The organism is Rheinheimera lutimaris (assembly GCF_013283795.1).
Lineage (GTDB): Bacteria > Pseudomonadota > Gammaproteobacteria > Enterobacterales > Alteromonadaceae > Alishewanella > Alishewanella lutimaris.
Map to the genome: position 1 here is coordinate 171171 of NZ_JABSOD010000006.1, position 57671 is coordinate 228841.

48 protein-coding genes (2 of these 48 cut by a window edge) are annotated in these 57671 nt (G+C 50.0%); 32 read left to right on the plus strand and 16 right to left on the minus strand.

All coding sequences use genetic code 11. The features are described 5' to 3' along the window. The 4 genes in view from bioB to bioD are tightly spaced (at most 2 nt apart) and all read left to right on the plus strand, a layout consistent with a single transcriptional unit that may run on beyond the window. A protein-coding gene (gene bioB, locus HRH59_RS08160; protein WP_173500787.1) for a biotin synthase BioB crosses the window boundary here: on the plus strand, nucleotides 1-167 show its 3' portion. It extends 874 nt beyond the left edge of the window; the window shows 167 of its 1041 coding nt (coding positions 875-1041); the start codon falls outside the window, past its left edge; it ends in the stop codon at nucleotides 165-167. Nucleotides 168-169: 2 nt separating this feature from the next. Next, a complete protein-coding gene (locus HRH59_RS08165; RefSeq protein ID WP_173500788.1) occupies nucleotides 170-1321 on the plus strand; it encodes an aminotransferase class I/II-fold pyridoxal phosphate-dependent enzyme in 1152 nt (383 codons plus the stop codon). After that, nucleotides 1318-2139, plus strand: a complete 822-nt coding sequence (locus tag HRH59_RS08170) for a methyltransferase domain-containing protein (RefSeq protein ID WP_173500789.1) — start codon at nucleotides 1318-1320, stop codon at nucleotides 2137-2139. The genes HRH59_RS08165 and HRH59_RS08170 overlap by 4 nt, the downstream gene beginning before the upstream one ends. Beyond that, nucleotides 2129-2815: a dethiobiotin synthase gene (gene bioD / locus HRH59_RS08175; RefSeq protein WP_173500790.1), complete on the plus strand. Its 687-nt coding sequence runs from the start codon at nucleotides 2129-2131 to the stop codon at nucleotides 2813-2815. Before HRH59_RS08170 ends, bioD begins: the two co-directional genes overlap by 11 nt. Before the next feature lie 293 nt (nucleotides 2816-3108). Here bioD and pepE read toward each other — a convergent pair whose 3' ends face one another. Continuing rightward, complete coding sequence (gene pepE, locus HRH59_RS08180; RefSeq protein ID WP_173500791.1) at nucleotides 3109-3810, minus strand: dipeptidase PepE; 702 nt, start codon at nucleotides 3808-3810, stop codon at nucleotides 3109-3111. A 143-nt stretch (nucleotides 3811-3953) separates the two neighbouring features. Here pepE and htpX point away from each other — a divergent pair, with 143 nt between their 5' ends. Then, on the plus strand, nucleotides 3954-4817 hold the full coding sequence (htpX, locus tag HRH59_RS08185) for a protease HtpX (protein ID WP_173500792.1): 864 nt from the start codon (nucleotides 3954-3956) through the stop codon (nucleotides 4815-4817). 57 nt (nucleotides 4818-4874) lie between these two features. Here htpX and HRH59_RS08190 read toward each other — a convergent pair whose 3' ends face one another. Then, entirely contained in the window at nucleotides 4875-5216 is a 342-nt protein-coding gene (locus tag HRH59_RS08190) for a zinc ribbon domain-containing protein YjdM (RefSeq protein WP_173500793.1), read from the minus strand. Nucleotides 5217-5412: 196 nt separating this feature from the next. Between HRH59_RS08190 and HRH59_RS08195 the strand changes: the two genes are divergently transcribed. The 3 genes from HRH59_RS08195 to HRH59_RS08205 all read left to right on the plus strand — a co-directional run bounded on the left by HRH59_RS08195 (nucleotide 5413) and on the right by HRH59_RS08205 (nucleotide 10317). Continuing rightward, complete coding sequence (locus HRH59_RS08195; protein WP_231702432.1) at nucleotides 5413-6555, plus strand: pyridoxal-phosphate-dependent aminotransferase family protein; 1143 nt, start codon at nucleotides 5413-5415, stop codon at nucleotides 6553-6555. A 118-nt stretch (nucleotides 6556-6673) separates the two neighbouring features. Beyond that, nucleotides 6674-9952: a S41 family peptidase gene (locus HRH59_RS08200; RefSeq protein ID WP_173500794.1), complete on the plus strand. Its 3279-nt coding sequence runs from the start codon at nucleotides 6674-6676 to the stop codon at nucleotides 9950-9952. Between the two features lie 125 nt (nucleotides 9953-10077). After that, entirely contained in the window at nucleotides 10078-10317 is a 240-nt protein-coding gene (locus HRH59_RS08205; RefSeq protein WP_173500795.1) for a TIGR02647 family protein, read from the plus strand. Here the strand turns inward: HRH59_RS08205 and HRH59_RS08210 are convergent. The 4 genes from HRH59_RS08210 to HRH59_RS08225 all read right to left on the minus strand — a co-directional run bounded on the left by HRH59_RS08210 (nucleotide 10291) and on the right by HRH59_RS08225 (nucleotide 16723). Beyond that, entirely contained in the window at nucleotides 10291-12243 is a 1953-nt protein-coding gene (locus HRH59_RS08210; protein WP_173500796.1) for a transglutaminase family protein, read from the minus strand. The genes HRH59_RS08205 and HRH59_RS08210 overlap by 27 nt on opposite strands. Continuing rightward, complete coding sequence (locus tag HRH59_RS08215) at nucleotides 12237-13190, minus strand: DUF58 domain-containing protein (RefSeq protein WP_173500797.1); 954 nt, start codon at nucleotides 13188-13190, stop codon at nucleotides 12237-12239. The genes HRH59_RS08210 and HRH59_RS08215 overlap by 7 nt, the downstream gene beginning before the upstream one ends. Beyond that, entirely contained in the window at nucleotides 13178-14086 is a 909-nt protein-coding gene (locus tag HRH59_RS08220; protein WP_173500798.1) for an AAA family ATPase, read from the minus strand. The genes HRH59_RS08215 and HRH59_RS08220 overlap by 13 nt, the downstream gene beginning before the upstream one ends. Nucleotides 14087-14236: 150 nt before the next feature. Further along, nucleotides 14237-16723 (minus strand): S8 family serine peptidase, encoded by a 2487-nt coding sequence (locus HRH59_RS08225; protein WP_173500799.1) that lies wholly within the window; start codon nucleotides 16721-16723, stop codon nucleotides 14237-14239. Between the two features lie 286 nt (nucleotides 16724-17009). On the opposite strand from HRH59_RS08225, the gene HRH59_RS08230 reads away from it, so the two are divergent. From HRH59_RS08230 to HRH59_RS08250, 5 genes are all read left to right on the plus strand, one after another. After that, nucleotides 17010-17411, plus strand: coding sequence for a curlin subunit CsgB (locus tag HRH59_RS08230; RefSeq protein ID WP_173500800.1), 402 nt, complete (start codon nucleotides 17010-17012; stop codon nucleotides 17409-17411). A 21-nt stretch (nucleotides 17412-17432) separates the two neighbouring features. Next, nucleotides 17433-18914 (plus strand): hypothetical protein, encoded by a 1482-nt coding sequence (locus HRH59_RS08235; RefSeq protein ID WP_173500801.1) that lies wholly within the window; start codon nucleotides 17433-17435, stop codon nucleotides 18912-18914. Between the two features lie 75 nt (nucleotides 18915-18989). Further along, the gene (locus HRH59_RS08240; protein WP_173500802.1) at nucleotides 18990-19367 is read left to right on the plus strand and encodes a curli production assembly/transport protein CsgE; all 378 of its coding nucleotides are present in this window, start codon (nucleotides 18990-18992) and stop codon (nucleotides 19365-19367) included. Between the two features lie 14 nt (nucleotides 19368-19381). Continuing rightward, a complete protein-coding gene (locus HRH59_RS08245) occupies nucleotides 19382-19765 on the plus strand; it encodes a curli assembly protein CsgF (RefSeq protein WP_173500803.1) in 384 nt (127 codons plus the stop codon). A gap of 1 nt (nucleotide 19766) precedes the next feature. After that, nucleotides 19767-20549 carry a CsgG/HfaB family protein gene (locus tag HRH59_RS08250; protein ID WP_173500804.1) on the plus strand — a complete coding sequence of 261 codons (783 nt, stop codon included), beginning with the start codon at nucleotides 19767-19769 and terminating at the stop codon, nucleotides 20547-20549. Here HRH59_RS08250 and HRH59_RS08255 read toward each other — a convergent pair. Further along, nucleotides 20516-21193, minus strand: coding sequence for a helix-turn-helix transcriptional regulator (locus HRH59_RS08255; RefSeq protein WP_173500805.1), 678 nt, complete (start codon nucleotides 21191-21193; stop codon nucleotides 20516-20518). The two genes, HRH59_RS08250 and HRH59_RS08255, sit on opposite strands and share 34 nt — an antisense overlap. Nucleotides 21194-21331: 138 nt before the next feature. Here HRH59_RS08255 and HRH59_RS08260 point away from each other — a divergent pair, with 138 nt between their 5' ends. The 3 genes from HRH59_RS08260 to HRH59_RS08270 all read left to right on the plus strand — a co-directional run bounded on the left by HRH59_RS08260 (nucleotide 21332) and on the right by HRH59_RS08270 (nucleotide 24390). Beyond that, nucleotides 21332-21808: a low molecular weight protein-tyrosine-phosphatase gene (locus HRH59_RS08260; RefSeq protein WP_173500806.1), complete on the plus strand. Its 477-nt coding sequence runs from the start codon at nucleotides 21332-21334 to the stop codon at nucleotides 21806-21808. 151 nt (nucleotides 21809-21959) lie between these two features. Continuing rightward, the gene (locus tag HRH59_RS08265; protein ID WP_173500807.1) at nucleotides 21960-23309 is read left to right on the plus strand and encodes a class II 3-deoxy-7-phosphoheptulonate synthase; all 1350 of its coding nucleotides are present in this window, start codon (nucleotides 21960-21962) and stop codon (nucleotides 23307-23309) included. Between the two features lie 22 nt (nucleotides 23310-23331). Beyond that, nucleotides 23332-24390, plus strand: coding sequence for a 2-dehydropantoate 2-reductase (locus HRH59_RS08270; protein WP_173500808.1), 1059 nt, complete (start codon nucleotides 23332-23334; stop codon nucleotides 24388-24390). Here the strand turns inward: HRH59_RS08270 and ppsR are convergent. Next, a complete protein-coding gene (ppsR, locus tag HRH59_RS08275; protein ID WP_173500809.1) occupies nucleotides 24387-25196 on the minus strand; it encodes a posphoenolpyruvate synthetase regulatory kinase/phosphorylase PpsR in 810 nt (269 codons plus the stop codon). The genes HRH59_RS08270 and ppsR overlap by 4 nt on opposite strands. Nucleotides 25197-25334: 138 nt before the next feature. Here ppsR and ppsA point away from each other — a divergent pair, with 138 nt between their 5' ends. The 4 genes from ppsA to HRH59_RS08295 all read left to right on the plus strand — a co-directional run bounded on the left by ppsA (nucleotide 25335) and on the right by HRH59_RS08295 (nucleotide 31348). Further along, complete coding sequence (gene ppsA, locus HRH59_RS08280) at nucleotides 25335-27713, plus strand: phosphoenolpyruvate synthase (protein ID WP_173500810.1); 2379 nt, start codon at nucleotides 25335-25337, stop codon at nucleotides 27711-27713. Between the two features lie 150 nt (nucleotides 27714-27863). Then, nucleotides 27864-29057, plus strand: coding sequence for a chromate efflux transporter (gene chrA, locus HRH59_RS08285; RefSeq protein ID WP_178089511.1), 1194 nt, complete (start codon nucleotides 27864-27866; stop codon nucleotides 29055-29057). 10 nt (nucleotides 29058-29067) lie between these two features. Next, nucleotides 29068-29754: a glutathione S-transferase family protein gene (locus tag HRH59_RS08290; protein ID WP_173500811.1), complete on the plus strand. Its 687-nt coding sequence runs from the start codon at nucleotides 29068-29070 to the stop codon at nucleotides 29752-29754. Between the two features lie 82 nt (nucleotides 29755-29836). Beyond that, nucleotides 29837-31348 (plus strand): alanine/glycine:cation symporter family protein, encoded by a 1512-nt coding sequence (locus tag HRH59_RS08295; RefSeq protein ID WP_173500812.1) that lies wholly within the window; start codon nucleotides 29837-29839, stop codon nucleotides 31346-31348. 58 nt (nucleotides 31349-31406) lie between these two features. Here the strand turns inward: HRH59_RS08295 and HRH59_RS08300 are convergent, their stop codons facing one another. Further along, nucleotides 31407-33254, minus strand: a complete 1848-nt coding sequence (locus HRH59_RS08300; RefSeq protein WP_173500813.1) for an ABC transporter ATP-binding protein — start codon at nucleotides 33252-33254, stop codon at nucleotides 31407-31409. Between the two features lie 285 nt (nucleotides 33255-33539). Here HRH59_RS08300 and ribA point away from each other — a divergent pair, with 285 nt between their 5' ends. From ribA to ydiJ, 3 genes are all read left to right on the plus strand, one after another. Then, nucleotides 33540-34121: a GTP cyclohydrolase II gene (ribA, locus tag HRH59_RS08305; protein ID WP_173500814.1), complete on the plus strand. Its 582-nt coding sequence runs from the start codon at nucleotides 33540-33542 to the stop codon at nucleotides 34119-34121. 94 nt (nucleotides 34122-34215) lie between these two features. Continuing rightward, the gene (locus HRH59_RS08310; RefSeq protein WP_173500815.1) at nucleotides 34216-34683 is read left to right on the plus strand and encodes a YehS family protein; all 468 of its coding nucleotides are present in this window, start codon (nucleotides 34216-34218) and stop codon (nucleotides 34681-34683) included. A gap of 56 nt (nucleotides 34684-34739) precedes the next feature. Beyond that, on the plus strand, nucleotides 34740-37778 hold the full coding sequence (ydiJ, locus tag HRH59_RS08315) for a D-2-hydroxyglutarate dehydrogenase YdiJ (RefSeq protein ID WP_173500816.1): 3039 nt from the start codon (nucleotides 34740-34742) through the stop codon (nucleotides 37776-37778). Nucleotides 37779-37853: 75 nt separating this feature from the next. Here the strand turns inward: ydiJ and HRH59_RS08320 are convergent, their stop codons facing one another. Further along, nucleotides 37854-40478: a TonB-dependent receptor plug domain-containing protein gene (locus HRH59_RS08320; protein WP_173500817.1), complete on the minus strand. Its 2625-nt coding sequence runs from the start codon at nucleotides 40476-40478 to the stop codon at nucleotides 37854-37856. Nucleotides 40479-40696: 218 nt separating this feature from the next. On the opposite strand from HRH59_RS08320, the gene HRH59_RS08325 reads away from it, so the two are divergent. Both HRH59_RS08325 and HRH59_RS08330 read left to right on the plus strand, forming a co-directional pair. After that, nucleotides 40697-41275, plus strand: coding sequence for a GNAT family N-acetyltransferase (locus tag HRH59_RS08325; RefSeq protein WP_331460161.1), 579 nt, complete (start codon nucleotides 40697-40699; stop codon nucleotides 41273-41275). Continuing rightward, nucleotides 41268-42605, plus strand: a complete 1338-nt coding sequence (locus HRH59_RS08330; protein ID WP_173500818.1) for an NAD(P)/FAD-dependent oxidoreductase — start codon at nucleotides 41268-41270, stop codon at nucleotides 42603-42605. The genes HRH59_RS08325 and HRH59_RS08330 overlap by 8 nt, the downstream gene beginning before the upstream one ends. 41 nt (nucleotides 42606-42646) lie before the next feature. Here the strand turns inward: HRH59_RS08330 and HRH59_RS08335 are convergent, their stop codons facing one another. After that, a complete protein-coding gene (locus tag HRH59_RS08335; RefSeq protein ID WP_173500819.1) occupies nucleotides 42647-45013 on the minus strand; it encodes a TonB-dependent receptor in 2367 nt (788 codons plus the stop codon). 177 nt (nucleotides 45014-45190) lie between these two features. Here HRH59_RS08335 and HRH59_RS08340 point away from each other — a divergent pair, with 177 nt between their 5' ends. From HRH59_RS08340 to HRH59_RS08360, 5 genes are all read left to right on the plus strand, one after another. Then, nucleotides 45191-45832, plus strand: coding sequence for a LysE family translocator (locus tag HRH59_RS08340; RefSeq protein ID WP_173500820.1), 642 nt, complete (start codon nucleotides 45191-45193; stop codon nucleotides 45830-45832). Nucleotides 45833-45873: 41 nt separating this feature from the next. Beyond that, entirely contained in the window at nucleotides 45874-46407 is a 534-nt protein-coding gene (locus HRH59_RS08345; RefSeq protein WP_173500821.1) for a YaeQ family protein, read from the plus strand. A gap of 94 nt (nucleotides 46408-46501) precedes the next feature. Then, the gene (gene trhO / locus HRH59_RS08350; protein WP_173500822.1) at nucleotides 46502-47416 is read left to right on the plus strand and encodes an oxygen-dependent tRNA uridine(34) hydroxylase TrhO; all 915 of its coding nucleotides are present in this window, start codon (nucleotides 46502-46504) and stop codon (nucleotides 47414-47416) included. 173 nt (nucleotides 47417-47589) lie between these two features. Next, complete coding sequence (locus HRH59_RS08355) at nucleotides 47590-48138, plus strand: cytochrome b (protein ID WP_173500823.1); 549 nt, start codon at nucleotides 47590-47592, stop codon at nucleotides 48136-48138. A gap of 14 nt (nucleotides 48139-48152) precedes the next feature. Then, complete coding sequence (locus HRH59_RS08360) at nucleotides 48153-48722, plus strand: YceI family protein (protein WP_173500824.1); 570 nt, start codon at nucleotides 48153-48155, stop codon at nucleotides 48720-48722. A gap of 21 nt (nucleotides 48723-48743) precedes the next feature. Here HRH59_RS08360 and HRH59_RS08365 read toward each other — a convergent pair whose 3' ends face one another. From HRH59_RS08365 to ubiG, 5 genes are all read right to left on the minus strand, one after another. Next, nucleotides 48744-49760, minus strand: coding sequence for a tetratricopeptide repeat protein (locus tag HRH59_RS08365; RefSeq protein ID WP_173500825.1), 1017 nt, complete (start codon nucleotides 49758-49760; stop codon nucleotides 48744-48746). A 70-nt stretch (nucleotides 49761-49830) separates the two neighbouring features. Further along, nucleotides 49831-50085, minus strand: a complete 255-nt coding sequence (gene yfaE, locus HRH59_RS08370) for a class I ribonucleotide reductase maintenance protein YfaE (protein WP_173500826.1) — start codon at nucleotides 50083-50085, stop codon at nucleotides 49831-49833. 3 nt (nucleotides 50086-50088) lie between these two features. Next, entirely contained in the window at nucleotides 50089-51219 is a 1131-nt protein-coding gene (nrdB, locus tag HRH59_RS08375; protein WP_173500827.1) for a class Ia ribonucleoside-diphosphate reductase subunit beta, read from the minus strand. 70 nt (nucleotides 51220-51289) lie between these two features. Continuing rightward, on the minus strand, nucleotides 51290-53575 hold the full coding sequence (gene nrdA, locus HRH59_RS08380; protein WP_173500828.1) for a class 1a ribonucleoside-diphosphate reductase subunit alpha: 2286 nt from the start codon (nucleotides 53573-53575) through the stop codon (nucleotides 51290-51292). 335 nt (nucleotides 53576-53910) lie between these two features. Then, nucleotides 53911-54621, minus strand: a complete 711-nt coding sequence (gene ubiG / locus HRH59_RS08385; RefSeq protein ID WP_173500829.1) for a bifunctional 2-polyprenyl-6-hydroxyphenol methylase/3-demethylubiquinol 3-O-methyltransferase UbiG — start codon at nucleotides 54619-54621, stop codon at nucleotides 53911-53913. Between the two features lie 187 nt (nucleotides 54622-54808). Here ubiG and gyrA point away from each other — a divergent pair, with 187 nt between their 5' ends. Next, entirely contained in the window at nucleotides 54809-57427 is a 2619-nt protein-coding gene (gene gyrA, locus HRH59_RS08390; protein ID WP_173500830.1) for a DNA topoisomerase (ATP-hydrolyzing) subunit A, read from the plus strand. A 139-nt stretch (nucleotides 57428-57566) separates the two neighbouring features. Then, a protein-coding gene (serC, locus tag HRH59_RS08395; RefSeq protein ID WP_173500831.1) for a 3-phosphoserine/phosphohydroxythreonine transaminase crosses the window boundary here: on the plus strand, nucleotides 57567-57671 show its start. The gene runs 978 nt beyond the window's last position; the window shows 105 of its 1083 coding nt (coding positions 1-105); the start codon lies at nucleotides 57567-57569; its stop codon lies beyond the right edge, outside the window.

The window sequence follows — 57671 nt, forward strand, 5'->3', positions numbered from 1 at the left end:
TGCTGACCACCGATAACCCCGAAGCCGACGCCGATATGCTGTTATTTGCCAAGCTGGGTATTCAGCCGGAGCAGCGCCATGATGTGTCTGACGAAGCGCACGAGCTGGCATTGGCCGATGCGATAAAAGATCAGGTTAACCCGCCGCTGTTTCACGCGGCGCAGTAAAGATGCCACAGGCAAAGCTGGCGCAGTTAAGCCAGGCGCTTGAGCAACGCGCAGCACAACAGCTGCTGCGCGTACCGGTAACACTTGAACGCTACGACGGCCGCCTGCTGGTTGTTGCCGGCAAAAGTTACCTTAATTTTTCCGCTAATGACTATCTGGGTTTGGCTACAGAACCACAGGTATTGCAAGCCTTTGCCGAAGGTGCCGCCCGGTTTGGCGCCGGTAGCAGCGGCTCGCCGCTGGTTACCGGCCAGCATGCGGTGCATCAACAGCTTAGCGACAGCCTGGCCGATTGGCTGGGCGTAGAGCGGGTACTGTTGTTTTCTTCCGGCTTTGCCGCTAACCAGGCCATGTTACTGAGCTTAAGCAATAAAACCGACACGCTGCTGCTGGATAAGCTCAGCCATGCCTCATTAATTGATGCAGCCCTGCACAGTGAAGCCGGCTTAAAGCGCTTTGCCCACAACGATATTGCTGCGCTGCAAAACCTGCTTGGCCGGGTAAGCCAGCCGATGGTAGTAACTGAGGGCGTATTCAGTATGGACGGCGACAGCCCGGACTTACCGGCTATGTTGGCGCTGTGCCAGCGCTATGATGCGCCGCTGCTGCTGGATGATGCCCATGGTTTGGGCGTGTTGGGGCCTCAGGGCAGAGGCACGGCAGCAGCGCAGGGCCTTTCGCAAAGCGCGCTGTTTTGCACCATGGCTAACTTTGGTAAGGCATTGGGCAGCGGCGGCGCTTTTATCGGCGGCAGTAAAACGGTGCTGGATTATATCGAGCAGTTTGGCCGGCATTATATTTACAGCACCGCCTTGCCGCCGCCACTGTGTGCCGCCGTGCTGAAAAGCATTGAACTGTGCCGTGCCGATAACTGGCGGCGCGATAAGCTCTACAGCAATATCGTCTTGTTTCGCACATTGGCGGCTGATTTGGCGCTGCTTAACTCGCAAAGCGCCATTCAGGGCGTGGTATTGGGCAGCAGCGAGCGCGCGTTGGCCGTTAGCAACCAATTAAAACAACAGGGCATTTGGCTTAGCGCCATTCGCCCGCCCACTGTACCGCAGGGCAGTGCCCGTTTACGTATTACGCTAAGTGCAGCGCACACGGCAGACGATATTACACTGTTGGTGCAACAATTAAGGCAGGTGCTATGACAGCAGTTAGCGCTGAAACCGCAGAGGGCTTTAGCCGCCAGGTGGCGCAGAGTTTTGGTAAAGCCTGCGACAGTTATTTACCCGCAGCAAGGCTGCAGCAGCAGGTGGCACTGGATGCCCTGGCATTATTGCCGGCAGACCAACAAGGCCATTTGCTCGATTTAGGCTGTGGCCCGGGCTGGATCCATCCGCGCTTTGCCGCCTATTGCCGGCATTTTACTGCTGCCGATTTAAGCGCCGGCATGCTGGCTAAAGCCGCAAGCCAACCGTTAGCCGCACACTTAGTTACTCCGTCAGCGACCAACTACCTGCAGGCCGATGCTAAACAATTACCCTTGGCTGCACAGACTGTCGATAAGGTGTTTTCCAGCTTAATGCTGCAGTGGTGCCCTGAGCCTGCTGCAGTATTTGCCGAAATAGACCGTGTATTAGCACCCGGTGGCAAGGTAGTGCTGACGACATTGGTTGACGGCACGCTTGCAGAGTTAAAGCAGGCGTTTGCCACACTGGATGGCAACCAACACGTTAATGAGTTTTTGCCCGCTGCGGATGTCAGCGCCGCAGCCCGCACTGTTAGCAATATTCACTGGCAGTTTGAGCAGCGCTGCTATCCGCTGTTTTATGCGGATGTGATAAGCCTGGCGCGTGAGTTAAAAGCGCTGGGGGCAAATCAGGTGGCCGGGCGACAAAGCCGCGGTTTAACCGGCAAGCGCTATTGGCAAAACCTGGCCGGCGCTTATGATGTTAACCGCAGCATGCTGGGCTTACCGGCCAGTTATCAGGTGCTTATTATTACCGGGTATAAAAATGACAATTAAGCGCTGCTTTATTACCGCTACCGATACCGACGCCGGTAAAACCTATATCAGTACTATGTTGCTGCAAGGCTTTAAAGCCTTGGATACAGCAGCGCTTGGCGTAAAGCCAATAGCGGCGGGGGCTGACGAGCAAGGTTATAATAGTGACGCGTTACTGCTGCAGCAGCATTCCGGTATCGCGTTACCTTATTCCGCAGTTAATCCAATCTGCTATCAGGCACCGGTAGCCCCGCATTTAGCGGCTGCCAATGAGCAACGGCCGATTGACGACGCGCAGTTAGATGCTGCTCTGGCGCAGTGGCAAAAGTTGCCGGTACAGCAGTTATTAATAGAAGGCGCCGGCGGTTGGTTATTGCCGATAAGTAATCAGCGTTATCTGGCCGACTGGGTGGCCGATAAGCAATTACCGGTGATCCTGATAGTAGGCATGAAGCTGGGCTGTTTAAACCATGCCATGCTAACGGTGCGTGAAATTGAGCGCAGCGGCTGCAAGCTGTTGGGTTGGGTTGCGAATTGTATTGACCCGGATATGGCGTTACCAGAGCAGAATATTGCCGATTTACGCCAGCGTATCAACGCACCTTGTTTGGGTGTTGTACCTTTTGCGCCGAAGCCGGCGCAGTATCAGCAGTTGGCAACAGAGCTGGCAACCCGCTTGCTGAGCCTCAGAGGTTAGAATACCCGATCAGTCGACACAGAGTGTCTGTGCAGATTAAGCGTGCGACAAATTCGCCGGGAGCGAATTTGAACAGCGTTAGCTGGCCGAAGGTACCGGGCAGGATTGCCCGGTATAGTTGCTGTGGCGAGCTTATCGGGTGTTGTAACCGGCGCTGGTGACAGTTAACTAAGGACATTAGGTTTGCCCTAAACCAACCGTTGAAGGCATGGATGCCTGAATCGAGCCTACAAGGACGTATTTACGGCGTGTTGGTGTGGGCAAACCGGTTGTCCGTGTTCAATACTGCGGCGTTACTCCAACATATCAGCTAAATCGCTATTTTCTGCCAGTGGCGTTTTATTACCGCCGAGAAACAGATAACCGCCGTCTGCCCCCAGCAAGGTCAGGCTGTCGCCGCTGCGTTTTAGTGCCGTACCTTCCGGCAGAGCAATAATCGGCGTGGCAGGATGCAGCTGCATAAATTCAGCTAAACGCATATCGCGGGTTTCACCGTGAAAGCCCTCCGGTTTATAGTCGGTGTAATGCGGGTTTAACTGCAGTGGCAGCAGGTTTAGCGCATTAAATGACGCCGGTTCAATAATCGGCATATCGTTAGTGGTGCGAATGGTCGCCCCGGCAATGTTTGAGCCGGCACTCCAGCCAATATAAGGCACGCCTTCGGTTACGCGTTTTCTGATAAGCTGAACGATATCCTGTTGATATAACTGATAAAGTAGATGAAAGGTATTGCCGCCGCCGACAGCAATGGCCTGCGCCTGTGCTACAGCCTGGCGTGCATCGTTAAATTGATGCAGGCTGCGCACTTTTATGCCCAAAGGGGCCAGTGCCTGCTGCACTGTGGCCAGATAGTCGTCATAGTTAATGCTGATGCCGGCGTAGGGAATAAACAGTAGCTCATTAACGCCTTGCAAATGCTGCGTGATCCACGCCATATAAGGGGCCAGATAAGCGCTGTTATTAGCGCGTGAACTGCTCAGTAGTAATAATTGCATGGCTAACTCCTTCATGTTGCAGCCATTGTAGCCAAAAGCCCTACGGTAGACACCTTTTCTTACAAATAATCTGCCGCCATTAAATTGAAAATAGCCTCTAAGCCCATATAGTACAAAGCAGCAAACCAATTGAGGAAAGCAGTATGAAGCGTATCGTTTTATTTTTAGCCACCAACCTGGCGGTTATTCTGGTGCTGAGCATAGTGCTTAACATCGTATTCAGTTTCCTTGGTGTCGATCGCAGTAGTATCGGTGGTTTATTGGTATTTGCTGCCGTGTTTGGTTTTGGCGGATCTTTTATCTCCCTGGCTATGTCAAAATGGATGGCCAAACGCTCTACCGGCGCTGTGGTAATTGAACAGCCACGCAATGCTACCGAGCAGTGGTTAATGACCACCGTAGCGCGTCAGGCCAAAGCCGCTGGCATCGGCATGCCGGAAGTGGCGGTGTACGACTCGCCGGAAATGAATGCCTTTGCAACCGGTATGAACCGTAATGATGCCTTAGTTGCGGTGAGCACGGGGTTGCTGCGCAATATGCGCGAAGATGAAGTTGAAGCGGTGTTGGCGCACGAAGTGTCACACATTGCCAACGGTGATATGGTGACGCTGACGCTGATCCAGGGCGTGGTTAACACCTTTGTTATTTTCCTGGCGCGGCTGGTGGCCGGTATGTTGAACAACAACGGCAATAATAATCAGGGCGGTGGGCTTGCCTATTTTGCCACTGTTATCGTGTTGGAAATGGTATTTGGTGTGCTGGCCAGTATTATCGTGATGTGGTTCTCGCGTCAGCGCGAATACCGTGCCGATGCCGGTGCCGCTAAGCTTGAAGGCGGGCCGAATAAAATGATCGCCGCATTAGAACGCTTAAAGCATAACCATGAAAGCCGCTTGGAAGGCAGTATGATGGCGTTTGGTATTGCCGGTGGTGCGGCGAAATCTGAGCTGTTTTTAAGCCACCCGCCGTTGGAAAAACGTATTGCGGCATTGCGCGGACGTTTTTAAATCGGGTTGATATAAACAAAACGGGGCTTAAGGCCCCGTTTTGTTGTGTACGACAACTTAGTCCTGCACTTTACGCACAAACTCCGACTTTAAGCTCATGGCGCCAAAGCCATCGATTTTACAATCGATATCATGATCGCCATCCACCAAACGGATGTTTTTTACCTTAGTGCCGATTTTTACTACTGAAGATGAGCCTTTTACTTTTAAATCTTTAATTACCGTGACGGTATCGCCATCTTGCAGCACATTGCCGGCGCTGTCGCGCACTTGCTTGCTGTCTGCGGTATCAGCGGCGGTTGCCGACCATTCATGGCCGCACTCCGGACAAATTAACAGGGCGCCATCTTCATAGGTGTAAGCAGACTGGCATTTAGGGCAGGCGGGTAAGGTACTCATAGCAAGGTTCCTGAAACGGCGCTTAAGCGCAAAAACGCGCATTATACCCCAGGCCGGCGCGGTGGTGGCACTATTAATCCTTTCAGCTGCTGATCCGGCGGGCTATTAATCCCTTGAATGGCGGCAATAGCCGAACATTACTGGTATCCGGCCGGGGTTTTGCTATGGTAAGCAAAAATTATTGTACGGAGTGAGTATGCAACAAGCTTTGATAGCACCACCGAAAATAGCGGCCTTTATGCCACCACGGCGCACGTTAATGGGCCCGGGGCCTTCTGATGTGCATCCACAGGTGCTGGCAGCGCAGGCCAGGCCGACAGTCGGCCATTTAGATCCGCTGTTTATCGGCATGATGGATGAATTAAAGCAGCTGCTGCAGTATGCCTTTCAAACCCGCAATGAAATGACGCTGGCGGTATCAGCACCCGGTAGTGCCGGCATGGAAACCTGCTTTGTTAATTTACTCGAGCCCGGCGATACGGTAATAGTGTGCCGTAACGGCGTATTTGGTGAGCGCATGCGGCAAAATGTTGAACGCTGCGGTGCCAGGGCCATTACGGTAGACAATGGCTGGGGTGAGCCGGTAGATCCGGCTGCTGTGGAAGCCGCACTAAAAGCTAACCCGCAGGCGAAATATCTGGCCTTTGTGCATGCTGAAACCTCTACCGGGGCGTTATCCGATGCGAAAACCCTGTGTGCGCTGGCACAGCAATATGACTGCTTATCTATTGTTGATGCAGTAACCTCATTAGGCGGTGTTGAGCTGCGGGTAGATGAGTGGGGCATAGATGCGATTTATTTCGGCAGTCAGAAATGTTTATCCTGTGTGCCGGGTTTATCGCCGGTGTCGTTTTCAGCCAAGGCGGTTGAGCGCATTAAAGCGCGCACCAGGCCGGTACAAAGCTGGTTTTTAGATCAAAGCCTGGTAATGAGTTACTGGAGCGGCGGTGCCAAGCGCAGTTACCACCATACGGCACCGGTTAATGCGTTGTATGCTCTGCATGAATCACTGCGTTTGCTGGCCAGCGAAGGGCTGGAGCAAAGCTGGCAGCGCCATGCCGATATGCATGTGTTGCTTAAGCAAGGTTTAACCGGGCTGGGGCTTAAGTTTGTGGTAGCAGAGCCGTACCGCCTGCCGCAACTTAACAGCGTATATATTCCGCAAGGCGTGGATGATGCTGCTGTGCGTAAACAGTTGCTGGAGCAATATAATCTGGAAATAGGCGCCGGCCTTGGCGATTTAGCCGGTAAAGCCTGGCGCATCGGCCTGATGGGTTATGGCGCCAGACGTGAGAATATTGCGCTGTGTATCAAAGCATTAGAGGATGTTTTGTCGTAGCTTTCCGGCTAATCATGCCTTGACGTTATTTGGTCGTTTTTGTTTGTTGGCCGTTTCTGCTTCTGCTAAGTTGAAGCACAACAGCAACATAACAACACCAATTAGCTACGGGGCCACAATGAAATTACGTCACACTTTATTAAGCTCAGCCTTGCTGGGCTTATTTTCATTACCGCTGTTGGCGGTACAGGGCTATTACCGTTCGCCGGTATTGCAGCAGGATCAGCTGATCTTTACTGCAGAAGGCGATTTATGGCAGAGCACACTGAGCAATGCACAAGCCCGCCGCATTACCACCCATCCGGCAGAAGAAACCCAGCCACTGTTATCGCCCGATGGCAGCCAACTAGCCTTTGTTGCCAATTACGACGGCGCTGCAGAGATTTATGTTATGCCGTTAGCCGGTGGTGTTGCTAAACGCATCAGCTATGACAACAGCCGGGTGCGTATTCAGCAGTGGCTGGCCGATGGCCGTATTTTGTATAGTACCGACAGCGCGGCAGGACCGGCTAATTACTGGTTGTTAAAAACGGTGGACCCGCAAACACTGCAAACGCAAACGTTGCCGCTGGCCGATGCCTCTGCCGGAACGATAGATGAGCAGGGCGGTACAGTTTTTTTCAGCCGCTTCGGGCTGCAGCTGACGGGCGACAACACTAAAGTGTATCGCGGTGGCGCCATGGGCGAGTTATGGCGTTGGACCCTGGGCAGCAAAGATGAAGCCGTGCTGTTAAGTTCAGGCCATAAAGGCAGTATCAGTCAGCCGGTGTTTTATCAGGGCCGCGTGTATTTTGTCAGTGATGCCGATGGCAACAGCAATATTTGGTCGGTTGCCGCAACGGGCCGCGACTTTAAACAACATAGTTTTCATCAGGATTGGCGTATTGGCCGTATCAGCGTATCAAATGGCCGGGTGCTGTATCAGCTGGGCGCCGATTTACAGCTGCTGCAGTTAGCCGATGGCCAAAGTACGTTGTTGCCCGTTGAAATACAGTCTGATTTAGTGCAACAGCGCGAACGCCTTATCAGCAAGCCGCTGCAGTACTTTAATTCGACGTATTATCAGGCACAAGCGGATGACAGCGATAAAGTACTGGTAACAGCGCGCAGCCAGCTGGCAGTAGCCACGCCCGGTAAGCAGCGGTTGGTACAAATCAGTACACCAGCAGGCAGCCGTTCGCGCCAGGCGGTGTTGTCAAAAGACGGCAAATGGGTGTACGCCATTAATGATCACAGTGGTGAAAATGAAATCTGGCGTTTTGCCGCCGATGGTTCAGATAACAAGCAACAATTAACCAAAGATGGCAGCGGCCATCGCTGGCAGCTGACGTTATCGCCTGATGGCGAATATCTGGCACATGATGATAAAAACGGCGATCTGTGGCTGCTGCAGCTAAGCAGCGGCCGTAACAGTAAAATATACAGCGGCGGCATCGGCTTGGCTGGCTATGATGATATTCGCTGGTCGGCCGATAGCAAACTGTTGGCGTTTACCTTGAATCCGTCCCGCCAAAGCCGGTCTCAGGTGGTGTTATACAGTCTGGCTGAGCAGCAAAGCGCGGTGATTACCTCCGAAAAGTATGATGCCTTTTCAGCGGCATTCAGCGCAGACGGTTTGTGGTTGTATTTTATCTCTAACCGTCTGTTCAACGCGACGCCCGGCCATCCCTGGGGCGATAGAAACCTGGGGCCGATGTTTGACCGGCGTAGCCAGCTGTTTGCCGTTAGTTTAAAACAACAAGCTTGTTTTCCGTTCCGGCCACAGCAGGAGATTGACAACTGTGATGATAAAGCAGCTAAAGACAGCCGCAGCGCAAAAAAAGGCGCTTTGGTTGACTGGGTGGGGTTGAGTGCGCGTTTGTGGCAGGTGCCGGTAGCGGCCGGTAACTACAGCCAACTGGCGGTAAATGATAAGCGGCTGTATCTGTTAGATCGTGACACTAAGCCCGATGCTAAGCCGGTATTAAAGCAAATTGAGTTCAGCCAAACAGAGGCTAAAGCACAGGTATTTGCCGTGGATATCAGCGATTTTCAGTTAGCGGTGAATGGCAAAAAACTGTTTATGCGTAAGCACAGCGAGCAGGGTGCCGGTGATATGTATGTCGTAGAAGCGGCAGCTAAGGCGCCGGCTGAGCTTAATAAAAGCCGCGTAAACATTGCCGGTTGGCAGTTAAGCATTAAACCAACAGAAGAATGGCAGCAAATGTTTGCTGATGGCTGGCGCATGCATCGCGATTTCTTGTTTGATAAAGGTATGCGTGGCCTGGACTGGCAAGCCAGTAAAGCAAAGTATCAGCCGCTATTAGCTCGGGTAACCGACCGCTACGAACTGGATGATATTTTTGCCCAAATGATGGGCGAGCTTAATGCATTGCACTCTCAGGTGCGTGGTGGCGAGTATCGCAACGACGCCGCTGCGGCTAAAGCCGCCAGTTTGGGGGCAGAATTCAGCCAAAGTAAAGACGGGCTCAGCATCAGCCATATTTACCGTACCGACAGCGAACTGCCGGCGCAGGCTGCGCCATTGGCCAAACCCGGTGTTAATGTCAAAGAGGGCGATATTATTACGGCAATAAATGGCAGCACAGTAACTGATGTAGCGACACTAACCGGCTTGCTGCGTAATCAAGCCGGTAAGCAGGTATTGCTTAGCTTAAAACGCGGTAAACAACAATGGCAAACTGTGGCAGAGCCGGTAAGTGCCGGCCATGACAGCATGCTGCGCTATCAGGATTGGGTGGCCGCTAATCAGCAAAGCGTTGCTGCAGCCGGTAATAATCAATTGGGCTATTTACATCTGTATGCGATGGGACCGAATGATATTGCCAACTTTGCCCGCGAGTTTTATGCCCACTACGATAAAGCCGGTTTAATTATTGATGTGCGGCGTAACCGTGGCGGTAATATTGACAGCTGGATCATAGAGAAACTGCTGCGTCGGGCCTGGGCGTTCTGGCAACCGACACAGGGGGCAGCTTATACCAATATGCAGCAAACGTTTCGCGGCCACTTAGTGGTGCTGACAGATCAACTAACCTACTCAGATGGTGAAACGTTCTCGGCGGGAGTTAAAGCGTTGGGGCTGGGGCCGCTGATCGGTAAGCGTACGGCCGGTGCCGGAGTTTGGTTATCCGGCCGCAACCGGATGGCTGATAACGGCATGGCACGGGTGGCGGAAACGGCGCAGTTTGCCATGGATGGGCGCTGGATTATTGAAGGCTATGGCGTAAGCCCGGATCAGGAAGTCGATAATTTGCCGTATGCCCGCTTTAACGGTAAAGATGCGCAATTAGAGCAGGCCATTGCTTATCTGCAGCAAAAACTGCAAAGTCAGCCGGTAACGCCGTTAAATGCACAGCCATTAACCGCACCGCTGGCAACAGATATCCTGCCTTAAGCAGACAGCAGCATCGCAGCCCGGTACTTCACCGGGCTTTTTTTAGCGCGCTATTTCACTTCAGCACTTTGCTTTTAGGCGAAGGCCAGCTATGGTGAGTAAAACAACAGAGCAGGAACTCACCTATGCCAATATCGTCGCAACTTAATGCTGAAATTCGCGTGTTAACCCTGTTTAATCTCGACAGCGCCATGGAGGGGATCAAGATCCATCAATCCGCCGATCCGGAAACACAGCAGGCAATAAAACGGCTGCATGATAAAGGTCTGGTATCGCAGGCCGATGGCGGTTACCTGACCGATTTAGGTATTCACTGCGCTGAACATCTGCAAACCGCCCTACGTATTCTTAACACTGCTCCGTAATTGTTTTATTTGTAGCCGCCGGCGTTTAAGCAGTGCAGCTAACTGCATAAGCGCCTGTGGTTTGTCAGCATAAACAGCCTGCTCATATACATCACTTAACTGTTGCAACCACTCGCGGTGTTGCGGTTGGCTGATGGCCAATTGCTGCAGGTAAACTGACAGCGGTTGCGAGGGCGGTTTAAGCTGCAAAACCGGATGCAGAGCACGTTGTAGCAGCATTGTCGCCGGCGGTACTGCTGCCGGTGCGCGGCGTTTAAGCAAATAGCCGCCGCCAATCAGCAGCAACAATAGCAATATACCGGCTATGCTAGCGGCAATAGCCGGCAGCTGCTGTATAAGTTGGCGCCACAAGTTACGCTGGCTGTTATCATCAAAACCCAATACCCATACCGACCAATAATAATCCAGATGCATTAACTGTTGTCTGGCAGCCTGCAAAAACGCCAGCTGACGCCAACCGGAATTCAGCAGGTTACGCTGCTCCTGCGGCAAGATATCATCCAGGTTATTTAAAACACGCTCGGGTGCAACAGCGGCAGTGGGGTCGAACGGTTGCCACACGCCGTTATCCAGATACTCTACCCAGGCATGAGCTTCACGCTGCCTTACGGCCAGATAGTTTTGCTGCGGATGCCATTGTCCGCCCTGATAACCGCCGACAACTCTGGCTGCAATGCCGGCAGCGCGGAGTATAACGGCAGTAGCAGAGGCGTAATGGCTGCAAAAGCCGCTGCGACTGCTGAATAAAAACTGGTCAATGCTGTTGGCGCCGGCTAATAACGGCGGCGTAAGGCTGTAATAAAACGCTTGATTGCCAAAGTGCTCTGCGATGGCCGCGACCAGTTGCGCCGGCTGCGGATACTGCTGCAATAACTCTGCGGCAAATTGTTTTGTTGCCGGATTACCGCTACCGGTTGCCAGATTAAGCTGCTGCTCTTGTGCTGACAGCAGTAAAACAGGGCTGGCTGTACCCTTTACCTGATAACTCAGGCGTTGGCTTAGTGGTTTATTGGCGCTGACCAGGCCGCTGCTGTTTAATTGCAAGTTGCCGCTGACACTGTTTGGCGTAGCTAAAGCGAACAGACCGGTTTGCCGGCTGGCCTCGGCGATGACACTGTAACTAAGCTGTGCCGCTGCTGCGTCATTGCCGGTTGGCGCGGCATTGTAGCGCGCTGCCGTGCGGCGCAAAGGGCTGATATGCCAGCTGCGGCCGTCAAAATCTTCATATAGCCGTGCCCGCCAATACAGTTGCTGACGTGGCGGTAAAGCGCCATCAAACTCTACCCGGAATGCCAGGCTGTCATCCTGTACCAGTTTCTCAATGCTGCCGGGATCAATACTGTCGCCCAGTCCGGTGGCCGCCACATTGGCCTGAGGTATTTGCCAAAACGCCGGTAATCGGGGGAAAAGTAAAAACATGCCCAGCCACAGCGGCAGGATAATCAACACACTACGGCCGGTTTGCGGCCAGTTGAGCCTTGCACCAGAGGGCGCAAACAGGCGATAGTGGCTGTACAAATTAAGCAAAAATACCGCCAGCACCAGCATGGCGATGGCCATATCCTGATGCAAAATAAAACAGCAACCAATTAAGAAGTAATGTACCCATACCAATTGCCGGGCTTCATACAAATGTTGCAGTGCCAGTAGCCGCGCGACTGCTGCCAACAGCAGTATTTGCAGCATAAAATGCAGCACACCGGCCTGACGCAGGTTTAGCAACAAAGCAACTGCAATAATACCTGCCAGCAGATTTACCCATTTCAGACTAATTGCAGCGTTGTTACGCAGTAGCGCAAACACGCGGTAAAACAGCAGCACGGCAAACAGGCTGATGATCCACCAGGCGAAAGCTTGCTGTAACAGTAACAACAGGCTCAATTGCAGACCGGCCCAAATTAATAGCAGACTTTTTTGCCTTAACACAGTGCCAGCTCCTGTAGGCAGCGCTGCAGATGCGCCGCGCCGCTTGATTGCGCTAATGTCAGCCCGGGCAGCTTTAAACCATAACGTTGTGCAGATTGCTCCAGGGCTAATAACTGCCATGCTGCATGGCTTAGTCTGCGCTCCAGGGCTTCTCCGGTTGCAGGTGGCACCACCACCCAGCATGGCTCAGCTTGCGGCGTAAACTGCTGCTGGCGCACCACCGGGTTCATCGGGTCCCGCGCCAGACGCTTCCATACCATATGGCGTAAGCTATCGCCGCTGCGATACGGTGCTAACAGATCGCCGCTGTGTGCTTTGGCCTGTGCACCTGAATTTTCTGTGCTGTTATCGTCGGCTTGCTGCAGCATTTTCTCCGCATGCGGGTATACCCAGTAGTCTTGCGCCAGCGCGACGTAACTCCATGCCCGCCAAAGGCCGAACGGATATTGGCTGCTGATTTTAATACGTGGCAAGCTGTATTTGCCGCGTCGCTCAGCGGGCAGTGGCAGCGTAAGCGATGTAGCGGGTAACGGCATCAACTCAGTGTGTTGCTGTTGCATAAAACTGAAACTCAGCATCAACTGCGGCTTAGCCGAACTTAACTGCAACGTCACTTGTAATGTTTCGCCGGCAAAACCGGCTGCCGCTGTGCGGCATTGCATTGTTAAACCGCTCATATTTTGATACACCAGCACTATGCTGAGTAAAAACAGGCTTAGCAGCAGATAACACAGCAGCAGAATCAAATTATTCTGATAGTTGGTACCGAGCAAATATAACAGGCCGAGCAGCAATACAAACCACCAGCCGTAACGGGTTGGCAGGATAAAAATCAGCTTTTGCACCAGGGTAACGTTGTCGGCCGGCGGTTGGCGTTTATCCAGATAACGGCGGATAAACGTCAGATAGTGCTGATACAACCGCTGTTTCAGTGTTATAGCGGGCATGGTGTTTGTTGCAATAACAACTGGCTAAGCCGGCTTTCCTGAGCGGCAGAGGATGGATCCAGCCGGTGCTCTGCGACATAGGGAAATACCTGCTGCACATCAGCGGCACTGACATAATCACGGCCATTGATAAAGGCAAAGGCTTTTGCTGCTCTTAAGGTGGCTTTTGACGCTCTGGGCGACAACGGCAGCATATCACTGCGGTGGCGGCTGCTGTTAATCAGTGCCAGCAGATAATCAATTAACGCATCTGATGCGTTAACCTTTGGCACTTGTTGTTGCAAGGCGCGTAGTTGATCTGTGTTCAGTTGTTCGCTAAGCAGATCCAGCCTTGAGCGGCTGCTGTCGCGTTGCAGTAACTGATGCTCAGCCTGGTGATCAGGAAAACCTAACGACAGCCTGAACATAAAGCGGTCCAGTTGTGACTCCGGCAGGGCAGAGGTGCCGGCATGAAATAACGGGTTTTGTGTAGCGATAACAAAAAATGGCGTGGGCAGGGCGCGGGTTTCGCCATCAACAGACACCTGCTTTTCCTCCATGGCTTCAAGCAGGGCGCTTTGCGTTTTCGGACTGGCTCGGTTTATCTCATCAGCCAGCAACACTTGGCTGAATACCGGGCCGGCCTGAAAACGAAATTGCTGTGACCGGGCATCATAAATATTTAAGCCAACCAAGTCTCCCGGCAGCAAGTCACTGGTGAATTGCACACGGCGGTAGCTTAGCCCGAGGCTGTTGGCCAGCGCATGCGCCAGCGTGGTTTTGCCCATACCGGGTAAATCTTCTAACAGCAGGTGGCCTTCAGCCAACAAACAGCACAGCGCCAGACGGATCTGTTGCTGCTTACCGAGGATCACCTGATTTAAGCTTTGTTCCACCTTGTGCAACTGTGTTAACACCTGAACTCCTTACTGCAAAATCAGCATAGTGCTGTAATAGTGCTACGACAATTGTCTGTCGCTATTACCGGCTATAGTAACGCCCACGTGGACAACTGCAAATATAAAAAAAGGCGGCCTAAGCCGCCTTAACATTGAGCCGGGCAGAGGTTAGAAATTTACCACCACATCAGCAGAGCAGGCGTCTGTTGCGGTCAGACACAGCTTGTAAGTTACCGATACGGCTTGTGAGTTAAACCGATCACGGTAGCGACCGTTGTTATCCAGCGTATCCACTAACTGACCATCGCGATATAAATCTACCATGGCGTCAGCACCGTTCCAGCGCAGGTCAACAATAGTTGAGCCGGTGCGGGTGCGCACAGAGCGCAGTACGCTAAGGTCAATATTGCTGTCGGTTACGGTAACGGTTTGCTCTGCAGTATCGCTAAGCCCGGTGGCATCGGTGGTGGTTAAGCTGACATTGTAACTACCGGCAGCAGCATAACTGTGTGTCGGGTTAGCGTCAGCGGAGACATTACCGTCGCCAAAATCCCAGCTCCAACTGCTGATATCGTCGTCAGCATCGGTTGACATATCACTGAAGTTAACGCTTAAGCCGGAGGTAGCAAAGCTGAAAGCTGCTACCGGCGCCACCGGGCCCGGTGGTGTGCCATCATCCGATAACGCAGTCAACGTCAGGTTCCAGCTGTTCAGTGTGCCGGTATCCAGCGAGGCATTATCAGATACTACTAAGGTCCAGTCACCTTGCATGCTCTCGCCGTTAAAGCTGTCCAGCTGCCAGTTTTGCACCAGATCATCCGCGCTGCCGCCGGTGCGGTTGTGCAGAGTATGCTCTGTGCCCTCTGGCGAGCGCAGCTTAACCAGTAAATCACCACGCCAGGTGTGAGTGATATTTACACCAACATCAGTACCAAATACATTGCCTGATTGCGGCACGGTAATAACACTTTCAATACCATCGGCATTGTTATCCGGAAGCTCAACCGGAGTCGCGTTGCTGTAAGGGTAATCCTGCAGCCCTTGCGGCAGAACGCTCAGGCTGGCATTAACGGACTTAACCAGTTCGCCGCTGGTGCTATCGGTACCGGTGACGGTGAATTGATAACTGCCCCAGGCTGTTTCAGCCGATGTAACTACATCCAGTGTCAATGTTTGGCCCGGTTGTGCAGTAGTGGCGGATAAGCTGACGCCTTCCAGTGCCGGCTGTACATCAACGCTTAGCGCGACATCACCCATCCAATCGGCAATATTGCCGATATCCAACGTATATTGTGCCGCATCGCCGGCAGTGATCTGTTGCGTGCGTGGCGCGAGGGTAAGTTTAAACGACGGCGTTGGATCAGCTTCTACCATGGCATTCACCAGGTTAACGCGTTTGCCGGACACGGTTTTGCCTTCTAATGCCGGCAAGCTGTCGCCGGAGTCCATTAAGATGGCTTTCATTTCAAGTGGCGTAATATCCGGATTGACTGACCACAAAAGCGCTGCAGCACCGGCTACATGAGGTGATGCCATAGACGTGCCGGAATAACTGGCATAGCCGCCACCGGGTATCGTGGATAAAATCGCTGACCCCGGCGCGCCCAAATCAACAGATGTTAAACCGTAGTTGGATGCACCATTGGTAAAAATTGACAGGTTATCATTGCGGTCAGTTGAAGCTACTGACACGATAACATCCAAATCATAGGCGGCCGGATACATAGGAGTGCTGTCAGCATCTACGCCGTCATTGCCTGCTGCGGCAATAAACAGAATACCGGCATCGCCGCCGGACTGAATAGCAGCACGCAGGGTTTCAGAGAAACCTCCGCCGCCCCAGGAGTTGTTGGTTGCTTTGATATCTACACCGTGGTTCAGTTTTAAATCAGTAAAATAGTTAATACATTCTATAGCGCCCGCAGTACTGCCGCCGGTAGGGCCGAGAAATTGACACGGCAGCAGAGTAACGTTCCAGTTAACACCGACAACACCGGTGGCGTTATTGCCTGAAGCGCCGATAGTACCGGCTACATGGGTACCGTGGCTGTCGCTGTCCATCGGGTCTTGCTCAGCGTTCAACGTAGAGTAACCGTAGGTACTGCCGGGTAAGCTACCCGGATTAACCCAGCGGTTATCAATCAGGTCAGGGTGGTTGTAGTCCATACCGCTGTCAATTACCCCGATGATAATATCCTGGCTGCCGGTAGAAATGTCCCAGGCTTCTACTGCTTTGATATCTGCGCCTGCGGTACCGCCGCTTTGTCCGGTGTTATGCAGGCCCCACAATTCGCCAAAACGCGGATCGTCGGGCGTTGCCAGCGCTTTTACCGGGTAATCCGGTTCTGCCACTTCAACCGCCGGATTCGCGGCCAGTTTTTTAATTAAATGATCGCGGTTTACGCCTTTAGGAACATTAACTTTAACGATACGGCCATCGGCGACATAACGCATTTTCATATCGCGGCCCTGCGCATCTAACTGGCGCAGGCTGGCGCCTTGTTGCGTGATCAGTTGTTGTCGTTCTTGTTTTGATACACCGGGTTTAAACATGACGAGAATTGAGTCTTCAGCACCAGCTACAGAGTTGGCTGCTGCAGAGGCAGAAACCAGAGCCGTTGTTACGGCAAGGGCAATAAGTGTTTTATGAGTCATAACTGTCCCTAATTTAACTAGTTGTTAATTATATGCTTACCTTTTAGCACAATTAGGGATAGCACGGATGTTAACTATATATAAAGTTTTTTTGAAAAATAGTCCTAATGTCCTAGTTGGTTTGGCAGTCTATTTGTTAATGTTTTTCCATAACAAACTGATTTTAAATGCTTGTAGTATTTACAGCTAATTAATAACTAATTAGTAAAATAGCTGTTTTTTCCTATTGCGGCTTTTTATTAGTGCTTTAGCCTAGCTTTTGTAACAATAGTGAAAGGGAATAGCGGTGTTTAATGTTACTAAATGGCTACTGATCGTTGGCGTTGCTTTTGGCTCAGCCAGTGCTGCTGCAGATGTCTCTGTGCAAATTACATCTTTGCTGGAGCGTCATGCCTTGGCAAACGGTGTTGACATTACCCAGCTTGGTGATCTGAACGTTGCTGATGTAACGCAATCCGGTACCGGGCATTACGCAGTTTTGCTACAGCAGGGAGTGTTAAACCAAATTCTGTTGCAGCAAAGCGGCATGGGCAATCAGGCGGAGCTGCGCCAGTTTGGCAACAACAATTCAGCTCAGATTATCCAAAGTGGTGCAGATAATTTGATCCGGGTTGAGCAGTGGGGTAACCGGCAATTTTCCATTGAGCAGTCGGGTGTCGGTGCTGAAATTTCGATTATTCAATACTAATAATGAGTTAGGGAGAATTTTATGAACGTAATCTTTCCACGTAAGCATATTTTGGGTTTGGCTGTTGCGCTGGTAGTCAGTGGTCCGGCTATGGCGGTCAGCAATGAAGTAGTAATTAATCAAACTTCTGCAGTAGCCGCAGTTAATGGCAATTTGGCTGAAGTTACGCAAAGCGGCGAGATTAGCCTGGCTGTTATCGACCAAAATGGCGATGCCAATAACAGCACTATTACCCAGGATGGTGTTTGGTTAGAGGCTTATAACTTTGTTGCCGGTAACGATAACCAGGTACGCACAGAGCAGTTAACCGACTGGCATATTGCTTATATCGACATTGCCGGCGATGACAATACTGTTACCGTAACTCAGGATGGCTTTTTTAACCAGGCCGAAGCGATAATCAGCGGTAATACCAATGATGCCGCCGTGCTGCAAAACGGTGATGTTAACGAAGTTTTTGTTAACCTGTCAGGCGATTTTAACCTGGTTGAAATAGAACAGCAGGGTATGGCGAACTGGAGTAATGCCGGTTTTAGTGGTAACGACAACAGCTTATTTAGCGTGCAGGTGGGTGATAATAACGAATCCGGCATGTTTAATTTAAGCGGTAACCGCAACGCCTTTGAAGCAGAGCAAACAGGTAATGCCAACGTAGGTGGTATAGTTGGTTTAACCGGTGACAACAACAGTTTTTTTGTATCGCAACAAGGTGATAGTAACGTATTTATTGCCTATGATGTGGCCGGTAATGATAACCTCGTTGATGTTATGCAGGACGGTAACGCTAACCAGTTTTTACTGGACCCGCTGGCCGGCGAGCAGAATCTGGTATTAATCGACCAGCGCGGTGACGGTAACAGCGTTGAAGCGCCGATTGGTCTGATTGGCAATGATAACCAGGTTGATGTTTGGCAAACCGGTAACCTGAACAGCGCATTATTCGCTACTGACGGTGATGGCCACAATGTTGAGATCCGCCAAAACGGTGACGGTAACGTCAGCGAAATGGTGCTGATTGGCGATGCTAACGTTGGCACCATTTACAGCCGTGGTGACAACAATATTGCCGGTGTAGGTTTGGTGGGTGCCGGTAATATTGCTGATATACAGCAGTTTGGTGATGACAACTATGCGGTAGTCGATATTGCCGGTGATACCAACGATGTATATGTTGACCAATCAGGCAGCGCTAACGAAGTATTGCTGACCAGCGAAGTCGCAGTAGCTGCCAATGCCGTAACTATTGAACAGAATGGCGATATTAACCTGGTCGATATTTTACTGTCCGGCAATGGTAATACTTTAGATATTCTGCAAAATGGCGCCGGTAACTGGGTAGCAGGTGATGATGGTTATTTTGCTGTAGCCGGCAACGATGGTTTGGTATCAATTACCCAGCAAGGTAACGATAACCTGGTGCTGGGTGGTCAGGCCGGCAGTGGTAATCTGATGTCGGTATCACAGATGGGTGATTTTAACACTGCAATAGTGGTGCAAAACTAAGCTTGAGGTTAGCTCAGGCTTGGTTTTGCCTGAGCTAACCGTTTTTCAGGTAACTATACCAATGAATTTGTGTCAATGAAGTTTATCAGCATATTGTTGCTACTCTGCAGCTGTGCAACTGCGCAAGCAACAGACATAGAGTTGGGCGGTCTGGTGCTGGACCGCACCATTTCCCGCTTTGGCAAAGACTTCACTTTTTATTACTCCGGTTACTGGCGTGATATGCCGTCAACTGATGGCGTCACGGTGGTGATCTATGAGCAGGTGTACCCGCAGGCCGGCACTTTCCTTTGGGTTGAGATGAATCAAACGCGGGTATATCAAACCTATTTTGGCCGGCGCTATAACGACGTAAAACAAATGGCTGAGCAAGCCGTGCTACTGAGTATTAATGAACTTGCCAATATTCAAACCGGTAAAATGCTGGGTGAACCGCTGGCCGATAAGTTGTAAAAGGAATAATAATAATGAAACTGATGTCGTTGATATTGCTGCTGTGTTGCAGTGCCGCGTCTGCTACTGAGTTGGTGTATACGCCAATAAACCCCAGTTTTGGCGGTAATCCGCTAAACGGTAATTTTCTGCTGCAAAAAGCCCAAAGTCAAAATGCGCACAGTGCTGATCGTGATGGTTTGTCTTTTGTCGACAAGTTTCAGGATGCGCTGGAGCGTAATATTATTAACTCGTTAACACGGCGAATTGCCGACGGCGAGTTGGTAGAGGGCGTGTATAACACCGGTGAGTTTATGGTGGAAGTCAGCGGCGGTGCTGATGGCAGTGTGGTTGTGCATATCACTAATCTCAATAGCGGTGAAGTTACCGTCATAACGATACCGGCAATAGGAGGCTGATATGAAGTATTTGCTGTTAGTTTCCGCGCTGCTGCTAAGCGGCTGTTCGCTGGTGCCCAAGCCGCAACTTAATATCTCTGCTGCTGCGATTGATAATGTCAGCCCGGCAATACTAAACCTGCAACAACAAGGCAGGCCACGCACGGCTATTCCGGTGTCGGTGTACGCGTTTCGTGATCAAACCGGACAGTATAAACCGCAAGCCAATGTTTCCAGTTTTTCTACTGCAGTAACTCAGGGCGCAACCTCAATGCTCACGCAAATACTGCTCGATAGTGGCTGGTTTGCACCGCTGGAGCGCGAGGGCCTGCAAAATCTGCTGACAGAGCGCAAAATACAGGGTGCGAACAAAAAGGCCGTTGAACTGCCACCGCTGAAAGAAGCACGTTTGTTGTTTGAAGGCGGCATTATCGGCTATGAAACTAATCTGAGCACCGGTGGCATTGGCGCTGAGTATTTCGGTATCGGTGCATCTGAATTGTATCGCGAAGACCAGGTAACGGTTTATCTGCGGGCGATCGATGTGCATACCGGCCAGGTGCTGTTGTCGGTATCCAGCAGTAAAAAAGTGTTCTCACAAGAGCTGCGCGCCGGCTTGTTCCGTTATGTATCGCTGAACCGTTTACTGGAAGCTGAAGGCGGCTACTCTACCAATGAGCCGGTGCAGTATTGCGTAAAGCAAGCCATGGAGGCAGCGGTAGTGGAATTGGTAGCCCAGGGCCAACTGCGCGGTTTCTGGCGCGCAGATGATCAAACCGGCCTGAACAGCGACGGTACATCCTGACGCACCGGCTGCTGCAACCAACGCAGCAGCTCCACTCTGTTACGGGCTTTGGTTTTACGGAAAATGGATGACAAATGCGCTTTTACTGTGTGGGCACTGATATTTAAACTTTCAGCAATTTCTTTATTGCGCGCACCTTCTGCTACCAGTTGAATAATGCGTTTTTCCTGGCGTGTCAGTAAGTTGTTATCCGGCACGGCCAACGCATCCTGGCTGGTAAGCAGTTGTTGTTGCAGCATCTGATCAACCAGTTCTGACATAATACGGCGGGCATAATACAGTTGACCCGACATCATAGTTTTCAACGCGGTAAGTACACGGTCCAGTTGTTCATCACGAAAAATCACACCGCGAATGCCGGCACACAATGCCTGGCCGGAGTCGAGCAAACTGCGCTCAGCCTGGAACAAAAACAACGGTGCTTTATGCAGCAAATATTGCAGCTCAGGTGATAAGCCTTTTTTATTTATATCGCTGTTGGCATAAGGGTATGCCAGTAACACACCGGATTTTAGCGCAGCACCGTACAATACCGCATTTTTACTCTGTTGCTGGACATTAATACCGATAGATTGGGCTAACAAGGTAAGATTATGTAATGACTCTTGTTCTGAGAGTACGATAAGTTTAGTAAACTTATCCATCAGTTGTGCTCCTGCGTACTGCTGATGTGACGAAAGCGGAATTTGCTTATACTGGACCCGACAGTGTTGAATTGCAACCATTTAACGCCGTGTTCATAGCGTGCTGACATCAACGCTTAATTTCCAACCGGAGCCACAATGACCACAAAATTATTATTTGTTTGTTTAGGCAATATCTGCCGATCGCCGACGGCACATGCCGTCATGCGGCATAAAACAGGCAACTGCGGACTTGATATTGAAATTGAATCTGCCGGCACCAGTGCATCACATCGCGGTGCGCCACCGGACAGCCGCTCTGTGCGCGAAGGTATGGCAGTAGGCTATACCTTTGACGGCATCACATCGCGCCCGGTAGCGGACAGCGATTTTGTGTATTACGACCTGTTATTGGCGATGGATAAAGACAATTTAGCCGAATTAAAGCAACGTTGTCCGGCAGAGCTACACCATAAACTGCAATTGTTTATGCAATATCATCCCTCTTACCCGGCGTACAGTGAAGTGCCGGACCCGTACTACGGCGGCAGCAAGGGGTTTGCCTTGGTGTTGCAGCTGATAGAGCAGGGGTGTGATGGCTTACTGGCGCGACTTGAGCAATTAGAAAAGGTGTAAATTAACCACAATTGCCGGCGGTAGTGGCGAAATATGCAGCGCTTTAGCGATAACTGACGAAATTGTCATAAATTATGCCAAAGCCGGCATTGAATTTACGTCCGGAAGTCTATAACTTGCTTGGCAGACAATCAAACATAGGAAAAACATCGTGACCACCTGGACGCCTCAAAGCTGGCGCAGCTTCCCGATCCAACAGCAACCCGGCTACAACGATCGGGATTTATTGCAGCGTGTAGAACAGCAATTACATAAATATCCACCTTTGGTGTTTGCTCAGGAAACACGGGATCTGTTTAGTCAGCTCGGTCAGGTGGCTGAAGGTCAGGGTTTTTTACTGCAGGGCGGTGATTGCGCCGAAAGTTTTAACGATTTTAATGCACCGAAAATCCGCGATACCTTCAAAGTATTGCTGCAAATGGCTGTTGTGCTGACGTTTGCCGGCGGCTTACCGGTGGTAAAAGTTGCACGTATGGCAGGGCAATATGCTAAGCCGCGCTCCAGTGATCTGGAAACAATCGATGGTGTGTCACTGCCAAGTTATCGTGGTGATATTGTCAACAGCTTTGAATTTACTGAAGCGGCAAGGTTGCCGGATCCTAACCGGTTAACCACGGCGTATCACCATTCTGCCGCAACGCTGAATTTGTTGCGCGCTTTTGCGCAGGGCGGTTTGGCCGATTTACATCAGGTTAGTAAATGGAATATGGGCTTTGTCGAGTCTAATCCACTGAAAGACCGCTATCAGGACGTAGCCCAGCGCATCCAGGAAGCACTGCGCTTTATGGAAATTTGCGGTATTACCGGACAAAACTCACCGTCTATCCGTGAAACCCAACTGTATACCTCGCATGAAGCCTTATTACTGAATTACGAAGAGGCCTTAACACGGCGCGATTCGTTAACCGGTGATTGGTACGATTGCTCTGCACATATGGTATGGATAGGCGAGCGCACGCGGCAGCTGGATCATGCCCATATCGAGTTCTTCCGCGGTATTCATAACCCGGTTGGCGTAAAAGTTGGCCCGGGCATGCAACCGGATGACTTGATCCGTTTAATTGATGCGCTTAACCCAAATAATGTGGCGGGCCGCTTAACATTGATCACCCGGATGGGCGCCGACAAACTGGCGGATAAACTGCCGGCATTGGTACGCCGCGTGCAGCAGGAAGGCCGTAAAGTGGTGTGGAGCTCAGATCCGATGCACGGCAATACGGTAAAAGCCAGCAACGATTATAAAACCCGCGATTTTGAAGCCATTTTGCGCGAAATCCGGAATTTCTTCGCTGTACACAAGGCTGAAGGCAGCCATGCCGGTGGTATTCACCTGGAAATGACCGGTGAGCATGTTACTGAATGTACCGGTGGTGCCTACGGTTTAAGTGAAAATGATTTGGGCAAACGCTACTTTACCCAGTGCGATCCGCGTTTAAATGCTGATCAGGTACTGGAATTAGCCTTTCTGATTGCCGATACTCTACGCACTGCGCGTAAATAATCACGCGCTCACAGGAGCGTAAGTGTTATCAGAACAGGCTCAGGACGCTGGCCAGCATTCAACAGCAGGTCAGCGTTATTGTATTGGCATAGTGGGCGCCGGTAGCGTTGGCTGCTATTTGGGTGCCCATTTATGTCAGGACAATGCACTGGACGTAAAATTCTTCGGCCGCGAAACCATGGCATTGGAGTTGGCTGCCCATGGGTTAAGCGTCACTTCGTTTGATCACCACACCTATTTTGCCCAGCCGGTAGCATTTTACAGCTCGCTTAACAGTTTAATTGAGTGTGATGTGGTGTTGCTAACGGTAAAAGCTACCGCACTGGTACCGATGCTGACGCAGCTAAAGCGTTTTTTGCGTCCGGAAGTACCGGTGGTGGCGATGCAAAACGGCATTGGCATTGGTGAAATGCTAAACCAGGACTTGGCCAACCCGGTACTGCGGGCCATAGTGCCGTTTAATGTGGTAAAAAATCGCGCCGGCCAATTCCACCGTGCCAGCGCCGGCGCGGTTGTCTGGCAGCAAAACAACCACAGTGCGGTTAATTATGTTATTCAGGCTTTTAAACAGTTTAAATTGCCGGTGCAGTTATGCGCCGATATTACCGCGGCAGAATACGGCAAGCTGCTGTTAAACTTAAATAATGCTCTGAACGCCATCAGCGACTTACCGCTGCTGCAACAATTACTCGACCGAAAATGGCGCTTGCTGCTGGCCGCAGCGATGCAGGAATGGCTGTATATCTGCAGCAAAGCCGGCGTAAAACCGCTGGCGTATACGCCGCTACCCAACGCGTTATTACCCTGGTTTCTGCGCTTGCCGACGGCACTGTTTCGCCACGCTGCCGGCAGTTTGCTGGCTATCGACGAGCAGGCCCGTTCATCTATGTCAGATGATATCCGCAGCCATAAACGTACTGAAATTATGTTTTTAAACGGTGCTGTGGTGCGAATGGCGCAACTGCACCAGATCACAGCACCGGTAAACAGCTTATTGGTAGAACAAATAAAACGGCTGGAAAGTGGCGAAGCAGCGCTGCCAATTGATGAGCTGCTGCGCCAGGCCGGGCTTAAGGTTTAATACTTATGCCGCTTCAGGCCGGTTTTGGCGATAATTTTTGCCGAGATCTCTTCAATCGACAAATGTGTCGAGTTTAAATACGGGATCTGTTCACGCAAATACAGATTTTCGACTTCTGCCAGTTCCAGCTGACATTGGCGTAATGACGCATAGCGGCTGTTGGCGCGGCGCTGCTCGCGAATTTGGCTTAAACGCTCCGGCGTTATCGTTAAACCAAACAGCTTTTCCCTGTTACGCAGCAATACATCCGGCAGATGCAGGTGCTGCATATCCTCCTCAACAAAGGGGTAGTTCGCCGCTTTAATGCCGTATTGTAATGCCAGATACAGGCTGGTGGGGGTTTTACCCGAGCGGCTTACGCCGACCAGAATAATGTCGGCCTGAGCAAAGTTTTTCAGGTTAGAGCCATCGTCATTAGCCAGGGCAAAATTGACCGCATCGATACGAAAATCGTAGCTTTTCTCGTGCATGCTGTGAGTGCGGTGAGTTTTAGGTACCGGCGCTACGCCAAGTTCACGCTGGATAGGTTCAACAAAGGTGTTAAGGAAGTCATAGCAAACGCCGTTGCTGCTGTTAATTATCTGCCGTAACTGGTCATCAACAAAGGTTTGGAATATCAGTGGCCGTTGTCCCGTTGTTTTATAACGATCGTTAATGCGCTGCTTTACCTGCTCGGCCATATCGCTGGTTTCAACAAAAGGGATAGTAACGTGCTCAAATTCTGCTGGAAAAAGAGTAAGTAAGGCATGGCCAAACACTTCTGCGGTAATGGCGGTTCCATCTGAGATATAAAAGGCTGTGCGCACCGGTTACTCCGTTTTGTTGTTATAAAATTACATTGAAAATTAAGGTTTTATTTAGCCTGAGCAGCGGTGTAAAATCGCTGAGCGTTGTAACGCTGACTGTAAGCTTACACGCCACTCGACAAAAAATGGAGATGAACTGTGCAAGAATTTGTGATTTGGTATGAAAACCTGGGTATGCACGATGTAAATCGGGTAGGCGGAAAAAATGCCTCTCTGGGAGAGATGATCAGTAATCTGGCCAATGCCGGTGTACAGGTACCGGGCGGCTTTGCCACCTCAGCTTATGCTTTTAACCAATTTCTTGAACAAAGCGGTGTTAACGAGCGCATTTATCAACTGCTCGATGGTTTAGATGTTGACGATGTTACCGCCCTGGCTAAAGCCGGTGCGCAAATTCGTCAATGGGTTATCGATACTCCGTTTCAGCCGGAATTAGAGCAGGCCATTCGTGAAGCTTACCAACAACTACACCCTGATGCCGCGCATGATGTCTCTTTTGCCGTACGTTCATCGGCCACCGCGGAAGATATGCCGGATGCATCCTTCGCCGGGCAACAGGAAACCTTCTTAAACGTCCGTGGTTATGACGCTGTCATCGTGGCGATTAAGCACGTATTTGCTTCACTGTTTAACGACCGCGCTATTTCTTACCGCGTACACCAGGGCTATGACCACCGCGGCGTGGCGCTATCTGCCGGTGTGCAAAAGATGGTGCGTTCAGATTTAGCCTCCTCCGGTGTAATGTTCAGTATTGATACCGAGTCCGGCTTTGAAGACGTGGTATTTATTACCTCTTCTTATGGTTTGGGCGAAATGGTAGTGCAGGGCGCAGTTAACCCTGACGAATTCTATGTACACAAGCCCACATTAGCAGCCGGACGCCCTGCAGTAGTTAAGCGCAACTTAGGCAGTAAAAAAGTCGAGATGATTTACTCCGGCGAACAAGGCCATGGTAAGCAGGTGAAAATAGTCGATATTGCTGCCGAACGTAGCCGGCAGTTCTCGCTGACCAATGCCGAGGTTGAAGAGTTAGCGAAACAGGCAGTGATTATTGCTAACCACTATGGCCGTGCGATGGATATCGAATGGGCCAAAGACGGTAACGATGGCAAGCTGTATATCGTGCAGGCACGGCCGGAAACAGTAAAAAGCCGCGAAGACAGCAACAGTATGGAGCGGTTTCAACTGTTGGCCAAAGCACCGGTAGTGGTAGAAGGCCGGGCCATTGGTCAGCGCATCGGTGCCGGTACTGCCAAGGTGCTCAAAGGCATTGAGCAGATGGACCAAATTCAGCCTGGCGATGTATTGGTAACCGATATGACCGACCCGGATTGGGAACCGATCATGAAGCGGGCCTCAGCCATTGTCACCAATCGGGGCGGCCGTACCTGTCATGCCGCTATTATCGCCCGTGAGCTGGGAATTCCGGCGGTAGTGGGTTGTGGTGATGCCACCGGTAAGATTAAAACCGGCCAGCAGGTTACCGTGTCTTGTGCTGAAGGCGATACCGGCTTTATTTATGACGGCAAGCTGGACTATAAAGTGGTAAGCAGCCGTGTTGACCAGATGCCCAAGCTGGATTTAAAAATAATGATGAACGTGGGCAACCCGGAGCGGGCGTTCTCGTTTGCCAAGCTGCCACACGCCGGTATTGGCCTGGCGCGGCTGGAATTTATTATTAACCGCATGATAGGCGTGCACCCCAAAGCATTGCTTAACTTTGATGCCCAAACTCCGGAGCTTAAAGCCACCATTAGCGAAATGATCGCCGGCTATGCCGACCCGGTCGAGTTTTATATCGCCAAGCTGACCGAGGGTATCGCGACCTTAGCCTGCGCTTTTGCGCCGCAAAAAGTGATAGTGCGGATGTCTGATTTTAAATCAAACGAGTATGCTAACTTAGTCGGCGGCCGCCAGTACGAGCCACACGAAGAAAACCCGATGATTGGTTTTCGTGGTGCCTCGCGCTATATCTCGAAAGATTTCCGCGATTGCTTTGCACTGGAAGTCGAGGCGTTAAAGCGGGTGCGTAATGTGATGGGCTTTACCAATGTAGAGGTAATGATCCCGTTTGTGCGCACCTTAAGTGAAGCAAGTAGCGTAATTGATTTGTTGGCAGAGCATGGCTTAAAACGCGGCGATAACGGCCTGCGTGTAATCATGATGTGCGAATTGCCGTCCAATGCCCTGCTGGCAGAAGAGTTTCTGGAATACTTCGATGGCTTTTCGATTGGCTCGAATGATTTAACCCAGTTAACCCTGGGGCTGGACAGAGACAGTGGTTTAATTGCGCATTTGTTCGATGAGCGTAATCCGGCGATTTACAAGCTGCTGGAAATGGCCATTAAAACCTGTAAAGCCAAAGGCAAGTACATCGGCATTTGCGGCCAGGGCCCGTCGGATCACGAAGATTTCGCCGCCTGGTTAATGCAACAGGGCATAGACAGCGTATCGCTTAATCCGGATACGGTGCTGGAAACCTGGTTGTATCTGGCAGAAAAATACGGCAAAAACTAGGCTGTTATCAAGCTGATACAAACCCCGCGCCGCGGGGTTTTGTTTTTATGGCATTGTTATATTTACTTGCACCGGGCGCAGACACTGGCATAACCTTAAGCTGTGTAGCCTGACGCACTGTTATCCGAATTCACCGCCGGGGAGCTTATTTTGACCATTTCATCCGCCTCTGTCTCACTGTGGCAGCTATTTCTGATTTTTTTCCGCTTGGGCTGCAGTAGTTTTGGCGGTCCGGTGGCACATCTGGGCTTTTTCCGTCACGAGTTTGTTGAGAAGCGGCAGTGGTACAGCGAGCAAAGTTATGCTGAGCTGGTGGCTTTATGTCAATTTTTGCCGGGCCCTGCCAGCTCTCAGGTCGGTATTGCCATAGGGCTTAACGCCGCCGGCTATCGTGGTGCCTTGTTATCATGGTTGGGTTTTACCATGCCCTCAGCCATACTTATGTTCAGTTTTGCCTTTGTTTATCTTGGTTTGGCGCAAAGTGCAGATACGCTGTGGCTGAGTGGTTTAAAAATTGTCGCGGTAGCGGTAGTGGCGCAAGCGTTGTGGGGCATGGGGAAAAGTTTATGTCCGGACCCTGCCAGGGCCAGTATTGCGCTGCTAAGCGCGGTGTTAATGTTGCTGCTGTCCGGTGTGCTGGTACAAATAGCGGTTATGTTGCTGGCGGCTATTATTGGCAAAGCCATATTACCGCAACCGCCGCCGGCATCACCTCAGGCAACGTCCACAACCGGTAAAGCCAGTGCACTGTTTTTTTTATTCCTGTTTATCTTATTACTGACGTTATTACCGCTGTTAGCTCAACTGACTAACAATAGTTGGCTAAGCTTGTTTGACAGTTTTTATCGGACAGGGGCGTTAGTGTTCGGTGGCGGGCATGTGGTATTGCCGTTGCTGCAAACTGAACTGGTGCCGCAAGGATTGTTGTCAGATGAGGCCTTTTTGGCCGGATATGGCGCAGCGCAGGCGGTACCGGGCCCGTTGTTTACCCTGGCGACTTATCTGGGGGCGGTATCGGCAACGTCTTTGTTACCCGGTGCACTGCTGGCCACGGTGGCCATTTTTCTGCCGGCATTTTTGTTGCTGTTTGCGGCACTGCCCTGGTGGCAGCAGCTTAGCCGTTATCCGGCGATGCGCCAGGCTATGGCGGGCATCAACGCCGCTGTTGTTGGCCTGTTGCTGGCCGCCTTGTATGACCCGGTGTTCGTCAGCGCTATTCACGGCCCGGTAGAGCTGGCGTTTGCGCTGCTGGCCTTTTTAGCGCTTATGTACTGGAAGGTACCACCCTATATCGTTGTATTGTTAGCCGTTATTACAGGTTTTATTATCAGCTGGTTTAATTAAGGAACACATTATGCGTGAACTGTATATCGCCAACAAAAACTATTCATCCTGGTCGTTACGGCCCTGGCTGCTGATGACCCAGCTGAATATTCCGTTTATTGAGCAGTTGGTACCGTTTAGCCAGCAGGGCAACTTTGAAAAATTCCGCACGTTTTCACCCAGCGGTAAAGTGCCGTGTTTAGTGCAAAAAGATATAGTGGTATGGGACTCGCTGGCCATAGCGGAATACTTGTATGAAAGCTATCCGGCGGTGTGGCCGAAAGAGACAAAAGCCCGCGCATTCGCACGCTGCGCTGCAGCAGAGATGCACTCCGGTTTTAGTGCACTGCGTAATATTTGCGGTATGAGCTGTGGCCACCGTATTAAGTTGCACCTTATAAATGAGCAGTTACAGCGGGACCTGGACCGCATCAGCGAGCTGTTTGAGCAGGGACTGAGCGACTTTGGCGGGCCGTTTTTGGCAGGTAAGCAATTTAGTGCTGTGGATGCGTTTTTTGCGCCGGTAGCATTTCGCGTACAGAGCTATGGTTTGGTATTAACCGACAATGCTATGGCTTATATACAAACCTTATTAAATTTACCGGCAATGCAGCAATGGTACCAACAGGCATTGGCTGAGCCCTGGGTAGACCAGGCGCATGATGAAGAAATAGCCGAGGCAGGGCAAATTACCGCAGATCTGCGGCAAAGCAACTGACAGCGTAGCAATTCTGTTGTTGCTGTGGCAAATTAAGCGCCGTATAACGCGTTTTGCTGAAAAATAATTATAAGGAAGGGAAATGGAAGGCTTTATTAGTGCGCTAAACGGCATTATCTGGAGCCCGGCGCTGATTTATCTGTGTCTGGGTGCCGGTTTGTTTTATTCAATACTGACCCGGTTTGCTCAGGTTCGCCATTTTAAAGAAATGTGCAAACTGTTGCTGAATAACACCGAGTCAGACAAAGGTATTTCATCATTTCAGGCCCTGGCCGTATCACTGTCCGGCCGTGTTGGTGTCGGTAATATTGCCGGTGTAGCTGCAGCTATCGGCTTTGGTGGCCCTGGCGCCATCTTCTGGATGTGGGTAGTGGCGTTTTTGGGTGCCAGCACGGCCTATGTTGAGTCCACCTTAGGTCAATTGTATAAGGTAGAAGAAAACGGCCAGTACCGCGGCGGTCCGGCGTACTATTTTGAACGCTGTTTGGGCTGGCGCTGGCTGGGTATTTTGTTCGCCATTTCAGCTATTATCGGTTGTGGTATCTTCCTGCCCGGCGTGCAAGCCAACGCGGTAGGTAATGCGGTAACGCAAATTTTCGGCGACGGTAATATGGTGGTCACCAGTTTTGGTGAAGTGGGCACCCATAAACTGATCGCGCTGGCTGTAATCCTTATCGTGCTGGCGTTTATTATTTTTGGTGGCATTAAACGTATTGCTCACTTCACCCAAATTGTCGTGCCGTTTATGGCGCTGGGCTACATTGTGCTGGCGTTAATCGTGGTGTTTTTAAACCTGGATAAAGTACCCGGCATATTCAGTTTAATTTTAAACGACGCCTTTACGGCACAAGCCGGGTTTGGTGCAGCTATTGGCTGGGGTGTAAAGCGGGGCATATATTCCAATGAAGCCGGTCAGGGCACAGGCCCGCATGCAGCGGCAGCAGCTGAAGTAGATCATCCGTCACAACAAGGTTTGGTGCAGGCATTTTCGGTATATGTCGATACCCTGTTTGTGTGTACCGCTACGGCACTGATGATTTTAATCACTCAGCAATACAATGTGGTGGGTGAGCTGACAGACGGTAGCTTTATCGTACAAAATGTTGATGCAGCAACAGAAATTGGTTCAGCAGCCTTTACTCAGTTAGCACTGCTTAGTGTATTTGGTCACTTTGGTCAGATATTTGTAGGTATAGCACTGTTTTTCTTCGCCTTTACCACTATCCTGGCGTATTACTACATTACCGAGACCAACGTAGCTTATTTAAACCGGGTGTTTAACAACAAGCTGCCTAATATCGTATTTAAACTGTTGCTGATGTTTATGGTGGCATATGGCACGGTAAACAGCGCCGGTTATATCTGGAATATCGGTGATATCGGTGTGGGCTTAATGGCTTGGGTTAACGTGCTGGGTATATTAACTATTTTCTTAATGTATAAACCCACTATGCGCTGTCTGCGTGATTTTGAAGTGCAGAAAAAAGCCGGTGGCCCCATTACCTTCGATCCGGTAAAACTGGGCATTAAGAACGCTACCTTCTGGGAAAAGCGGCTGGCAAAACAGCAGCAAGAGCAACAAGAACAAAAGTAATCTTTAGTTAAGAAAAAGCCCGGCCAATGAACCGGGCTTTTTTTATGTTTTAACCGGTTTAATCTACACCGATAAAGCCACCGGTTTGATGCGCCCACAACTGGGCGTATATGCCGCCGCTGGCGATAAGCTCGCTATGGCTGCCTTGTTCAACGATATTGCCCTGGTCCAGCACAATTAAGCGGTCCATCTGCGCTATGGTCGATAAACGGTGGGCGATAGCGATGACCGTTTTGCCGGCCATTAAGGTATTTAAACTGGCCTGAATGGCGGCTTCTACTTCTGAGTCGAGCGCTGAGGTGGCTTCATCCAAAATTAAAATCGGTGCGTTTTTCAACAGCACGCGGGCAATGGCAATGCGCTGGCGCTGGCCGCCGGATAATTTAACGCCACGCTCGCCAACCTGAGCATCAAAACCGCTGTTACCCTTAGGATCGGTTAAATCGCTGATAAAGTCGCTGGCTTCGGCTTGCTCTGCTGCCAGCTGCAATTCAGCTTCTGTAGCGTCTGGTTTGCCATAGGCAATATTATCGCGTACCGAGCGGTGCAACAGCGAGGTATCCTGGGTCACCATGGCAATATGCTGACGCAGGCTTTCCTGGTTTACCTGGCTGATATCCTGACCATCAATCAGGATTTTACCGCTTTCTACATCGTAAAAGCGCAGTAGCAGGTTTACTAAGGTTGATTTACCGGCACCGGAACGGCCAACTAAACCGACTTTTTCGCCGGGTTTAATTTCCAGGTTTAATTGCTGCAACACCGGCGCTTTGCCATTATCACTGCCGACTTTACCGTAATTAAAGCCAACGTTATTAAAGCTGATAGCGCCTCGGCTTACCTGTAACAGTTTGGCATCGACAGCATCCATTACCTGTGCCGGTTGCGATAAAGTAGTAATACCGTCCGCCACAGTGCCGATATTTTCAAACAAGCTGCTGACTTCCCACATGATCCACTGTGCCATGCCGTTTAAGCGCAGCGCTAAACTTACCGCTATGGCGATGGCACCGACACTGATGGCGCTGTCGGCCCATAAATAAATCGATAACGCCGCTATGGCGAATACCAAAAAGTAGTTCAGCGTTTGTACCGACACACTTAAACCGGTGGCTAAACGCATTTGGCGGTACACCGGTTTTAAAAACACTTCCATGCTGTCTTTGGCGTAGGCTTCTTCGCGGTTGGTGTGAGAAAACAACTTAATGGTAGTGATATTGGTGTAGCTGTCGACAATACGGCCGGTCATTTCCGAGCGGGCATCGGCCTGGCGGGTAGAGGCGGCTTTTAAGCGCGGTACAAAGTAAAACTGCATAGCAACATAAATTGCCAGCCATACCAGCATTGGGATGATCAGACGTAGATCGGCGTCAGCAATAAAAAATAACATCGAGCCGAAATACACCAAGATGTATACCATTACGTCCAGCAGTTTCATTACCGTTTCCCGCACCGCCAGCGAGGTTTGCATCACCTTAGTGGCAATACGGCCGGCAAAGTCGTTTTGGTAAAAGCTGATACTCTGGCGCAATAAATAGCGGTGAGCTAACCAGCGGATGGACATCGGATAATTACCCAATAAAGTTTGGTGCACAATTGCCGCATGAAAAAAGCTCAACGCCGGCAGTAACACTACGGTAACGACGGCCATCTTAATCAACGTGGCCCGCTCGCTGGTAAACAGGGCTTCCGGCTCATTTTGTACCAGCCAATCTACCAACTGACCCATAAAGCTGAATAATGACACCTCTAACATCGCCAGCAGGGCGGTGCTTATCGACATCAGGATCAGTGATGGCTCCATACCTTTGGTGTAATGGCGGCAAAATGCCAATATGCCTTTAGGTGGCTGGGTTGGCTCAACGGCCGGAAAAGGTTTAATAATACGTTCGAAAAAACTTAGCATGAAAAATAACCGGTAGCTAAAACAGCGGCTATTGTAGCGGGTTTAATAAAAATTGCATGGCTGCTGCGCCGGTTAACCAGATTTTATCGCTACTAATCGTAACAGACATTTTGCAGCTACCTTATGTGATAGTATCACATTATGGTTACATCAATTTGTATCAGGGCTGCTATAATGCCTGCAGCCGTCAGCCTTGAATTACCACTGCTTTGGCCCAATAAAGTTTGCGCTGTAGCCAACAACGCTTTTGCTGTCTTAAGTGCGGCCGTTATCTGAGAAGTCATGATGAAATTAAAACTTGTAACCTCAACACTATTGCCAACCCCTTTTGCCGAATTTCGTTTACATGGCTTTGAGGCACCTAACGGCAAAGAGCATGTCGCATTAACGCTGGGCGATGTAACAACTGCTGAGCCGGTATTGGCGCGGGTGCATTCTGAGTGTTTAACCGGGGATGCCTTATTCAGCCTGCGCTGTGATTGCGGGCCGCAGTTGGAAGCGGCAATGCGTAAAATTGCGGATTTAGGCCGTGGTTGTATTTTGTATTTACGCCAGGAAGGCCGTGGCATTGGCCTCATCAATAAAATTCGTGCTTATGCCGAACAGGATAAAGGCCTGGATACGGTAGAGGCCAATGAAATTTTAGGCTTTTTACCCGATATGCGCGAATACGATATTGCCGCGCAAATGTTTGAACAATTAGGCATTGGGCAAGTGCGTTTGCTGACCAATAACCCGCGTAAGCTAAAAGCGTTAACCGACGCCGGTGTTAATGTGCTGGAGCGGGTACAACACCGGGTAAAAACTACTGCCCACAGCCATCGTTATCTTGCCACCAAAGCCAGCAAGCTGGGGCATTTACCTTAAGCTGCAGGTTAACAGATAGCGGGATGCGGATTTAACGGCGGCTGTGGTATCATAGCCGCCGTTTTTCATCTGACTTTGTTTACAGGACACTATCTTGACCAATAACGACGTACTGCGCAGCTTGCGTTACACGCTGGATGCACCTAACCATGGCATGATAGCCATTTTCGCCTTAACCAATGTCACGGTGACAAAAGAGCAGGTGATAGCCTGGTTAGAATCTGATGAAAGCGAGAGCTTTGCATTAATCAGTGATGAGTTATTGGCCGGCTTCTTAAATGGCGTAATTATTCAGCGCCGCGGTGCCAAAGACGGTGTTATTCCAGCGCCGGAAACCAAGCTGAACTACAACATTATTTTGCGTAAACTAAAAATCGCCTTTGATTTAAAAGACGATGATATCTTAGCCCTGTTAGAGGGTGCTGAGTTTCGTTTAAGTAAACATGAACTGAGTGCGTTTTTCCGCCGGCCGGACCATAAACATTACCGTGCCTGTCAGGAGCAAGTGCTGCGCTATTTTTTACGCGGTATTTCTCTGAAATTCCGTCCTGCTGCCAGCTGATCCTACAGTCAAGTTAATGTTATACTGCAGGCACTTATTGCCGAGTGTCTGCAGTTATGATCCCAAAGCTTAATCCCGAACTCGCGCTGGATGCCAGCATTGTTGCTTTTAGCAAAGCCTTAGTTGCCGCCGGCTTTAGCGGCGATATCGAAACCAGCTACGGCAGCCGTTTGGCGGTGGCCACCGACAACAGCGTATACCAGGCGTTACCGCAAGCAGTATTGCTGCCAAAATGTACTGACGACCTGGTTATTCTTACTTCGCTGGCGCAAACCTCCAGTTTCTCGCATATCAAATTCAGCCCGCGCGGCGGCGGCACCGGCACTAACGGCCAGGCGCTGACTGAGCATGTGGTGGTGGATTTATCGCGCCATATGCGCAACATTCTGGAAATTAATCTCGAGCAGCGTTGGGTACGGGTGCAGGCCGGGGTGATTAAAGACCAGCTCAATGCATTTTTAAAGCCATATGGCTTTTTCTTCGCGCCGGATTTATCCACCTCTAACCGTGCCACTATCGGCGGAATGGTCAATACCGATGCTTCCGGCCAGGGCTCCCTGGTATACGGCAAAACCAGTGACCATGTATTGGCACTGAAAACCGTGTTGATCGACGGCAATGTGTTAAAAACGCACAAAATGGCCACCTTTGAAGCTGAGCATCGCGCCGAGCAGCCCAATAGTATCGGCCGCATTTATCGTCAGGTGCTGAATAGTTGTCGGCAGTTCAGGCCACAAATATTGGCCAAATTCCCGCGTATGAACCGGTTTTTAACCGGCTACGACTTAGAACATGTGTTCAACGACGATTTAACCGAGTTTGATTTATCGCGCATTATTACCGGCTCGGAGGGCTCACTGGGCTTTGTGGTTGAAGCCAAACTGAATATTACCCCGATTGCCAAATGCAAGTGTCTGGTGAATGTGAAGTATGACAGCTTTGAAAGCGCGCTGCGTAACGCGCCGTTTCTGGTGGCGGCAGAAGCCACTTCTGTTGAAACCGTTGACAGCAAAGTACTGAATTTAGCCCGCAATGATATTATCTGGCATCAGGTAAAAGACTTAATCACCGATGTGCCCGGCATTGAAATGCAGGGGCTGAATATGGTGGAGTATAACAGCGAAAGCCAGGCTGAGATTGAGCAAAAAATTGCTGCGCTAACGGCACGGCTGGATGGCGCAATAGCAGATAAAACCGACGGCATTATCGGCTATCAGCTGACTTATGATAACGCGGCTATCGGCAATATTTACGCCATGCGCAAAAAAGCGGTGGGTTTGCTTGGCAATACTGCCGGCCGGCAAAAACCGATTGCCTTTGCTGAAGATACCGCTGTACCGCCGCAGAATCTGGCGGACTTTATTATGGAGTTTCGCGCACTGCTTGACAGCCATGGCTTACATTACGGCATGTTTGGCCATGTTGACGCCGGGGTGTTGCATGTGCGGCCGGCACTTGATTTATGCGATCCGGCGCAAGAGCAACTACTGCGCACAATCTCCGATCAGGTGGTGGCACTTACCGCCAAATATGGTGGCTTAATGTGGGGCGAGCATGGCAAGGGCTATCGCAGTGAATACGGTCCGGCATTTTTCGGCGATGAGCTGTTTACTGAGCTGCGCAAGATTAAAGCGGCTTTTGACCCGCGCAACAGAGTAAACCCCGGTAAAATTTGTACGCCGTTTAACAGTGCCGACAGCTTAGTGTCGGTCGATGGCGTAAAACGGGCTTACTTTGACCGGCAAATTCCGGTCGCAGTTAAAGACAGTTTTGACAGCAGCCTGAACTGCAATGGCAATGGCCTATGCTTTAACTATGAAGAAAACTCGCCAATGTGTCCGTCCAGCAAAGTCACTAAAGATCGGCGCCACAGCCCCAAAGGCCGCGCCGGTTTGATGCGTGAATGGTTACGCCTAACCGAAATGCAGGGTGTCGACGTGCTGGCACAGGAGCAGCAATTACTGCAGCAGTCTGGCGGTGTGAAAAGCTTGTGGCAACGGACAAAAAACAGCCTGGCAAAACGGCGCGGCGAAGAAGATTTCTCGCACGAAGTGATGCAGGCGATGGAGGGCTGTCTGGCGTGTAAAGCCTGCGCTGGTCAATGTCCGGTAAAAGTAGACGTACCTTCATTTCGCTCGCGCTTTTTGCAGCTGTATCACAGCCGCTATTTACGCCCGGCGAAAGATTATATTGTTGGCAATATCGAACGCACCGCGCCCTGGTTGGCCAAAGCGCCAAAGTTAGTTAATTTTGTTGTTAAGCAAAAAGTTACCGCGGCGTTATTAGAAAAAACCGTCGGCTATGTTGATACGCCGCTGCTATCTGTGCCCACCTTGTCAGAACAGGTTGGGGATTTATACCGCTTTGATTTAGCGGCACTGCAGCAGTTATCGGCACAGGACAAAGCGCGCACTGTGTTACTGGTGCAAGACCCTTTTACCAGCTTTTATGAAGCGGAGCTGGTAGCAGATGCGCTGAATTTACTGCAAAAGCTGGGCTTTAACCCGGTATTGTTACCGTTTTTACCCAATGGCAAGCCGCAGCATGTAAAAGGCTTTTTACGCGAATTTGCCAAAACAGCCGCCAGCGCCGCACAGTTTTTAAATCAGCTGCAACAGCTTGGTTTGCCTATGCTGGGGCTGGATGCATCTTTAGTGCTGGTATACCGGGATGAATACCATAAAGCGCTGGGCGATAAGCGCGGTGACTTTATTGTGCAGCTACTGCATGAATGGCTGGTACAGCAAAGCTTACCTAAGGTAAATAACAGCGCTGAGTTTGCCTTATTAGCGCATTGCACTGAAAAAACCGCCTTACCGGCGACAGAAAAGGCCTGGCAGCAAATCTTCAGCAGCGCAGGGCTAAGCTTAAAGCCGGTGAGTGTGGGCTGCTGCGGTATGGCGGGTACTTATGGCCATGAAGCGCAGAACCTGGATAACAGTAAAGCGTTGTTTGATATGAGTTGGCGCGCACCGGTTGAGCAATTTGGTACTGAACAGATATTGGTGACCGGCTTTTCCTGTCGTAGCCAGGTAAAACGGCTGGTAGGGGATAAACCGAAGCATCCGTTACAGGCTTTGTTGGCCGCGCTGTAGAGCTGACGATAATAAAAAATCCGCCGGTAAAGGCGGATTTTTGGTTTAACAACTATGTGTTTACACTGTCGGACATCAGAACTTATAAGTACCTTTTAAGTAGTAGTAACCGCCGTTAATGCCCATAGGTGAGGTTTCATAGTACTTGCCACCCCAATTATTATTTGGCACGCCAGATTGTTGCTCAAAGTCTAAACGTTCTGGCTTGGTATCAAAAATATTCTGCGCGCCTGCGGCAACGATGAAATTGTCGTTAACGTAATAGCTAACTTCAAGATCGAACGTTATCTTAGCAGATGCATTTTTCTCTGTACCTGGCTCCTCTGGTGTTCCTACCCAATCTACGTGAACCCCCTGATATTCACCATAATAGTTACTGCGCAAAAACATTGACCAGTCATCCCAACTTTGATTCCAGGTCAGTGTAGCGCGATGGTTTGGTAGATCATTTTCCAAGCGGGATATTTTATCGGCTCCTGTTATAGCAGGTTGTCCTTCTGGCGGCACAGTTACACGGTCTACATTGGTATCAGTCCAGTTGTATGCAAAGTTAAAGCTACTACGCCCACCGAACAAATCGGTAGAATAACTTGCAACAAAATCTATGCCCTGTGTGGTTGTATCAAAGTCGTTGGTAAAGAAGCTGACTTGTTGGAATGAGTCTACGTTACGGACACCTGCAGCTTTTAACGCCTCCTTGTTGGCTTCACTTAAAGTAATTTTACTGGACTGCGTGATCCGATCATCAACTTTGATATTGTAATAATCCAAAGTCATAAAGAAATCAGCACCCGAATACACTAAACCTGCAGCAAAGCTGACGGACTCTTCGGGTGTCAATTCCTTACCACCAAGCTCAATTGCAATAGGATTAGTTGGTGGTAACAAAGCTGAGTCTACCAACATGCCATCGGCCAGGCTGGTTTGTACATTACTTACATTTGCCTGACCAACCGTTGGTGCTCTGAAGCCCGTGCTATGAGATGCACGTATAGCCCAGTCATCACTCAGGCGAAACTGGCCGGTCAGTTTGTAATTTATCGTATCACCAAAGGTATCATAGTCTTCATAGCGCAGCGCTAAGCCAGCTAAAAAGCTCTCTGTGATCTCTGCTTCCAGATCGGTATAAACTGCGTAGTTGCGCCGGCTGTTTACGCCACCATCTTCTGGTTTAAAACCTGGAAAGCCGTTTGAGCCAATACCAAAGCCCTGGCTCGTAAGCGGGCCGTCAATAAACGACGCAACGTCACCTGCTACAACTTCAAAGGTTTCTTCTGTCCATTGTGCGCCAAACGCAACCGTCAGATCTTCGTACAAGCCAGCACTGACATATTTGACAAAATCGGCAGTAAAGGTTTTTTCAAGCTGAATGTATTTACCAGGTGTAAATTCGGTTGGTGTATCAGGGCCCAGAGACGCATTGATAGTGTTGGTCATAACATAAGTTGATTCATTGCGACCAACCGAGCCGGTAAAGTCATACAAAACGTCTGCCAGCCAGCCCTGTTTAAACTCGCCTTTGGTACCAATAGCCAATGCTGTGTCAGTAACATTTCCGCCGAAAGTTGGTGTAAAACCACCAGGGAACATTGAAAAAAACGTAAAACAATGGGCAGGCAGGGCACTAACGGCTTGGTTCACGGTTGCAAAATCGAGGTTTGCACCTTGCGCGTCTTTCAACGTAACTGCCGGGCAAGGGCCAGCAGTGTCGTCTAAATTACCGATAAGTAAGCTTTCGCCGCCGTCATTTGAAAATACAGATAAACGGTTGTATGGGTTACGCCAATAAAAACCACCGGTAATATCACGCTCAGAATAGTTACCAAACATGTAAGCTTCACGGCCGTTACCCAGATCTAAACCGGAGTTTACGAAGAATGAGATGTCATCTTTTATCTTCGGAGAACCCCAGATCTGCGCCAGTGGTGCGATAGCCGGGTTGCCGGCATCAGCAAAAGACTGCGCATCAGCGACCTGCACACTGCGACTTGTAGGATCGGCATTTTTATACTGAAAACTGGCATTAACAAAGCCATCTTTGGTTAATGGTAAACCAATGTTGCCGGCAAACTCGGTGCCGGTGCCATCACCTTCATAATATTCACCATGTTTGACTTCAAAAGAGCCGCCACTATCGGCATTTTTCAACTGAAAGTTAACCACACCGGCAATAGCGTCAGAGCCATATTGAGCCGCGGCACCATCACGCAGGATCTCGACCTGACGAATGGCGATGCCAGGGATAACGGAGACATCAGCGCCTTGTGCGCCGTCGTTTATACCACCGCCAAGAAAGGCGATAACAGAAGCTTTGTGCCTGCGCTTCCCATTGGTAAGGATTAAGGTGCTGTCTGAAGACAAGCCTCTTAAGTTCATAGGTCTGACTAGAGTTGCTGCATCACTGATTGGGTTTGCGTGAACATTTAGAGATGGCACTGATGTCGAGATCATATTCAGCATGTCGCTGCTGCCATTTTTACTTAACTCATCTCCACCAATAATATCGATAGGAACAGGAGAGTCACTAATAGAGCGCGGCGCTGAGCGACTACCGACAACAGCGATTTTTTCTACAGCTTGTTCTTTAGCCGCCGGTTGTTCTTGTGCCGCGACGGTGGCACTGATGCCTAAAGATAATGATGCTGCCAGCGCAAATTTAACGGCGCGCGCGACCGGATGGTAGTTATTCTGATTTTTCATAATTATTGTCCTGGATTAAGTTTTATTTTTCTGGCGCTTATGTTTTTATTTTTACGCCTTATTAACCATATGAGATAACAGCGCCGTTGTCTATCGCATATTTATGGCACTTCGTCTCCAGTCCGGGTAATCGCATACGATTGCAGCAAAAAAAACAGATTGCAGCAAAGCGACAGGCTGATTTATAACAACAGTCTGTTTTCTGTTGGGGCTGTAAAGTGCAAATAACTGAACTTACTGCGACATACTTTCCTGCCGTTATCCGCCTTGCCAATCAAATTCATGGCGATAATTACCTTAGCCCGGCCGGTTTAGAACAAATGCAGCAGCAGGGTATAACGGGGGGGATTAACGCCAGCTTTGTAGCGCTTGATGCACAACAACAGGTTATTGGTTACCGGTTAAGCTTTGCTGCCGGCCAGTGGCAACCGGATCAATGGTGTAGCCAGACTTTGTGGCCGGTTGACGCGGCGAAAATGGCCTACTTCAAATCAGTGGGGGTAAGCCAAACGCAGCGGGGCAAGGGTATAGCGTCGGCGTTATTGAACACCTCTGTTGCTGCACTGCGCCGTCAGGGCGCCGCTGCCGGGTTGGCACACATTTGGCGCGAGAGCCCGGGCAACGCTGCACAGCGCTACTTCAGCAACGCCGGTGCAACACTGGTTAAAGTTCATCCGCAGCGCTGGCGACATTTATCCGAAACGGTTGGCTATCAGTGTCCGGTGTGCGGCGCACTGTGCAACTGCAGCGCGGCTGAAATGGTGCTGTTATTCCCGGAGGCCAAACACCATGTATGATCCGCTGACGGACACAGAGATTGGTACTAACCTGGCTTACCCATCGTCTTACTGGGTAGATCACACCGCCACGGCAATACAGACTGCGCCACTGCAACATGATCTGAGCAGTGACATAGTGGTAATTGGTGCCGGTTATACCGGCCTGAGCTGCGCCTATCAGTTAGCAAAGCGTTTTAAGCGTGAAGTAACGGTATTGGAAGCCAACCAAGCCGGCTGGGGTTGCAGCGGCCGTAACGCCGGTTTTGTACTGCGGGGCAGCGGCAGGTTAGGCCTGGCACAATTGACACAACGCTTTGGTTTGGACAGCGCCCGCTTGTTCCATCAGGAATACGGCGCAGCCATAGCGCAGGTTAAACACATGATTGCAGATGGTAATATTGCCTGCGACAGCCAACCGGCCGGCTATTTAAAAGTCGCTCACAATACTTCTGCAGCAGCAGAGCTGCCGGCACAGGCGGCGTTTTTACAGCGTCAGTTCGGTTATCAGGCAGAGTACTTGTCTGAGTCACAACTGAAAAACGACTATATGCACAATGCCCGCGCCTATGCTGCGGTTAAGTTTCCCGATTGCTTTGGTGTTAACCCGTTGGCTCTGGCACAGGGCTATGCAACTATGGCGCAGCAAAGCGGGGTACAGTTGTACACCGGATCGCCGCTGCTAAGCTGGCAACGCAGCGCCGACGGCAGTTTTGTGCTGCAAACGCCACAGGCTTCAGTGCGCTGCAAACAACTGGTGCTGGCTACCAATGGTTATACCCCCAAGGGTCTGTACCCTGCATTTAACCGCGCTTGTTTACCGGTGCTCAGCAGCATTATTGTTACCCAACCGCTCACACCGGAGCAGCTTGAGCAAAGTGGTTTACAGCATACGCAGCTGGTCATGGATACCAGGGCACTGAAATACTATTACCGTAAGTTACCGGACAACCGTATTTTATTTGGCGGGCGCAGTGCAGTGTATGGCAAAGATGCTGAAAAAGCTGTCTATCCGGCGCGGCTGTTATCCGCACTGAAAGCCTGTTTTCCGATGTTGGCAGAGCTGCGTGTTGAATATCACTGGAGTGGCTGGGTTGCAGTGTCGTACGACGATTTACCACGGGTGTGTGAAGCTGAACCAGGATTGTTTTATGCCGGCGGTTATTGCGGCAGTGGTTTATCATTCAGTACCCAGGCCGGCGTGCGCCTGGCGGAACTGGCCATGGGCATAGAGCTGCCGCCGTTACCGATATACCAAAGCCGGTTAGTACCGTTTCCGCTACCGGCCTTCAGGCGGCTGGGCCAGCAAGGTTATTATCAGTGGGGCCGTTTTAAAGATCGTTTTCTGTAATTATCGGCAATAAAAAGCCCGGCAGAGCCGGGCTTGATATGTTAGAACGTTGCCCGCAGGCCAAGGGTTATTGCCCGACCCGGCAGCGGTGCATCGGCTTTAATAAAGGAGCTGTGGACAAAACCTAACTCATTTGTCAGGTTAGTGCCGCGTAAAAACGCCGTCATATCCAACTGCGATAAGCTAAAGTCATAGTTCAGGCTGGCATCAAGCAGGGTATAAGCTTTGGTTGGCGCTTCATTGGCAGCAACTTTGGTCTGCTTAGCGTAACGCGTAACACCAATGTCAGCGCTCCAGCTGATGCCTTTATACTGATAACCTAAACCGGTTTTATACGGCGGAATGCGTGGCAGGTAATCGCCGCCGTCGAGTTTGGCCCGCACGGTGTCAACAAAAACGTTAACAGATTGTGCCTCATCCAGCCGGTAACGTGCTTCAAATTCCAACCCGTATAAGATCGCATCCTGCTGTCGGTACTGATACACCGCGAAGCTTTCATGGGCTTCATGCCCGGCTTCGTCGTGTTCCTCGTCATGTTCGTCGTGCGCTAAATCTGCCATAGTCAGACCGGTATCAGCCAGATACAGATAGTTACGCACCTTGTTATAGAAAAAGTTGTAGGTAAAGCTCAGGTCGCCTTTGAAGCTGCGAAAGGTAATATCGACATTATTAGCTGTCTCTTTTTCAGGCTTCTGCTCTGACAGCTCAATTTCGCCATCGTGTAATTGATAGCGCATACCTAACTCATAACTGCTGGTAGCGATGTGCGCACCGTTTGAATACAGTTCTGCAGCGCCCGGCGCCCGCTCTGAGCGGCTAAGGGCCAGAGCCCAGGAGAATCCCGGCACAAATTCCCATACTAAACCTGCGGATGCACTTAAGGCGGTAAAGTCGTCAGATACACTGGTTGTAATGTCGGTGTCATGGCCGATGGCCAACCCTGTTGCGTCATGTGTGGTGCGCTCAATACGACCGCCTAACTGGGCAGAAATATTACCGAACTGTTTTTCTTCCAGTACAAATACCGCATGCGACAAGGTTTCGCTGTCGGGAGTAAAGGCTTCCTCGCCAAACGCCCGGTAATCAGCGCGTTGCAAATGATAACCCACCAGGCCATGCCAGCCACCGAGTTCTTCATGCTCAAGGCTAAGGCGGCTCTCGAGTGCTTTATTTTTAAAAGTGGTGCCTACGCTGCCATCTTCAATTTCCTGATGCTGATAATCAGTGTAAGCAGCGTTAAAAGACAAGGTTTCAATACCGGCAAACGGCGTATACCATTCACCGGCCATGCTGACACGATTTTGCTTTAATTTGGCAAATACACCTTCATCTGCATGCTCTTCATCATGTGCTTCATGATCGTCATGCTCTTCTTCGTGTTCATCATGATGATGATGGCCCGGAATACCATAATCTGATTCTAACCGGCCAATACTGATACCAAATAAACCACGGTTGCCGATATAGCTTAAACCGCCGTTCAGCGCTTTACTTTGTGTCCATGAGTTTTCCAGACGGCTGGCCGTTTCGCCTTCGTCATTGCTGAAGCGGGGCACATCATAATCTGACGTATCACGGTTAAAGCCATCAACATGCCAGGCGATATTGTTGCTGCTGCCTTCGTGGTTCAGCGCAACGGTTTTTTCATCTGATACATCAACATAACGGCTTTCCAGTTTGGTTTCGCTGTCAGCACGCAACTGGCGCGGAATACGGTTATCTACTACGTTAATTACGCCGCCGATAGCGCCACTGCCGTAAAGTAAGGTGGCCGGGCCACGCAGCACTTCAATTTGCTGTGCGGTAATGGCATCGGCGCTGATAGCATGATCTGGCCCGATACGTGATACGTCAGCGGTGTCTAAACCGTTATTTAAAATACGTACGCGCGGGCCGTCTAAGCCGCGGATCACCGGGCTTGATGCCACCGGACCATAGTAATTGGCATGCACACCGGGTTCATATTTCAGGGTTTCGCCGATGGTTGGTTCGCTACGTCGGCTTAGCTCTTCCCCGGTCAGTACCGATACCGGCGTGGCCATTTCCAGGTTGTATTTATGAATGCCGGAGGCGGCAACCACAATACGCTCAATACCGCCGGGCGTAAGGTTAATATTCAGTTGTGGTTGTGCCGGTGTTACCGTAACAAAGCTGTCACCGTAGCCGGCAGCTGAAACATGCAATTCAGCATTGGCAGGCGCCTGAATACTGAAACGGCCTTGCTCGTCAGCATAGACATATTGCTGGCGACCGTGGATGTGTACACGAGCGTTTTTCAGCGGTTGTCCCTGAGCATCGGTAATGACGCCGTCGTAGCGCTGTGCCGACTCCTGCGCTGAAGCACTGAACGTCAGACTAACCAGAGCTGCTAACAGGCTGTAACGTGGCAAAGCAGATAAACTGCGCATTGGGTTTCCTTTGAATTATTGCATGCGTGATGTTATAACATTTTACAGAATTATCTTAGCGCGGCAAGCCAGCATGGCGCTGAAAGGATAAAACGGTGAACAAACGCGATTAACTGCTGGCATAACCAGGCCCCCGGTTATTAGAATGGTTATTTTTTTCTGTGTGGGTTTAGCGTTATGAGTTTTTGGCCGGAGTTTATGTTAATTGCCCTGGTGCATCTGATGGCGGTGGCCAGCCCGGGGCCGGATTTTGCCATAGTGCTGCGTTATGCGGTGCGTTTTGGCCGGCAACAGGCCCTGGCAGCCAGCATTGGCATTGGTGCAGCCATTCTGTTGCATGTTACCTGGTCGTTGGTGGGTATAGCAGTGCTTATTCAAACCACGCCTTGGCTATTTAAGGTATTAAGTATCGCGGCGGCTGTCTATCTGGCCTATATCGGCGTAATGGCATTGCGCAGTAAAGCGCCGCTACATCCGGAGCAGGCTATAGCCGGTAATGCAGAGGAAACCGTACCCTCTGCCGGTAAAGCCTTTGTCGCCGGTTTTATTACCAATGGTTTAAACCCTAAGGCCACCTTGTTTTTTCTATCGTTGTTTGCCGTCATTATTTCGCCGCTTACACCACTTTCTTACAAAATTATCTACGGCGTATATATGGCGCTGGCCACCGCGGCCTGGTTCTGTATGTTATCTATGGTGCTAACACACACTAAAGTAAGGGGTTTTCTGCTGTTGAAGGGCTACTGGTTTGACCGCTTAATGGGTTTACTATTATTGGCACTGGCTATGCATTTGGTAGTGACCGCGATTAACAGCTAAACTCTGCTTGCGCCAGCCAGAGTCTGGTTTGTGGGGTAGTAATGATGCAAATGGCCAGCAAAGTAATAAAGCTGGATCTGCAATACAGTTGCGATGCCAGCCATGCCTATCTGCAGCAACGGCATTATGTCTCGCCCTGGCAGGGCGAGAGCGCCGAACATTTTGCCAAACGCTTACTGGTTTATCTCAGCCTGTACGAGCAACAGCCGGGTTTTGCCAAAGATGACTCAGGCGGTAAAGCACCGGACCTGTTTATTCAGGATCAGCAACAACATTTTCAGCTCTGGTGCCAGCTGGAATTAGTAGCAGAAAAGCGCCGGCTAAGGGCATCGCATCTGGCCGATCAGTTGTTGTTGGTGTTAGACGAGCAGGAAACCAGCAAAGCAGAACACGACGACTGGCCGGCTAATCAACGTATTTTCACGCTGACGTCAGCCCAACTGGCAGAGTTTTGTCAGATGCTGAAAAGCCATATGAAACTCAGCGTCTGGCGCGAAGATCCGCTGTTATCCATTACCGACGGTGAGCATGTATTACAGCTTAACCTTAGTGCCTTGCTGGAAAAACCACATTAATATTGTGGCCTTGCCTTAATTTCAGCGAACGCTATAATACGCCCGATTTTAATATTGCTACGGATTTACGGTCCGTCGTTGCAAGAGGTAGGTTATGTACGTAGTTGCTGCTTTATACAAGTTTGTCCGTTTACCCGATTATATTACCCTGCGCGATACCTTGTACGACTACATGGTCGCCAACAAAGTCAAAGGCACCTTGTTATTAGCCGAAGAGGGCATTAACGGCACCATCTGTGGTGAGCGTGCCGGTGTCGATGCGGTAAAAGCCTGGCTGGATGCTGATGGCCGCTTTGACGGCATGAGCTACAAAGAGTCCTTGTCTGATGAGTTAGCGTTTTACCGCACTAAAGTAAAATTGAAAAAAGAAATTGTTACCATGGGCGTTGAAGGGATAAACCCGGCGCATATAGTGGGTACCTATGTTAAAGGCGATGACTGGAACAGGCTGATCAGCGATCCGGACACTATTCTTATCGATACCCGCAACGATTACGAAGTCGCCATCGGTACTTTTAAAAATGCCGTCAATCCTAATACCACCACTTTTCGCGAGTTCCCGCAGTGGGCAGCCGACAATTTAGATAAAACTAAACATAAAAAAGTCGCCATGTTTTGTACCGGCGGTATCCGCTGTGAAAAATCGACTGCCTTTTTAAAAGAGCAGGGCTTTGACGAGGTGTATCACCTTGACGGCGGCATTCTAAAATATCTGGAAGAAATGCCACAGGACAACAGCTTGTGGCAGGGCGAATGCTTTGTGTTTGATCAGCGTGTTGCGGTCAAACACGGCCTGGAGCAGGGCAGTTATGATCAGTGTTATGCTTGCCGCATGCCGTTATCAACAGCAGAAATGGCATCTGAGCACTACGTTAAGGGCTTAAGTTGCCCGCATTGCCATGATAAAACCACTGATGAGCAAAAAGCCGCCTTTGCCGAGCGTCAGCGCCAGGTTGAATTAGCCAAACAACGCGGTGGTAAACATATCCGCGATGGTAAATTCGAGTAAGCTGTAAGGTGGATAGTATTACAAAGCCGGCGTAAAGCCGGCTTTGTTGTTTCTGTACAGTGCTGTGCTGTACTATGGCTGAATAATTCTAATAAATAGAAAGGTTAAACAGCAATATTGCAATTTTAGTTTAATCGTATTGCTCTATTATCGTTAGGCTTAAGGAGTTTTGCATGCTGAAAAACAGTTCATCACATTATGGTGTCGTCAGTGTTGTGCTGCATTGGCTGGTTGCTGTGACCGTATTCGGTTTGTTCGCCGCCGGTTTCTGGATGGTAGATTTAAGCTATTACAGCGAATGGTACCGCACAGCGCCGCACTGGCATAAAAGCACAGGGATCTTGCTGGCAATAGTAATGCTGCTACGCTTGCTGTGGCGCTGGCTAAGCCCGCCGCCGCAGGCGTTAGCGACGCACCGCAGCTGGGAGAAAAAAACCTCTGCGGTAGTGCAATGTTGTTTATATCTGGGCATTTTGTTATTGGTGATCAGTGGTTACCTGATCTCTACTGAAGATGGCCGGCCTATTGCTGTATTCGACTGGTTTGAAGTACCGGCACTAGGCGCATTATTTACTAATCAAGCCGATATTGCCGGGCTGGTACACGAATACGTTGCTTACAGCCTGATAGCACTTGCAGTGTTGCATGGCATGGCGGCATTGAAACATCACTATATTGATAAAGACCACACGCTCAAACGTATGTTTGGCCGTAAACCTTAACATTGGAGATCACTATGAAAAAATTACTGTTAGCGGCATCTGTAGCTGCGATGATGACCTTACCGGCTCAGGCGGCAGATTACGTAATAGATACTCAGGGCGCGCACGCTTTTGTCCAGTTTAAGATAAGTCACTTAGGCTACAGCTGGTTATATGGCCGTTTTAATACCTTCTCCGGTGATTTCAGCTATGACGCTGATAAACTGACCGACGCAAAAATTCAGCTGACCATTGACACCGCAAGTGTTGATTCTAACCACGCTGAGCGTGATAAACATTTGCGCAGCGGTGATTTTTTAAATGTAAGCAAACACCCTAAAGCGACTTTTGTCAGCACCAAAATTGTGCCAAAAGCCGGTGAAACCTTTGATTTACACGGTAACCTGACGTTGAACGGCGTGACTAAAGAAGTAGTAATTGCTGCAGAGAAACTGGGTGAAGGTAAAGATCCATGGGGTGGTTACCGTGCTGGTTTTGCCGGTACTACCACTTTAACCCTGAAAGATTTTGCCATTAATACTGATTTAGGTCCGGCATCAGCCACGGTGCAACTGGATTTGACAGTAGAAGGTATCCGCAAGTAATGCAGCAACCGCAGCAGAGCATCAGATCTGCTGCGGTTTATCCTCTGTTTGATGCTCCGGCTCTGCTTTAGCTTCTTTCGTTTTTAATGCACTGAGTAAGCTCACCAGAATAAGATTAAACTCTTCATTTTCAACCTGCGCATTGGTCAGGCCCGCGACCAGTAAACTGGCTTCAAAAGTATCACCGGTACGGTACATTAATTGCGCCAGCCTTAGTGTGGCCCAAGGCAGGGTTTTATTTTCACTGTCACGGTAAAACTCCAGATACTGCTGCAGTGCCGTAATACCCGCCATAGCATCTTGATCAGCGGTTACAGCCAGCCGGCCAATATGGTACAGCGCATTATATTTATCGGTTAAATCTGTAGCGTGCTCTGCTGCCTGACGGTAATTAACAAAGGCTTCATCATATAAAGCCAACTCATTGAGGATCTGCGCTTTACGCGCCAACAGCCTGGCATTTGGCGGGTCCGGTATCATGCTGTTTAGCAGTGCCAACGCCTCAGTAGGTTTTTTCTCATTTAATAAAATGCGGCTGCGGGCCAACAATGCCTGGGCCGGGTTTTCTTCAGCCAGTTGCGCGGCCATACTATTGGCCAACTCTTTGTCACCTCCGGCAGCAGCAGGGGCAATACTGTAAAAATCGATTAATGCCTGGCGCGCAGCATAGTGATCCGGTTGCAAGCTAACCGCCTTTTGCAGCAAGGCAACACCGCGGGCAGCACGTTCTTTGGCGGCAAACACATTGCCATCACTGGCCAGACGAATTTTACTTAAGCCGGCCAGATAATTCAGTTCGCTATTCTGCGGAAATTGCTCTATGGCATAGTTAAGCAGGGTATTGGCATCTTCGAGCCGCTGTTGGTTAATTAACGCTCTGGCGTAAATGACCAATAGTTCACCTTGTTGTTTGTAATCCGGCTGTTGGATTAACTGATGCTCAAGCTCAGTGTAGCGGGCGCTGGCCAGCAATTGCTCATAGTGGCTTATATCTGCAGAAGAAACAGTCGCAGCAATAAATAACAGCAGGGCTTTCATCAATGATCTCCTTAAAGATCAGCGCGTAATGCGCTTAGTCTGCGGCATCAGCAGAGAAATTACCAGACACTCAGGGGATTTCAATTTCGATATCTGTATCCGGCGTGCTACAGCAGGGTAAAAATTCACCTTTACGAACAAACGCCAGCGGTTCGTTAATATAACTGACAGCACCTGATAACAACTTGCAGCGACAGGCACCGCAATAACCTTCACGGCACTGAAAGTTCACCGTTAATTTTTGCTGCTCCAGCGCATCAAGTAAGGTGCGGGCGCGGCCATCGAAATCAATGACAACGCCTGCGGTAACCTTAACACAAGGCATAACCTAAAGGTCAAAATCGCCGAAGTCGCCACCATCAACTTCATTGTCAATCTGGCCAACCAGATAAGAGCTGATTTCAGCTTCCTGCGGCGCAACCTGTACGTTGTCTGATACCAACCAGGTATTGATCCACGGAATGGGGTTTTGCGTGGTAGAAAAAATGGCTTTCATGCCGATAGCCTGCATCCGGCTGTTGGTAATGTATTCCACGTACTGGCAGAGAATATCTTTGTTCAGGCCAATCATTGAGCCGTCTTTAAACAAATATTCTGCCCAGTCTTTTTCCTGTTCGGCCGCTTTGCGGAAAATGGCGTAGGCTTCTTCTTCACATTCTTTAGCAATCTTCGCCATGTCAGGGTCGTCATCACCGGCGGCCATAATGTTCAGCATATGCTGGGTGCCGGTTAAATGCAGCGCTTCGTCACGGGCAATCAGGCGGATAATTTTAGCATTACCTTCCATTAATTCGCGTTCGGCAAAGGCAAAGCTACAGGCAAAGCTAACGTAAAACCGGATCGCTTCCAGCACGTTTACCGACATAACACACAAATATAAGCGGCGTTTTAACTCGTACAGGCTGATGCTGTGGCTTTGCCCATTAATAGTATGCGTGCCTTCACCACAGCGCTGATACAGGTTTATGCCGTCGATTAAGGCATCATAGTAGCGGGTAACATCGTCAGCACGCTCTAAAATGCGCTCATTGAGCATAATGTCATCAAATACTTTATGCGGTTCAGCGCTGATATTACGCACAATATGGGTATAGCTGCGGCTGTGGATGGTTTCGCTGAAAGCCCAGGTTTCAATCCAGGTTTCCAGCTCCGGCAATGACACTATCGGTAAAAAGGCCACATTGGGCGAGCGGCCCTGCACCGAGTCCAGCAATGTCTGGTACTTCAGATTACTGATAAAAATGTGCTTTTCGTGTTCCGGCAGGTTTTGGTAGTCGATACGATCTTTACTGACATCGACTTCTTCCGGCCGCCAGAAAAAGCTCAACTGCTTTTCGATCAGTTTTTCAAAAATGCCATATTTTTGCTGATCATAGCGTGAAACGTTCACCGGATTTCCGAAGAACATCGGCTCTTTCATCTGGTCATTTATTTGTCGGTTAAAGGTTGTGTACGCCATTGCCACTTATCGTCCTAACAGGGATTTATTACAAAGTACGGGCTACCGCAGCAGCCCGTTTAGTTAACTATTAAATTTTACAGGCGCCGCCGGCACAGCCGTCGTCTTCCGCTTCGGGCTTAATGTCTTCCTGGACATCTGACGCGCCGTCACGGGTGTTGTGGTAATACATAGTTTTTACACCCAGCTTATAAGCTGACAGTAAATCCTGCAGCAACAACTTCATCGGTACCTTACCGCCGTCAAACTTGTTCGGATCATAATTGGTGTTAGCCGAAATGGTCTGGTCGATAAATTTCTGCATAATCGCCACCAGCGAAATATAACCGCTGTTGTTCGGAATATCCCATAACAGCTCATATTGGTTTTTCAGCCGCTCATATTCCGGTACTACCTGCTTTAAAATACCGTCTTTACTGGCTTTAACACTGATATGACCGCGCGGTGGTTCAATACCGTTAGTGGCGTTGGAAATTTGCGACGACGTTTCAGACGGCATTAATGCCGATAACGTTGAGTTACGCAAACCATGGCTGAGAATATCGTTACGCAGTTGCTCCCAATCCAGCAGCAGCGGCTCGTTACACACTTTATCCAAATCTTTCTTATAGCTGTCTATCGGCAGTATGCCCTGAGCATAAGTGGTTTCGTTAAACTTAGGACAAGCACCGAATTCCTGTGCCAGCTTGTTTGATGCCTTCAGCAAATAATACTGAATCGCTTCAAAAGTACGGTGGGTTAAACCGTTGGCCGAGCCGTCAGAGTATTTCACGCCGTTTTTCGCCAGGTAGTAGGCGTAGTTAATGACACCCACACCTAAGGTGCGACGGCTGATAGAGGCATGAAACGCGGCTGGGATAGGGTAATCCTGATAATCCAGCAGGCTATCGAGTGAGCGCACGGCCAGTTCAGCCAGCGGCTCTAACTCGCTTAAATCTTCAATAGCACCTAAGTTAAACGCCGACAGGGTACAAAGCGCAATTTCACCTTCCGGGTCATTTACATCGTTCATCGGTTTAGTTGGCAGAGCGATTTCCAGACACAGGTTGCTCTGACGCACCGGAGCTAACTTCGGATTAAACGGGCTGTGGGTATTACAATGATCGACGTTTTGCAGGTAAATACGGCCGGTACTGGCGCGTTCCTGCATAAACAGGGTAAACAGCTCCAGTGCTTTTAAGCGCTTCTTGCGGATAGACGTATCGGCTTCGTACTTAACATACAACTCTTCGAACTTTTCCTGATCTTCAAAGAAAGCATCATATAAGCCAGGTACGTCAGACGGGCTGAACAGGGTGATGTAATCATCTTTAATCAGCCGGGTGTACATCAGGCGGTTAAACTGCACGCCGTAGTCTAAATGGCGTACGCGGTTTTCTTCCACACCACGGTTGTTTTTCAGTACCAGCAGCGACTCAACTTCCAAATGCCACAGTGGGTAAAACAATGTAGCCGCGCCGCCGCGCACACCGCCTTGCGAACAGCTTTTAACTGCTGTTTGAAAATGCTTGTAAAACGGAATACAGCCGGTGTGGAAGGCTTCACCGTTGCGGATTGGGCTGCCCAGCGCACGAATGCGGCCGGCGTTAATGCCGATACCGGCACGTTGGCTAACGTATTTTACAATGGCACTGGAGGTGGCATTGATTGAATCCAGGCTGTCACCACATTCGATCAATACACAAGAGCTGAACTGGCGGGTAGGGGTACGCACGCCGGACATAATCGGTGTCGGCAGAGATAGCTTAAACAACGAGCAGGCGTCATAAAAGCGGCGCACATAATCTAAGCGTGTGGCTTTAGGGTAGTTAGCAAACAAACAGGCGGCTACCAGCATATACAGGAACTGCGCACTCTCGTATATTTCACCGCTGACACGGTTTTGCACCAGATATTTGCCTTCCAGCTGTTTAACGGCAGCATAGCTGAAGTTTAAATCGCGGCTGTGATCGATAAAGCTGTTCATCTGATCCAGCTCGTCACGGCTGTAATCTGCCAGGATGTGCTGATCGTAGCGTTTGGCTTCAACCATCTTCACCACCTGGTCATACAGGTGTGGTGGTTCAAATTGGCCATAGGCTTTTTTACGCAGGTGGAATACCGCTAAACGGGCGGCAAGGTACTGATAATCCGGCGTGTCTTTTGAGATCAGATCTGCAGCGGCCTTGATAATGGTTTCATGAATGTCTTCCGACTTAATGCCATCATAAAACTGAATATGAGACTTCAGCTCAACCTGAGATACCGACACATTAGATAAGCCTTCGGCGGCCCAGGTAATAACGCGGTGAATTTTATCCAGATCCAAAGGTTCACGGCGGCCATCACGTTTAGTGACGAAAAGAGATTGAGTCATCGCGGCAGATTTCCGTTTCAGTTATAAATTGTTATCGTCAGCCATGTAGCGCACGGCCATTTTAGCGGCAGCTATTGTTGCTTAATTACACAACATATAGATGCTTTTGAGAAAGTGATCACAAGATAGTGTGGATCCGGCTTTTTTGCAAGGGTGAAATTCAGCGGAATTTTAGCGTTAAAACGGCGGTTAGTAGCTGCTAACCGCGTCAACAGTGTCGTGGGGAAAGGCTGGCGTACGCAAGCTTTTTTTCCGGTTAAATTTATTTGTTCTATTAATATTTTTTTTATAGCCCACAGCTATTTAGATGCTGCTAATTTAACCACTGCCGGCATTCAGGCCGGTTTGCGTGCCACCACGATGTAATTAACATCGACGCCGGGGCCGGTTTTAAAGCTCTGCTGCAGCGGGTTATAGTGCAAGCCCGTTGCATCAACCACTTCTAAGCCGGCTTGCTCGATAAAGCGCATCAGCTCGGATGGGCGAATAAATTTATCAAATTCATGCGTACCTTTGGGCACCAGTTTTAATACCTGTTCGGCGCCGATAATTGCCAGTAACCAGGCTTTGCGTGTACGGTTTAACGTAGAAAAGAACAAGGTGGCACCTGGCTTGGCTAAGTCGGCACAGGCTTGCACCACCGACTCAGGCTGAGGCACATGCTCGAGCATCTCCATGCAGGTCACCACATCAAACTGTGCCGCGTGGTTTTGCGCATAGTGTTCGGCGGTTGCCTGTTGGTAATTAACCTCTACGCCGGCTTCCAATGCGTGCAGCTTGGCTACGCTAAGCGAGTCTTCGGCCATATCCAGCCCGGTAACGTTGGCGCCGCTGCGTGCCATGCTTTCCGCTAAAATACCGCCGCCACAACCGATATCAATAACTGTTTTACCAAACAAGCCCTGCAATTCGTCGCTAATGTAGCTTAACCGAACCGGATTAAGTAAATGCAGTGGTTTAAATTCGCCGCTTGGGTCCCACCAGCGTGAGGCAATATCGTTAAACTTGGCAATTTCGCCGGCATCAACATTCATATCTGCAGTCATATAGCATGCTCGTTAGTTTTTGCGCATTATAAAGCCTTGATCCATTTGAGCAATGCCGAAGCTTAATTTGCTATGCATTTCAGGCATGGCAAGCGGGATTTTCTGTGTTAGAATCCTGCGTTGTCTCGCGCTTTATAACATCGACAAAAGCGAGTTATCTATCTGATTTAAGGGAAATTAGCGTTTTATGACAGATCTGGCCAGAGAAATAGTTCCTATTAATATCGAAGACGAATTAAAGAATTCGTACCTCGATTACGCAATGAGCGTCATTGTTGGCCGCGCCTTACCGGACGTAAGGGATGGTTTAAAGCCGGTACACCGCCGCGTGCTGTTCGCGATGAAGGAACTGGGCAATGACTGGAACAAAGCCTATAAAAAATCTGCCCGTGTGGTAGGTGATGTTATCGGTAAATACCACCCGCACGGCGACAGTGCGGTATATGACACTATCGTACGGATGGCGCAGCCATTTTCACTGCGTTATATGCTGGTAGACGGTCAGGGCAACTTCGGTTCTATCGATGGTGACTCTGCCGCTGCGATGCGTTATACCGAAGTGCGGATGTCACGTATTGCCCACGAGCTGCTGGCCGATTTAGATAAAGAAACCGTCGATTTTGTGCCTAACTATGACGGCACTGAACAAATTCCGGCAGTCATGCCAACCAAGTTACCTAACCTGCTGATTAACGGCTCCAGCGGTATTGCTGTGGGCATGGCCACCAATATTCCGCCGCATAACTTAACCGAAGTTATTGACGGCTGCTTAGCTTTAATTGCTAACCCGGATATTGAGCTGCACGAGCTGATGCAGTATATCCCGGGCCCGGATTTCCCGACGGCAGCTATTATCAACGGCCGTAAAGGCATTGAAGAAGCCTACCGTACCGGCCGCGGTAAAGTGTATATCCGCGCCAAAACCGTGGTAGAAACCGACGAGAAAACCGGCCGTGAAGCCATTATCGTCAACGAAATTCCGTATCAGGTTAACAAAGCCCGCTTAATTGAAAAAATTGCCGAGCTGGTAAAAGAAAAACGCATCGAAGGTATTTCGGCGCTGCGCGATGAGTCTGATAAAGACGGTATGCGTATTGTCATTGAGCTTAAACGCGGCGAGTCTACCGATGTAATGTTGAACCAGCTGTATACCAATACCCAGATGCAAACGGTATTCGGTATCAATATGGTGGCATTGGATCAGGGCCAGCCTAAGCTGCTTAGCTTAATTGAAATGCTGAAATGCTTTGTGCTGCACCGGCGTGAAGTGGTTACCCGTCGTACCGTGTACGACTTACGTAAAGCCCGTGACCGTGCGCATATCCTCGAAGGTTTAGCCATAGCGCTGGCCAATATCGATGAGATTATTGAACTGATTAAACATTCTGCCAGCCCGGCCGAAGCCAAAGCCGGCTTGGTCGCCCGCGGTTGGCAGTTGGGTGATGTCAGCAGTATGTTAGAGCGTGCCGGTAAAGATGCTGCGCGGCCGGAATGGTTAGAAGAGCATTTTGGCATTCGTGATGGCATGTATTTCCTCACCGAACAACAAGCTCAGGCCATTCTGGATTTACGCTTACATAAGCTGACAGGGCTTGAGCACGAGAAAATTCTCGACGAATACAAGCAACTGTTAGAGCTGATTGCTGAGTTACTGCATATTCTGGCCAGCCCAGAGCGCTTAATGGAAGTAATTTGCGAAGAATTAGAAGCCATTAAAGCCCAGTATGCTGATGCACGGCGCACTGATATCCAGGACAATATGCTGGATATCAATATGGAAGATTTGATCACCGAAGAAGACGTGGTTGTTACCTTATCGCACCTGGGCTATGCCAAATATCAGCCGTTGTCTGATTACGAAGCCCAGCGCCGCGGTGGTAAAGGTAAAGCCGCAACTACAGTAAAAGATGAAGACTTCGTCGATAAGCTGTTAGTTGCCAGTACCCACGACACCATTTTGTGCTTCTCTAACCGTGGCCGTCTGTATTGGATGAAGGTATATCAGTTGCCGCTGGCCAGCCGCACGGCACGTGGCAAGCCGATTGTAAACCTGCTGCCGCTGGAAGAGGGCGAACGTATTAACGCTATTCTGCCGGTGCGTGAGTACGAAGCCGATAAATACGTGTTTATGGCGACTGCCAACGGTACCGTGAAGAAAACCTCATTGGTGGAATACTCACGGCCACGTTCAAACGGCATTATTGCTGTTAACCTGAACGACGGCGACCACTTAATTGGCGTGGGCATTACCGACGGCAATAACGAAATTATGCTGTTCTCTGATGACGGTAAAGTGGTGCGTTTCACTGAAGATCAGGTGCGCGGCATGGGCCGTACCGCTACCGGTGTACGTGGTATTAAACTGCGCGAAGGTGGCTCGGTAGTATCGTTAATTATACCTAACGGCGATGGCCCGGTGCTTACTGTAACTGAAAACGGCTACGGCAAACGTACCTCGTTAACCGAATATCCGGCCAAGAGCCGTGCTACCCAGGGCGTGGTATCTATCAAGGTATCTGAGCGTAACGGCCTGGTGGTAGGTGCAGTACAAGTGAACGAGTTGGATGAAATTATGATGATTTCCAACAAAGGCACTTTAGTACGTACCCGCGTTAATGAAGTATCCGAAGTGGGCCGTAACACCCAGGGCGTTATCCTGATCCGTACTGCGGATAACGAAAAAGTCGTTGGGGTGGCTAAAGTAGATGAGATTCAGGATGCGGAAGAGTTAGCCGCTGCCGAGGCAGAAAAGGCCGCCAGCACCGTACTTACCGATACTCAGTTAGCCCAGGATGAAGAAGAGTAACAACTGACCATAAAACGGGCGCTTCTGCGCTCGTTTTGCTTTTTATCAGGCATAAATAAAAAGATCGGCATTAAGCCGGCAACAGTAATACAACCAAGCCAGTTGAATAGAAATGTTAATTCAGGAGCAAGTAGTAAAGATGAGCACTTTTAACTTTTGTGCCGGGCCGGCCATGTTACCCGTAGCGGTAATGCAGCAGGCACAACAGGAATTTATTAACTGGCAACAACATGGCTGCTCGGTA

Bases quoted from the DNA above. Each gene is read 5' to 3' on its own strand.
- HRH59_RS08165 (WP_173500788.1), top strand. From the start codon at position 170: ATGCCACAGGCAAAGCTGGCGCAGTTAAGCCAGGCGCTTGAGCAACGC.
- HRH59_RS08170 (WP_173500789.1), top strand. From the start codon at position 1,318: ATGACAGCAGTTAGCGCTGAAACCGCAGAGGGCTTTAGCCGCCAGGTG.
- bioD (WP_173500790.1), top strand. From the start codon at position 2,129: ATGACAATTAAGCGCTGCTTTATTACCGCTACCGATACCGACGCCGGT.
- pepE (WP_173500791.1), bottom strand. From the start codon at position 3,810: ATGCAATTATTACTACTGAGCAGTTCACGCGCTAATAACAGCGCTTAT.
- htpX (WP_173500792.1), top strand. From the start codon at position 3,954: ATGAAGCGTATCGTTTTATTTTTAGCCACCAACCTGGCGGTTATTCTG.
- HRH59_RS08190 (WP_173500793.1), bottom strand. From the start codon at position 5,216: ATGAGTACCTTACCCGCCTGCCCTAAATGCCAGTCTGCTTACACCTAT.
- HRH59_RS08195 (WP_231702432.1), top strand. From the start codon at position 5,413: ATGCAACAAGCTTTGATAGCACCACCGAAAATAGCGGCCTTTATGCCA.
- HRH59_RS08200 (WP_173500794.1), top strand. From the start codon at position 6,674: ATGAAATTACGTCACACTTTATTAAGCTCAGCCTTGCTGGGCTTATTT.
- HRH59_RS08205 (WP_173500795.1), top strand. From the start codon at position 10,078: ATGCCAATATCGTCGCAACTTAATGCTGAAATTCGCGTGTTAACCCTG.
- HRH59_RS08215 (WP_173500797.1), bottom strand. From the start codon at position 13,190: ATGCCCGCTATAACACTGAAACAGCGGTTGTATCAGCACTATCTGACG.
- HRH59_RS08225 (WP_173500799.1), bottom strand. From the start codon at position 16,723: ATGACTCATAAAACACTTATTGCCCTTGCCGTAACAACGGCTCTGGTT.
- HRH59_RS08235 (WP_173500801.1), top strand. From the start codon at position 17,433: ATGAACGTAATCTTTCCACGTAAGCATATTTTGGGTTTGGCTGTTGCG.
- HRH59_RS08240 (WP_173500802.1), top strand. From the start codon at position 18,990: ATGAAGTTTATCAGCATATTGTTGCTACTCTGCAGCTGTGCAACTGCG.
- HRH59_RS08245 (WP_173500803.1), top strand. From the start codon at position 19,382: ATGAAACTGATGTCGTTGATATTGCTGCTGTGTTGCAGTGCCGCGTCT.
- HRH59_RS08250 (WP_173500804.1), top strand. From the start codon at position 19,767: ATGAAGTATTTGCTGTTAGTTTCCGCGCTGCTGCTAAGCGGCTGTTCG.
- HRH59_RS08255 (WP_173500805.1), bottom strand. From the start codon at position 21,193: ATGGATAAGTTTACTAAACTTATCGTACTCTCAGAACAAGAGTCATTA.
- HRH59_RS08260 (WP_173500806.1), top strand. From the start codon at position 21,332: ATGACCACAAAATTATTATTTGTTTGTTTAGGCAATATCTGCCGATCG.
- HRH59_RS08290 (WP_173500811.1), top strand. From the start codon at position 29,068: ATGCGTGAACTGTATATCGCCAACAAAAACTATTCATCCTGGTCGTTA.
- HRH59_RS08295 (WP_173500812.1), top strand. From the start codon at position 29,837: ATGGAAGGCTTTATTAGTGCGCTAAACGGCATTATCTGGAGCCCGGCG.
- HRH59_RS08300 (WP_173500813.1), bottom strand. From the start codon at position 33,254: ATGCTAAGTTTTTTCGAACGTATTATTAAACCTTTTCCGGCCGTTGAG.
- ribA (WP_173500814.1), top strand. From the start codon at position 33,540: ATGAAATTAAAACTTGTAACCTCAACACTATTGCCAACCCCTTTTGCC.
- ydiJ (WP_173500816.1), top strand. From the start codon at position 34,740: ATGATCCCAAAGCTTAATCCCGAACTCGCGCTGGATGCCAGCATTGTT.
- HRH59_RS08320 (WP_173500817.1), bottom strand. From the start codon at position 40,478: ATGAAAAATCAGAATAACTACCATCCGGTCGCGCGCGCCGTTAAATTT.
- HRH59_RS08330 (WP_173500818.1), top strand. From the start codon at position 41,268: ATGTATGATCCGCTGACGGACACAGAGATTGGTACTAACCTGGCTTAC.
- HRH59_RS08335 (WP_173500819.1), bottom strand. From the start codon at position 45,013: ATGCGCAGTTTATCTGCTTTGCCACGTTACAGCCTGTTAGCAGCTCTG.
- HRH59_RS08340 (WP_173500820.1), top strand. From the start codon at position 45,191: ATGAGTTTTTGGCCGGAGTTTATGTTAATTGCCCTGGTGCATCTGATG.
- HRH59_RS08345 (WP_173500821.1), top strand. From the start codon at position 45,874: ATGATGCAAATGGCCAGCAAAGTAATAAAGCTGGATCTGCAATACAGT.
- trhO (WP_173500822.1), top strand. From the start codon at position 46,502: ATGTACGTAGTTGCTGCTTTATACAAGTTTGTCCGTTTACCCGATTAT.
- HRH59_RS08355 (WP_173500823.1), top strand. From the start codon at position 47,590: ATGCTGAAAAACAGTTCATCACATTATGGTGTCGTCAGTGTTGTGCTG.
- HRH59_RS08360 (WP_173500824.1), top strand. From the start codon at position 48,153: ATGAAAAAATTACTGTTAGCGGCATCTGTAGCTGCGATGATGACCTTA.
- HRH59_RS08365 (WP_173500825.1), bottom strand. From the start codon at position 49,760: ATGAAAGCCCTGCTGTTATTTATTGCTGCGACTGTTTCTTCTGCAGAT.
- yfaE (WP_173500826.1), bottom strand. From the start codon at position 50,085: ATGCCTTGTGTTAAGGTTACCGCAGGCGTTGTCATTGATTTCGATGGC.
- nrdB (WP_173500827.1), bottom strand. From the start codon at position 51,219: ATGGCGTACACAACCTTTAACCGACAAATAAATGACCAGATGAAAGAG.
- nrdA (WP_173500828.1), bottom strand. From the start codon at position 53,575: ATGACTCAATCTCTTTTCGTCACTAAACGTGATGGCCGCCGTGAACCT.
- ubiG (WP_173500829.1), bottom strand. From the start codon at position 54,621: ATGACTGCAGATATGAATGTTGATGCCGGCGAAATTGCCAAGTTTAAC.
- gyrA (WP_173500830.1), top strand. From the start codon at position 54,809: ATGACAGATCTGGCCAGAGAAATAGTTCCTATTAATATCGAAGACGAA.